Origin of the sequence: Streptomyces sp. NPDC017520 (genome assembly GCF_044329855.1) — a bacterium.
In the GTDB taxonomy this organism is placed as follows: Bacteria; Actinomycetota; Actinomycetes; order Streptomycetales; family Streptomycetaceae; genus Streptomyces.
On the sequence record NZ_JBIRKB010000025.1, the window covers coordinates 56,919 to 103,253 of the forward strand.

Here is a 46,335-nt window from a genome sequence, read left to right on the forward strand (position 1 = left end):
CGGTGGTCCAGCGGGCCGGGCACGGCGACGCCGACGCCGAGCACCGGTTTGCGCGGTTCGGCCGCGCACAGGTCCCGTACCGCGTCCGCCGCGTCCGCGAGGACCCGGTCCGCCGGAGCCCCGAGGTCGAGCGGCGCGCGGGTGACCGCGACCGGCCGGCCCGCGAGGTCGACCAGGACGGCGGTGAGCCCGTCGCGGTCCAGGTGCAGCCCGACGGCGAACTGCGCGTCGGGGACGAGCCGCAGCACGGTGCGCGGCTTGCCGCCGGTGGAGGGGCGCAGGCCCGCGCCGGCGGCGAGCCCGTCGTCCCGCAGCCGGGTGGTGATCTTGCTGACGGCCTGCGGGGTGAGGCCGGTGCCTTCGGCCAGCTCCAGCCTGCTGATCCCCTCCGCCCCGGCGGCCCGCAGCAGGTCCAGCACCAGCGCGGCGTTGTGGTGGCGCAGGGCCGGCAGGTTCACCCCGGCCTGGGCCTTCGTGCGGGTCCCGTTCACGGTTCGATCCTCTTCACCGCCCCATTGTGCCGGTCGCTTGCACTTTGGCAACAGCGTTGCTTAAGTGGATCGCATGACCACCCCCACCGCCTCCGACGCCCCGCTCCGCGTCGCCCTCGTCGGCTACGGCCTGGCCGGCTCCGTCTTCCACGCCCCGCTGGTCTCCGCGACCGACGGGCTGGTCCTCGACACGGTCGTCACGTCGAACGAGGAGCGCCGGGCCGAGGCTCTCGCCGCGTTCCCCGACGTCCGCCTCGCCGCCTCGCCGGACGAGCTGTGGGAGCGCGCCGACGAGCTGGACCTCGTCGTGATCGCCACCCCGAACCGGACGCACGTCCCGCTGGCGACGGCCGCGCTGAAGGCCGGGCTGCCGGTGGTCGTGGACAAGCCGGTCGCCGGGACGGCCGCCGAGGCGCGCGAGCTCGCGGCGCTCGCCGAGGCGCGCGGGCTGCTGCTCTCGGTCTTCCAGAACCGCCGCTGGGACAACGACTTCCGCACCCTCGCCGGGCTGATCGCCGACGGCGAGCTGGGCGAGGTGCAGCGCTTCGAGTCCCGCTTCGAGCGCTGGCGGCCGCAGCCGAAGGGCGGCTGGCGCGAGTCGGGCGACCCGGAGGAGATCGGCGGTCTGCTGTACGACCTGGGCAGCCATGTCGTCGACCAGGCGCTGGTGCTGTTCGGCCCGGCGGTCCAGGTGTACGCCGAGTCCGACGTACGGCGTCCGGGCGCGGCGGCGGACGACGACACCTTCATCGCGATCACCCACGCGGGCGGGGTCCGCTCGCATCTGTACGTCAGTGCCACCACGGCCCAGCTCGGCCCGCGCTTCCGGGTGCTGGGCTCGAAGGCGGGCTATGTGAAGTACGGCCTGGACCCGCAGGAGGCGGCCCTGCGCGAGGGCCTGCGCCCGGTGGCCGGTGAGCCGTGGGGCGAGGAGGCGGAGGAGCTGTGGGGGCGCCTCGGCTCCGGCGAGTCCCCGCTGACGGGCGGCGGCGCCCCGGTCCGCACGCTGCCCGGCGACTACCCCGCGTACTACGCGGCCGTCGCCGCCGCCGTACGCGGCACCGGCCCGAACCCGGTCACCGCGCTCCAGGCCGCCGCCGCGCTGGACGTCCTGGAGGCCGCGCGCCGTTCGGCCCGCGAGGGTGTCTCCGTCACCCTCCTCCCCCACCACGACGAGGACCGGCAGACGAAGGAGCAGCAGGCATGAGCGCCATCTCCCCCACCGTCTCCGAGCTGATCGCCCAGGAACGGCGGCTCGTCCTCCCGCGCTTCTCCCACGACGACGCGTTCGCGCTCGGCAGCCTGCTGGTCGCGCTGGCCAGGGAGCGGCAGGCACCGGTCGCGATCGACATCCGGCGCGGCGCGCAGCAGCTCTTCCACGCGGCGCTGCCCGGCTCCAGCGCGGACAACGACGCGTGGATCGACCGCAAGCGCAAGGTCGTCGAGCGGTACGGCGAGAGCTCGTACCTGGTGGGCACCCGGTTCCGGGCGAAGGGCACCACGTTCGAGGAGTCCTCGCGCCTGGACCCGGACACGTACGCGGCGCACGGCGGTTCGTTCCCGATCGCGGTGGAGGGCGCGGGCGTGATCGGCACGGTCACGGTGTCCGGGCTGCCGCAGGCCGAGGACCACGCGATGGTGGTCGAGGCGCTGGAGCGGTTCGCGGCGACGCCGGGGGTCTGAGGAGCGTACGTACGGGGCCGGGGCGCACTCCCGTACGTACGGGGCCGGGACACGCTCCCGTACGCACGGGGCCGGGCGCGCTCCCGTACGCACGGGGCCAGGACACGCTCCCGTACGTACGGGGCCGGGGCGCGGTCACAGCGCTCCCGGCCCGCTCGGTCCTTCATACGTCGGCGGCGGGGGGGCTACGCCCCCTTCAGCTCCTGCCGCTGCCGGCCGAGCCCCTCCACCTCCAGCTCCACCACATCGCCCGCCCTCAGGTACGGCTTCGGTTCGGGCTGCCCCATCGCGACCCCGGCGGGCGTACCGGTGTTGATCACGTCGCCCGGGTAGAGCGTCATGAAGTGGCTGAGGTAGCGGACGACCTCGCCGACCGGGAAGATCTGCTCGGCCGTGGTGCCGTTCTGCTTCAGCTCGCCGTTGACCCAGAGCCGCAGCGGCAGGGCCTGCGGGTCGGGCACCTCGTCGGCGGTGACCAGCCAGGGCCCCAGCGGGTTGAACGTCTCGCAGTTCTTGCCCTTGTCCCACGTGCCGCCGCGCTCGATCTGGAACTCGCGCTCCGAGACGTCGTGCGCCGTCGCGTAACCGGCGACGTGCGCGAGGCCCTGCTCGGCCGTCTCCAGGTAGCGGGCGGTGCGCCCGATCACGACGGCGAGCTCGACCTCCCAGTCGGTCTTGCGGCTGCCGCGCGGCACCAGGACCGTGTCGTCGGGCCCGACGACGGTGTCGGGGGCCTTGAAGAAGAGGATCGGCTCCGCCGGGATCTCCGCACCCGTCTCGGCGGCGTGGTCGTGGTAGTTCAGCCCGATGCACACGATCTTGCCGATACGCCCGAGCGGCGGGCCGATCCGCAGCCCCGTCGCGTCCAGGGCGGGCAGCACACCGGGCGCCCCGGCGGCCGCCCGTACCCGGGCGAGCGCGGAGGCGTCGGCGAGCAGCTCGCCGTCGATGTCGGGGACGATCCCCGACAGATCACGCAGCGTCCCGTCGCGGTCGAGAAGTGCGGGGCGCTCGGCGCCCGCCGTACCGACTCGAAGCAGCTTCAACGGTCCAACTCCTCTTGGTCGAGGTGGTGGCCCTCCGGCGGGTTGCGGCCGGCGGAGGACTTGGCCGATCGTCCAAGAGATGCGATCACTCCGCAAGACCTCGTTCACACACTGGACCGGCGCACCGGCCGCCCCGATTACGCCGCCGTGGCCATGGCGCCGCCGCCGACCGGCAGGTCGCGGTACAGCCAGGCCCGCTCGACAGCGGTCCAGGTGGTCGTGGTGACGACGTACAGGGCGGCGGCCAGCGGCACGACGGCCACGGTGATCAGCGTGAAGAACGACATCAGCGGCATCACCTTCGTCATCGCGCCCATGCCGGGCACGGCCTGTCCGTCCGGGCCCGCGGCGGGCGTCATCGGGTTGGCGGCCAGCTGCCGCTTGGTGCGTCCGTAGTTGAACGTGGCGACGGCGGTGACGATCGCGAAGAGGCCCAGGTAGACCCAGCCCTGGCCGCCGAACACGCCGCCGTGCGCGAGCGCGTCGTGCCAGCGCCCGCCGAGCGGTGCGCCGAGCAGGTCGTGGCTGAGCAGCGCGTTGGGCTCGCCGCCGATGGAGCCGCTGGAGAACAGGTGGTAGAGCAGGAAGAACGCGGGCATCTGGAGCAGGCTCGGCAGGCAGCCGGAGAGCGGCGACACCTTCTCGGCGGCATGCAGCTCCATGATCGCCTTCTGCATCCGCTCCGGGTTCTTCCCGTGCTTCCTGCGGAGTTCGGCGATCTGCGGCTGGAGCCGGCTGCGGGCCTTCTGCCCGCGTGCGGCTGCCCGCGACAGGGGGTGGACGGCCAGCCGGACGAGCGCGGTGAACAGGACGATCGCGGCGGCGGTGGACGCGGTCTGGAAGAACGGCTGGAGCAGGTCGGCGAGGGAGCCGACCAGGCTCGCGAAAGCGGACATGAAGGCGGACATGGGTGAGCCCTCCGGGGGTCTCGTCGTGCCGGGAGGTACCTGCGATGAGGTACGGGGTGATCACTCGGCATGACGACCGGCGCGGGGGCACCGCACGCCGCACAGGTAAGAGGTGCGGGTTGCGGCTGCGCTACGCGGCGGCCGTCAGGAGGGCGTGCCCGGGTGCCCGGGGCCGCGTTCGGCCCCGGGCGTCGGGGTCTCGTTGTGGGAGGAACGCGGTGCGCTTCTCCCGGTCCCTGATGGCCGTACGGACCCGGGTGCGGGGCACCGGGGACGCGCAGCGGGCGCTGATGACGGAGCAGGCGAGGAGCGCGGATCCGGCGGCGGCGGTGGCGGCGAGCGCGACGGCCGCGGAGAGGCTGCCGCCCTCGGCGAGGAGGACCTCGGTGAGGAAGAGGACGAGGAGCCCGGCGGGCCGGAGCAGCCGGGCGAAGGCGCGGCGCAGGGCGTTGGCATCCCGCACGGCACACCTCCTGCCCTTCGTGAGACTCATTTCGTGAGGCTCATTCCCGCCGTACGAGGACGCGTACGGCACTCCGTTCGTTATACACGATGATCGGATGTGCTCCGGGCGGCCCGGGTGGCCCGGGCGGCGGCGAGGGGCTCGTCGTCCTCCCCCACTGGATCATGGGCCAGCACTTCGGTGTCGGGCCGCGGATCCGCGTCGCGGGACCCGGCGAAGGTGACGGCGAGCGCGACGGCCAGATTGGCGGCGAGGGCGACGAGCCCGGCGTTCACGCCCCCCACCGGATCGTTCCCGCTGAAGACGAGCGCACAGACCACCGCGACGCCGACGATCAGCCCGCTGAACGCGCCCCGGAAGGTGAGCCGCCGCCAGACGAGGGCGAGCAGCACCATCGGCAGGAGCTGCGCCATCCCCTCGTACGAGATGAGGGAGAGGCGTACGAGGGTGTTGGGGGCGGTGTACGTGAGCAGCAGCGCGAGGCCTCCCGCGACGACCACGACGACCTGGGCGGCGGACTTCTGCCGCTCGGCGAGACGCGGCACGAGCGACAGCACACTGCGCCCCCACATCGTCCCGATGACCAGCATGAAGACGGCCATGGGCACGATGGAGGAGAGCGCCGCGGCGACCCCGACGACGCCGACGGCCCAGGCGGGCAGCGCATCGACGACCAGCTTGAAGAGCGCGAGGTTCGACTCCGCCCCGGCCAGCCCCGGCACCACGAACAGGGCGGCGAGGCCGAGCAGCATCGGGACGAAGAGCAGGACGTTGTACGCGGGCAGGTACATGGCGTTGCGGCGCAGCGCGTCGGCGTTCCGGGCCCCGAGGTATCCGGCGACGGTGGTCGGGAAGATGACGACGGTCAGCGAGTTCAGGAACGTGGTGCTGATGAACCACAGCTCCCCGAACCCGCTGCCGCCGCCGTCCCCGCTCCCGCCGCCCCCGCCCCCGTGTCCCGGAAGGGTCAGCCAGTCGCTCTTCTCGGTGACGAGCCGGTCGAGGAAGGGCCCGAACCCGTCGAAGTAGTGCAGCGGGACGTACAGCGCGAGGAACCCGAGGGTGGCGATGACCAGGACGTCCTTCAGTACGGACACCCAGGCGCTGCCGCGCAGCCCGCTGACCACGACGAAGCCGGTGGTGACGGCGAAGGCGACGAAGTAGGCCCAGTTCAGGCTGACGGCCCCGTAGGAGATGACGGAGAGGACCACGCCCATGCCGGTGATCTGGAGCTGGATGTACGGCAGCAGGAACACGGTGGCCAGCACCGCGACCACCGCGCCGAGCCAGGGCCGGCCGAAGCGGTGGGCGACCATGTCGGTGATCCCGACGAGGCCGTGCCGGCGGGCGTACGCCCAGAGCATCGGCCCGACGACGTACCCGATCGCGTAACCGCACGACATGTACGCGACGACGTACAGCACGGGCGCCCCGTAGTTGTAGCCCCAGCCCGCGGCCCCCAGATAGCTGAAGCTCGTGTAGCCCTCGCCCGCCATCAGCACCCAGATGAAGACGGGACCCAGACTCCGCCCGCCCACGGACCACTCGGCGAGCCCGCCGCCCTTGCCGCGCCCGCGCAGGGCGAGGAGACCGAGGGCGACGGTGGCGACCATGAAGACGGCGAAGACGGAGGTGGCGACGGCGGCGTTCACCGGCGGTCCCCTCTCCGCGCGAGCCATACGGCGACGGGGGTGAGGAGGGTCGCCCCGAGGAGCCACACGAAGAGGAAGGGCACGCCGAACACGAGGGGCGTGACCCGGTTCGCCAGCGGCAGCAGACCGAGATACAGAACATAAGGGACGAGCAGCCACAGCAACTGGGGGCGTCGTCTGATCACTCCGAACACCCAGGGACCCTACGCCCCCTGATCCCCGGGGTCTCCCTCACCGCGGGCGCATCGAGGTGAGCTTCCCCCAGACGATGAGCCGGTAGCGGGAGCTGAACTCGGGGGTGCAGGTGGTCAGCGTGAGGTAGTAGCCGGGCGCGCTGTAGCCGACGGAGGTCGTGATGTTGCTGCGCGGCACGGGTGCGATGACCCCGCTGTCCGAAGGGGCGGTCCGCGCGAGGCGTTTACCGACGGTGTACGTGTAGACGGCGTCCCGGGTCTCGACGGTGATCCGGTCGCCGCTCCGCAGCCGGTCGATGCGCCGGAAGGGTTCGCCGTGGGTGTTGCGGTGCCCTGCGAGCGCGAAGTTCCCGGCCTGCCCGGCCTGCGCGGTGCGGGCGTAGTGCCCCACGTACCCCCGGTCGAGCACCCCGCCCTTGCTGGTGCCCTCGGCGACGGGGGCGGTGAGCCCGATCCGGGGGATGCGGAGCACGGCGTACGCCTGGTCCCAGCGGGGGGCTGACCGGGGACGGACGGGGGCGTTCTCCCGCGCCGCCGGGGCGTCGGCTCCCGCCGGGGCGTCGGACACCGCAGGGGCGGCCGGCGCGGCATCGGCCCCGCGGCCGGAGGCCGGAGGACGGGGGCTCCGCTTCCCCACCTCCCCGTCGGCGACGACCGGCTCGTCCCACTCCCGCTGGAGGCTCCGCACGGTGCTCCCGGCCTCGGCGCGGGCCTCGCGGTTGGTCCACCACAGCTGGTGGGCGACGAGGAGCAGCAGCACGACACCGAGGGTCACGCCGAGCTCGGCCGACACCCACAGCCCCCGGGCGAAGAGCCGCGACGCACCCCCGGCACGGCTTCGCACGACCGGCAGCGCCCGGACCCCCCGTACAGGTGGAAGTCCACGCCCACGCCGATGCCCCCGCCCCGGGCCCCGCCACCGTCCCCGCCCCCGCCCAGCGCCCCACTCCCGCAGCATCGACGTCACCTCTCCGCTCCACCTCGGCGCGCACGACGCCGTACGGGCACTGGCGCACGGTACGGGCACTGGCGCACGGTAGGGGCAAACCCCACAACTCTCCAGACTTCTCCCCCTTCTCATCCCCCGCCCTCTCCTCCACGCCGCCGCCGTCCGGCAGTACCGTGTGGTCCATGCGCCCCGACACGCCTGCCGACCACACCACCGAAGCCGAGCGTCTGCTCCGCACCGCGGCGCAGTACCCCGAGGACCACGAACCGCTGATCCTCCAGGCCGCCGCCCACCTGGAACTCGCGGGCGACCGCGCCCGCGCGAGCACGCTCTACGACGACCTGCTCGGGGCCCCCGAGGCCACCGTCGACCACCCGCACCTGATCAAGGCCCTGAAGGCGGCCAACCTCTGGGAGTACGGCCACGAGGCCGAGGCCCGGGCGATCATCGACGGCATCCGTACCGCGGGCCCGCTGGACGCGGCGCCGTGGCAGGTGGCCGCGGAGACCCTGGAGGCGCACGACGAGCTGGAGAAGGCGCACGACTTCCTCTCGACCGCGCTGACCCTGCTGCTGGCCCCCGGCGAGGAGGTCCCGTACGCCGTCCAGTCCCTGCTGACCGGCCGCCACCGGGTGCGCAGGCTGATGGGCCTGGACCACGACGCCTGGGACGAGCTGGCCGGCGAGCTGCACACGGCCCCGGTCCCCCTGGACGAGCTCCACGACCCCAAGCGCCTGTGGTCGCTGGGCTCCTCGGACCCGGTCGAGCTGAAGGCCGAGATCACCCGCCTCCGCGCGGAGCTGGGCACCTACCGCACGGCGCTCTCCCGCCCGTTCCCGGTCGCCGTCCTGCACTGGCCCGAGGACGAACTGCGCGAACTGCTCACCGCGTACCCGGCGTTGACCGAGGAGTACGTGGACCGCGCCACGCACCTGGACCGCCTGGAGACCGCGCTCCGGGACCTCCACGCGACGGGCACCCCGAATCTGGGCATCGTCACCGGCACGGTCCCCTCGTACGAGGCGTTCGCCGCCTCCGAAGCCGCGTCCCCGGCCACCCCGGGCCTCCTCCCCCAGTACGCCACCACCCTCGCCGCCCGCGGCCGCGCCGTCCCCTGGCCCCCGTCGCGCACGGCTGCTTGCTGGTGCGGGAGCGGGGAGGCCTATGGGCGGTGCCACGGGGTCTGAGCCCCGTGTCCGACGGCCGCGGCCCGGAACAGCGCACGACGGGTGCGGGGTCCCGGGCCGCGTCGTTCGCGAGGGCCGGCCGACGTCAGGGCCAGGTGATTCACGCGATGATTCCCGGACGCCCGACCTTTCCCATACGATCACATTTCAACAATCAACTCAGGGCCGACGTCCCCACACGGGCCCCGTTCATGTGTGTGAGGAAGTCCCCATGCCGCCCTATCAGCCTTCCGCGGACTGGCAGTACGAGATCCCGACCGCGGGAAGCAAGCGCCTGCCGCCCGCGGCCCGTTACGTCGAGTCGCTGACGCACCAGGGATACGGCTTCGAGGCGGCCGTCGCCGACCTCGTCGACAACTCCATCGACGCGGGCGCCCGTAACGTCGTGATCAGCTTCCTCCGCGACGACCAGCGGCTCGTGGGGCTGCTGGTCGTGGACGACGGCTCCGGCATGAACGACGAGACGCTCGACACCGCCATGACGGTCGGCGGACGCCAGGAGTACGGGGACAGCGCGCTCGGTCACTTCGGCGCCGGCCTCAAGGCAGCCTCGCTCTCGCACGCCGACTCCCTCACCGTGATCAGCCGCACCAGACGCAGTCCGTCGACCGGTCGGCGCTGGCTGACCGCCAGCGCCCGGGCCGACTTCACGTGCGACATCGTGGACCCCCGCTACTGCCAGGCGCTCGTCGACCGCTACGACGGCCTGATCGAGTGGCACGGCACGATCGTCCGCTGGGACCGGGTCCGGGCCTTCGAGACGATCACCGCCGGCCAGGCCGACCGCTTCCTGAACGACGCCATCGAGAAGCTGGAGACCCACCTCGGTCTCCACCTCCACCGCTTCCTGGCCCGCGACGACTTCAACGTCGACATCGTCGTCGAGGACGTGACGACGCGGGAGGAACTCGACCACCGCGGCGTCGAGCCGATCGACCCGTTCGGCTACCGGGTCTCCGGCCGGCCCGGCTACCCGCGCACGTTCACCGCACCGGTGGAGGGCGTCGGCGACGTCCCGCTGACCGCCCACATCTGGCAGCCGAAGTCCCCGCTGGTGAGCTTCCGGGGCATCGGCCCGCTCGCCGAGCGCCAGGGGTTCTACATCTACCGCAACGACCGGCTCGTCCAGGCGGGCGGCTGGAACAGCACGCGCAGCCCGGAGGGCCACCTCGCCCTCGCCCGGATCGCCGTCGACCTGCCGGCCGAGGCGAACGACGTCTTCAGCCTCACGGTCAAGAAGGACGGCGTGACCGTCACCCCGGCCTTCGCCCGCGGCCTGGAGCAGGCCGCGGACAGCGCCGGGAACGACTTCGCGTCCTACGTCAAGGAGGCGGAGGCGACCTACCGGGAAGCGGCCCGGCGCGCCACCGAACCGCAGCGCAAGGCGGTCCTCCCCGCCGGCAAGGGCCTGGACCCGCGGCTGAAGCGCACGCTGCGCGACGAGCTGCCCGAGCTGGAGGGCGAGGACCCGATCACGTTCCGCTGGGACAGCCTGCGCTCCGACGTGTTCTTCGAACTCGACCGCGAGGAAAGGGTGGTGAAGCTCAACAAGGAGTACCGCCAGGTCTTCAACGGCGGGCGCCGGGGCGGTCTCAACGATGCCCCGGTGGTGAAGAGCATGCTCTACCTCATGGTCAACGAGATCTTCCAGAAGGAACGGGTCCGGGCCACCCACATCGACAACATCGCCCTGTGGAACAGCGTCCTCGTGACGGCCGCGCGCTGCGAACTCGCGCGCTGACCCGTCCCGTCGCGACAGCCCCGTTCCCACCGGAGAAGAGATCCGCCACATGACCGACCACCTGCTCCACCTCCATGGCGACGTCCTCGCCGCCATGCGCCGCGGGCCCAGGGACTTCGCCAGGCTCGCCTTCGCCCTCGCCGAGGAGGAAGAGCCCGCCGACACGGAACAGGGCCGGTTCCGGGACCGTGTCGCGGCCTCGGGCCCGGGCGACGAACTGACCACGCTGTGGCATCGGACGCTCACCGCCTGGGATCTCGCGGAGCAGGCGGACTGGTCCGCGGCCCCGCCCCGTACGGACCAGCGGCGTGCGGACGCGTACGAACGCCTCGGCTTCGACGCCGGCCTGCGCAAGGTGCTGGACCACGCGGTCCCGGTGTTCAAGGAGCCCGGCCCCACGATCATCAGCACCACGCCGACCTCGTGGTACTCGCGCGACACGGCCGCGGTCCGGTCCTTCTACTGGACCGCGTACGAGGGACTCCTGCGCCGCAAGGGCTGGTCGGACGCCGCCGTGGCGGGCCTCGACGAGGCGAGCCACGCCGTGGTCGAGCGGCTCGCGGACCCGATGCGCCCCGACGCCTACGGTGCCCGGGGTCTGGTCGTCGGATACGTCCAGTCCGGCAAGACCGCCAACTTCACGGGCGTCACGGCGAAGGCCATCGACGCGGGCTACCGCCTCGTCATCGTCCTCGGCGGCACGCTGAACCTGCTGCGCGGGCAGACCCAGCGCCGCCTGGACATGGAGCTGATCGGCCAGGAGAACATCCTGCGCGGCGCGGACCCCGACGACCCGGAAGCCCTGATCGGCGTCGACTACCAGGACGACGAGGACTGGCCGGAGAAGTTCGTGAGCCACCACGGCCGCCCGTCCACGCTCGGCGCCTTCGACATCGAGCGGCTCACCACCCGGGACGACGACTACCAGAGCCTCGCCACCGGGATCCGCGCCCTCGAATTCGACAAACAGGTCCGCACACAGCCCCTGCACGTGCCGGACAACCTCCACCGCGCCGCCGCCCGCGTGATGGTCGTGAAGAAGAACAAGTCCGTCCTGAGCAAGCTCATCAAGGACCTCAAGAAGATCGGCGGCCCGCTGCTCTCCGAGATCCCGACGCTGATCATCGACGACGAGTCGGACCAGGCGTCCGTCAACACGACGGACCCGAAGAAGTGGGAGGAGGGCAAGGTCACCCGTACGGCCATCAACCGCCAGATCTCCGAACTGCTGGGACTCCTCCCCCGCGCCCAGTACGTCGGCTACACCGCGACGCCGTTCGCCAACGTCTTCGTCGATCCGGGCGACGGTGAGGACATCTTCCCGCGCGACTTCCTGATCTCCCTGCCGCGTCCGACGGGCTACATGGGCGTCCAGGACTTCCACGACCTGGACCGTACCGACGAGTCGGCCGTCGGGAGCGCCGAGCGGGCACACGTACGCGGCATCCACGACGACGCCGACGGAGACCGGCTCGCGGAGGCCCTCGACGCCTTCGTCCTCTCCGGCGCGCTGAAGCTGTACCGGGCGGCCCACGACCCGTCTCTGGAGAGCCACTTCCGGCACCACACGATGCTCGTCCACGAGTCCGTACGCATGGCCGAGCACACCGCCCTGGCCCTGCGGATCAGCTCGATATGGCACCAGGCCGGTTACACGAGCCAGGAAGGCCACGCCCGCCTGGCGGCCCTCTTCGCCTCGGACTTCCAGCCCTTCGCCGACGACGGGCTGCCCACACCCGCCTCGTACGAGGAACTGAGGCCGCACGTCTCCCGTGCCCGTCAGCTGATCAACTCGGGCGGGACGCCTGTGCTCGTCGTCAACGGCGACACCGAACGCGACTACGACCAGCCCGAGCTGGACTTCGACCGGACCCCCAACGTGTGGAAGATCCTCGTCGGCGGTACGAAGCTCTCGCGCGGCTTCACGGTCGAGGGTCTGACGGTGACGTACTACCGCCGCAGGACCCAGCAGGCCGACACCCTGATGCAGATGGGCCGCTGGTTCGGCTTCCGCCCCGGCTACCGCGACCTGGTACGCCTCTACATCGGCCGTGCGGAACCCGCGGGCAGGACCAGGACGGTCGACCTGTACGAGGCCTTCGAGGCGATCTGCCGCGACGAGGAGACGTTCCGCGCCCAGCTCACCCGCTACGCCACCCTGATCGACGGCAAGCCCCAGGTGACCCCGGCCCAGATCCCGCCCCTGGTCTCCCAGCACCTGTCCTGGCTGAAGCCCTCCGCCCGCAACAAGATGTTCAACGCGGAGCTGGTGGAGATCCGCTCCCCGGGCGAGTGGGTCGAACCGACGGCCTACCCGACGGCCTCGGCGGACCTGCGCCACAACGCGGCGGTGTGGCGGCCGGTGCTGGACCTGCTCGGTGCCGGCCCCGTCACCTTGCCGCGTGACATACCCGCCGGCGGCCCCGGCGACGTTTTCGAGGCGCAGATCGGCACTCTCGACCACGAGGCGTTGCTGAAGGTTCTCTGCGAGCTGCGGTGGTCGGTTCCGTCCCAGTTCTCACCCCATCTGGAGTCCCTTCTCTCCGCCGGTGAACGCGCCGACGGGATCGACGACTGGCTGGTGATCCTCCCGCGTCAGACGTCGTCCCGTCGTGTCGAGGCGAGCGTCCTGGGGTCGCGTCCCCTCTCTCTCGCCCACCGTGCTCGACGGCGGGGCGATCTCTTCGGCGCCATCAGCGAACCGAAGCATCGCGAAGCCGCGCTACGGATCGCCCGCGCGAACGACGCTGCAAGCCGGACCGGTGACGGAAGCCCTGAATCGTTGGCGCGTGAGCGGCGGGGCGTGGTCGTCCTCTATCCCGTGGTGGAGGAGAAGCCCCCGGCCGTATCCCCTGCCGGAGCGATAGCCCCGGAGCGCCTCGTCATGGCCTTCGGCCTGGTCGCGCCCCGTTCCTCGACCGTCCCGCAGGGAAACCTGGTGCGCTTCCGGACCGTCGATTCGACCAGGAGGAACTCCGTGATCATCGAACGCGGGGCGGGCGGTTCGTAGGAGACTGGTGATGATGAGCACGGTCGAACCCTCGTCCCCCGGCATCTCCGCCCGGATGAGCCGCCAGGCGAGCCGCGACACCAAGCCCGAGGTCGCGGTGCGGAAGTTGCTGCACGCGGCGGGCTACCGCTTCCGGGTCAACGCCCGGGTGCCGGACATGCCCCGGCGCACGATCGATATCGCCTTCCCCCGGGCCAGGGTCGCCGTCATGATCGACGGCTGCTTCTGGCACGGCTGCCCCGCACACGCCACGCAACCGAAGTCGAACGCTCAGTGGTGGCGGGACAAGCTGGATCGGAACATGGCCAGGGACCGGGAGACGACGGAACACCTGGCTGCGCAAGGATGGACCGTGCTGCGATTCTGGGAGCACGAGGCGCCGGAGGGGGCCGCCGAGTTGGTGGCGGCGGCCGTCGATGGACGGCGTGGAAGGAACGAGGACGGGGGCCCATGAGCAAGCTGAGGTTCGTCGATGTGTGCGCGGGGGCCGGGGGACTGGCCCTGGGGTTCGAGAAGGCGGGTTTTGACCCCGTACTGCTGTTGGACAAGAAGCGGATCGCCTGCGAGACGCTCCGGATGAACCGACCGACGTGGAACGTCCTGGAGGCGGATCTCCTGGACTTCGACCCGGCCGAGCACCGGCAGACCTACGACGTGGATCTCCTGTCGGCCGGACTTCCCCGGGTGAAGTCCAACGCGACGGTTGCGAGGGTCGAGACGGAGGAGGAACAGCGTCTGCTGGAGGCCTCGGTCCTCCTCGCCCATGCCATCCAACCGCGCGCGCTGGTGATCGAGAACGTTCCGGGGTTGGTCGACTCCCCGAAGTTCGAGAGCATCCGCGATTTCATCCGGAAGGAACTGGAGCACCTGGGCTACCGCTTCCGTTGGTTCGTTCTGAACGCCGCCGACTTCGGCGTTCCGCAGGATCGCAAGCAGGGGGTGCTCGTCGCGCTCAAGGACCAGTACTTCGACGCGTTCGAACCGCCGGTCCCGACGGTCACGGAGCATCTGCCGGTGGGTCGAGCGCTTCGCGGATCGGTGGGCGCCCGCGGTTGGCCCGGTGCCGACGCCTGGGCGGCACAGGCCATCAGTGTCGCTCCGACACTGGTGGGCGGCTCGGACAAGCGGGGAGGCGCGGACCTCGGGCCGACGGGTTCGAAGAAGGCATGGGCTCGGATGAGGGTCAACGGCGGAACGGTGGCCGACGAGGTTCCGGGCCCGAACGACGACGTGTCCGGGTTGATCAAGCTCACGGACGCGCAGGCGGCGATTCTGCAGGCGTTTCCGCAGGAGTGGCAGTTCGCGGGAAAGAAGACCGCCCGCTACCGGCAGATCGGTCACGCCTCTCCGCCGCCGGTCGGAACGGCGCTCGGCCGGGCCGTCGCCACCGCCCTGAAGGGCTGATCCGCGCGCCGGGAGCGGTGCCCGCCGGACGCGTCCGGAGTGATCTTGATCGCCGGCTACACTTGCACACCATGACCCACCCCTCTCCCCCTTCACTCCCCTCTGTGGAATTCGGGATCGTCGATCTCTTCGCAGGGCCCGGCGGCCTCGACATCGCCGCCACGATCATGAAGGGCGAGGGCGTCGAGAGCATCGGTGTCGAGTGGGACGACGCCACCCGCGCCACACGTGCGGCGGCCGGGCTCCTGACCACCGACGTGAAGGATGTCGCCGAGCTCGGCCCGTGCGACCCTTCGGTCCGCGAGGCCACTGTGCTCGCCGGCGGGCCGCCCTGTCAGTCGTTCTCGGTGGCAGGCAACCGCGAGGGCCATCAGGCGCTCGAAGACGTGAAGAGGCTGGCCACCCGGTTGATGGGGCACGACGACGAGGCTTCGTTCGACGTGGCCTGGAAAGAGGTCAAGGACGAGACCGACGCGATGTCGGACAACCGGACCGGGTTCGTGCTGCAACCTCTGCGCTGGATCATGGAGGCGGAGCTCAAGCGCAAGCGGCCGTACAAGGTGATCGTGCTGGAGCAAGTACCGACCGTGCTTCCGGTGTGGAAGCACTTCGCGAAACTCCTCCGGGGGGTCGGCTACGCCGCCGAGGCCCACGTGCTGCACACCGAGGATTTCGGAGTTCCGCAGACACGACGCAGGGCGGTCCTGATCGCCCAGCACGACCCGGAGAACGTGCACCGCAAGCCCCTCTTCCCCGAGGCGACGCATCAGAGGTACCGGAAGGGCGCCGTACGGCTTCCGCCCAGAGATGCCGCTCAGAAGGCATCGTTGTTCGACGACGACGTCAAGCCCTGGGTCTCCATGGGAGACGCGCTCGCCGGCACGCGGACGACCGAGTTCGTCATGGTCTCCAATTACGGGTCCGGCGGCGACCCGAAGAAGCGGGGGCGCCGGGAGTCCGGGGAGCCCGCCCCGACGGTCACCGGCAAGGTACGACGCAACCGCCTGTACACCTTGCGGAAGGACGGCGCGGGCGAGATCTTGCTCAGGCCGGAGGACGAACTCGAACGCCTTTCCCCGCGCGAGGCCGGCCTGCTCCAGTCCTTCCCCGCGGAGTACCCCTGGCGCTCCACCGACGTGGCCCAGCAGATCGGGAACGCCATCCCACCGAGGCTGTCCCTCCACATTCTGAGCATGGCGCTGTTCAACGAGCCTCCGCGGAAGGAGTGGTACGAGCAGTTGGAGAAGTGGAGTCCCAAGGACGAAGCGCCCCGGGCGACGCCGGCGGCGTCCGTCCGGTCGGCGTCTCCTCAGGTCTCGGCACCGTCCCGTTCGTCCGCGTCCGGCCGTCCCCTCACCGGCGCTTCTGCGAAGAGCTCCGCGAAGTGATCGACGAGCACGCCCACCGATCGCTCCGGAGTCCTCTCTTCGTACGGCCCGACGGGCAGCTCCCTGCGCGGGACGGCCGGAGCTGACTCCGCCGCCTCGATCCACTCCCGTAGCGGCCTGCCGTCCCGTTCCGCATCGGGCGCGATCACGTCGTACACGAGTGTCGCAGCGGAGGCGTTGATGGCCGCCACGAGTGCGTTCACCTCCCGGCCGGTCCGCACGGTGCCGCGCTCCATCAGGCGAACGGTCGCCTGCGCCGTCGGCCGGTGGTCGATCACGTCGACCCGCAAGGCGGTGTTCAGCATGTCCTGGTTGGAACACACGGTCACCACCGGCCCGTAGTCGGGACCGTCGCGGAACAGCTCGGCGGCCCACCACAATCGCGCGAACGCCTGGGTGTAGGCCGGCCCTCGGAACCGCCGGGAGGCAACCTTTGCCGGAGCATCCTCCGATGTGGCCGGCAGATGGCGCCAGACCACGTAGTCGGGAGCCACCCCCAGGGCCAGGTAGTTCCAGATCCGGCGGTCGGCCGCCTCCCGCCGGGTGAGCCTGAGCGTCGCATGGAGGCGGGGTGCCAACCAGGCGTCGGCGCTGGTCGGTCGGTCGTCCCGGAACTTGTACATCGCGTCGTCGATCAGGTCGCGCACCGGGGCCAGTTCCGCACGGCTCTCGCCGTCGTGGGGCAGGGGTTCGGTGACCTTGTTGAGCGCTATGGCCTGGGCGTCCTCCTTGCCCGAGAGCAGCCCGTCGGTGAGGTACTGCGCCGCGTTGAGGTCCGCGAGCAACGCCAGGCGTTCGGGCAGGAGGTTCGGCTTGTCGGTCATGCGTCGGTCCCCCGGTGGATGCTGTCCAGGCCACGGATGGTGGCGCTCAGGGCCTTGGGCACGTCGCCCCTGCGCGTGGCGGCGTAGTGGATGCGCGGTTGGAGGTCGGTCCAACCGGATGTTCCGGTCCGTCTCCGATGGACCTCCCCCAGCGCGTCCTCGACCGGGAGGTCGGGCACGACGTCGGGCAACATCTCGCGCAGCACCTCGCCTCTCCAGTCGCGAGGGAACAACGGTGTGCCGTCGTCCTCGATCTCCAGGTCGCCGATGGCGGTGTGGAAGACAGCAGTCCACACGTCCGTGCACATTTGGGCGATGAGCAGATCCCGCACCATGTTGTCGACCGAGGTGCCGTTGCCACCGACGAGGTCGGAGACTCCCTCGAAATCCTTGTTGATGTGGACTACGGGAAGGTCGCCGGACGTGTCCACGGCCCAAGGCACCTCCTGGAAGCGACGCAGCCACTGCGGGCCCTCGCGGAATCCGACCTCGACGACCTCGAGTTCCCTTTCACGCAACGGGGCTTCGGCCTTCAGGTCGATGATCCAGTCCTTGGCCGAGGCGGCGATCTCGCGTCCCGGCACCCCGTCCACCGTGGCGACGACGTGGACGGACATCGTCGCCCGGTCCAGATGGTCCGCACGCCACAGATCGAGCTGCCCCTCCCACTTCCGCCCGTTCTCCGCACCGGGGGCGAGGGCCGTGGAGACCCGCGTGTTGGTGGCCCCTTCGCTCAGCACGACGATGACCGCCAGGTCGGTCCACGGGCTGTCGGGAGCGGTCGCCCGGCCCGGCACGGTGGCCGACACCTTCATACGGAGCCACTCCCAGTCGTCCCGTCCCGTGGAGCCGGGCGCGACGACCTGCTCGACGGCGGAGAAGGCGCTGGTGTCGAGGGGATCCCTGATGTCGTCCGGGCCCCGCAGTTCGACGGAGGTGACCCGGAGCGACACGACACCGGGCAGTCGCTGATACGGGTATGCCCTCATGCCTGGGCCCCCTTGTCGGTGCGGAGTTCCACGACGAGGCCGCTGAACTGGGCGCGTACGGGATGGGTGGTTACGTCGGTGGTTCCCCGGAAAGTCGCGGTGCGCGCGCCGGGGGCGAAGCGGATCGTGCCGTCGACGACTTCGCAGTTGTGCACGGCGACCAGCTCCGACCAGGCCAGAACCGGTCGAGGCCCGGAGCGCACGTCGAGCTTGGCCACCGGCGCGGGGCGCCAGGAATCGCCGCCGGCGGGGATCTTCATCTCGGCCGTGACGCACCACGCACCGCTGTCGTCGATCCGGGCGTCGAGCTCCACCAGCGTCGGCGGGCCGGCCGGGGGCGTGGGTCGAGCCGTCTTGCGCCCTCCCACGGACAGACGCTTGCGCAGTCGTTCCGGGCCGCCCTTGCGACTCTTCCTGGGCAGGGCGACCAACTCGCGCACGGCCTTGTTCGCCTGGTTCGTAAGTGCGCCGATCCGTCGGTACGCGGAGGGCGAATACAGCATGCGCAGTTCCTCGGTCTGCCCCCACTTGTCGTGCTCGGGCGGTTCGGAGGCGCGCAGGAAAGCCTCGGCCTCGTCCGCGAAGGGAGCTTCGTCCCCTGCCGCCCTACCCGCGAGCAGGACTGCCTGGAACGGGTTGGTGCCCACCGGTAGACCGGGCACCCAACCGATCTTGACCGTCATGCGGTTGCCCCGCATGGTCGTCACCCGGTTCGGCTTTCCGTCGTCGCCGTCCTCGGCCTCCGTGACCAGCACGACCGCCCGGTGCTCGACCGCGTTTCCACGACCGGCGGGAGCGGGCACCATCAGGGGCACGGTCGCCATGGCCACCTGCCCGGACTCCGTCATCCTGTCGACGGTCGTGCCGTCCAGGAACGCCTGCAGTGCGCGTGTCCGGGAGGGCTGGGTCTCTCGGGGGTCGACCCGCGTCTCGGGAATGATCTCCACACCGTTGCGGAGCGTCCTCACCGATGCCTCCAGCAGGGGCCGCTGTTTGCCACCGCCGGTCATGGCCGCCCAGAAGTTCCGGCCGAGCGCGTCCTTGAGGCGGTGGTGCATGCGGTGCACGCTGTCGTCGTCCTCGACGTCGGCCTCGGTGTCCGTCCCTTCGACGAGGCTGGCCACGTCGTGCGCGCCGACGATGAGGAAGGACGTGCCGGGCTCGGCGCTCTCCCGGGTGAGGTGGAGGCGCTCGACGCTCTCCTCGTCCGCCCACCACGAGCGGGCCACGTTCACGTCCTCCGCCTCCGGGTCGGGTCGACCGAACCAGGCGGGGCCGGCCCACGGCTTTCCGCCCACCTCCCTCCAGGGAAGGTCGATCCGTCCGACGAGCCGACGCTCGGTCCGTCCTTCGTGCGGCTCCGACAGGGTGGAGTTCATGAGGACCAGGCCGAGGCGGCTGGTCGCCCAGAGCGTCGCCTTGCCGAGGCCGTAGGACCCACCGGCGCCGCTCATCGACTTCTGGCTGTCGAGTTGCCGACGCACGACCGCGGCGAAACGACCGGTTTCGTAGTCGTCACCGGTCAGCCCGGAGGCGTTGTAGTCGTCGATACGGAGGAGGACCAAGCGGTCCCGGTCGTACATGTCGCTCAGACCGGCCGCGATCATGCGCCCGACCTTCTGGTCCTGCTGCGCGGCCGCTTCGTAGTGGGGCAGCAGATCGTCCCAGCGAATCTCGTCGCGGAACCTGGCGAGGGCCTCTCCCGACAGCTCGTGCAGGGTGTAGCGAACCCGGACCGGCTGGGCGAGGTCGAGCCGTTCGTCGAGGCTGTTCTGGGTCGCCTCCCGGGCCAGGACGCCGACGTCGGCCTCGAAGGCGAAGGCTGCCGCGTTCCCGAACTCGCGCCCGCCGTCCGCGTGTCCCGGACGGTGGTACCAGGAGATCGGCAGGCCGGCCAAGGTGTCGGCGGTACGGGTGTGGATCGTGCCCAGGTCCGTGCCGAGCGCCTCGGCGATCTTGTGGATCGTCTCCTCGCGCGGCGTCGCACGGCCCGTGATCCAGGCAGAGACAGCGGCTCGTGTCATCCCGACCCGCTGAGCGAGATCAGCCTGACTCATGCCTGACTGCTTCAGTTGGCGGGCGAGCCAGGGACCGAAGTCCATGCCGGTGTCCAACCTCATCACTCCTCAGCTGCGGCGTAGACCATGACCTGCACGATACACCCACCATTTGACACTGACGCTCCGTCCGACAAGGACGTTTGACACCTTTCCTCGGAGGCTTCTTCCGTACCTTCAACCCCCTGGAAATAAGTCCGGAGATGCACCGAAAGGGAAGTCCGAGCAGAATCACCCCTCCTATCCCTTACTTCTTGGGCGTCCGAAATGCGCACCCCGCAAGTACCCGAAGAGGAGGGAGATCGCTCGCGACAAAGCCTTGCGGGCAAGCGTTTCGGGCCTGTAGCTTCGGGGCGGGGACGCCTCACCCGGCGCGACCGACCCTTTCCTTCCCCGGAGGCCTTTTCGGCATGCCAGAAATCGCTTCAGGGGCCGCAAAGGAAATCCCGTCCGGGAATCACCAAACCTCTTGCCCCGGCCGGAAGAATGCGCTTGGCTTCTGGAACGTTTATCGCTCACGTTCCGCTCGCTCCGACCCGCCATCGACTCCCCGCTCCCGAAGAAACCTTTCCTCCTGGCGATCGCACCCGTCACCCCGGACGCTCCCGCCCTTCTGCACGTGCGCCATTTTCCATCACGCCCGGTACACATCCTCAGAGCCCAGGGGGCACCGCCATGAACATCGACCCGCCTGATCCGGACGACGCCCCGTTCGGACTCGTCGAACAGTACGACTCCATCGAAGACCCTTACCTGCGGTCCGAGTTCCTCGATGCCGTCGGAACGACGCGTTCGTACATCAACGCCCTCCGGCTCCGGCGTGACAAGGCGGCAGCCCGCAACGCCTCCGCCCCGGAAGCATCCGGCCCGCCGGAGGACCAGGAGCCGCGGCACCGCGTTCCGCGTCTGCCGCACCGTAACCGTGGCATGACCAGCCGCCCGCCGAAGTACGCGGGCTCCGTCCGGAACAAGCGCCGCCGGAACCGTGCGCGCCCGGCATTCGTCGTCATCATCTTCAAGCTCGACTGAATCCGGCACATCGTCGGACCCGGAACTCCTATCGTGGAGTCGGGGCAGGCCGCATCCCCCGCTGCCGCCGGCCCCGGCTCCACCCGCGTTCAGCTCACGGCCACGGATTGGAAGACTTTGAACCACCCCTATGTGACGGACAGTTCGGGCGAGACCTCCGTCATCCGGACGATCACCGAGCAGTCGGAGCGTGTGCTGGCGGCGTATCGGATCGATCCGGGGCTGATTCTTGAGCATGCCAACGGTGAACGACGAATCACTCAAGGCGGTTACGGGGACCGCCAATTGTTCGAGCTCGTACAGAACGCCGCGGACGAGATCGCGCACTCCCCGGGCGGGAAGGTCCACGTCGTTCTCACGGCTACGCATCTGTACTGCGCGAACGAGGGCAAAGAGGTCACGGCGGAAGGCGCCGAGACCATTCTCCGCATGAGTGTTTCGAAGAAGCGTGGAGGTCAGATCGGCCGCTTCGGCGTCGGAGTGAAATCAGTCCTCGCCGTCACCGACACACCTCAATTCTTCAGCACTTCAGGGGCATTCGGATTCGACCGGGCCTGGTCGCACGAGGAGATCCGAAAGGCCGCCGGCGGGGACGCGGTGGACGCCGATTTCGAGGCCCCCGTCCTGCGCATGGCCCGCCCCCTGGAGGCAGCGAAGGAGCGCTCCGCCGATCCGATCCTCGACGAACTGCTCGGCTGGGCCACGACGGTTGTGCGCCTTCCCCTCCTGCCCGGAGCGGCCGATCGACTCGGGCACGACATCCACGCGGTCGCCGGCAGCCACGACGCGCAGCGTGAGTTCCCGGCACGCTTCCAGTTGTTCTCCCACCACGTGGGCACGGTGGTCCTGGAGGACCGGCGGGCCATGCCGCAGATCCGGCGGGAGATCACCGTCGAGCACGACGGCGTCGTACGCACAGTCCACGAGGTTCGGACGGGCAAGCCGGAGTCCCACGCCACCTGGAAGGTGTTCACCCACGCCCACCGGCCCACCGAACGGGCTCGGGCCGGCGCGGGCGAAATGCACGACCGAGTGACGATCGACATCTCGTGGGCCGTACCCGAGTACACCGGTGACACCATCCTCACCATCCCCAGGGGTCGGGGAGAATTCTGGTCGTTCTTCCCGACCAAGTACCCGATGACCCTGGCAGGCATCCTGAACGGAGCCTGGAAGACAAACGAGGACAGACAGAACCTTCTGGACTCCAGCCCGTTCAACGAGGAGATCATCCAGGTCGCGGCGAGGCTGGTCGTCGAATCGCTGCCGCAGCTGGCTCCGGCCGAGGACCCCGGTGCCTATCTCCCCCTGCTCCCCGGGCGGACGAGGGAGTCGGAGACCCTCAACTGGGCCGACAAGTATCTGACCGAACAGATCTGGAAGCTGACCGCCGAGCTACCTTCCCTTCCCGACCAGGACGGCGTTCTGCGGGTTCCCCGCGAGTTGCGCGTCCATCCCGCACCGGTGGGCAAGACACCGCTCAAGCTCGACTGGCTCCGGATGTGGAACGCCTACCCCGGGCGTCCGACGGACTGGGTCCATCCCTCCGTGGAAGCCGCCGAGTTCCGTGCCGGCAAGGTGGGGCACATTCTGGAGCAGACGAGGCAGGGGCGGGCGACCGTTCGGGAGTGGTTGGAGGCACTGGTCTCCGACGGTACGCCCGAGGCCTCCGCCGTCGCGATCCGCATCTTCGCCGCGATGGTCCAGGACGGGTCGGCCTTCGCGGACCAGGCCCGCGCGGCCCGCATCGTGTTGACCGAGGAGAGCGGGTTGGTGCCCGCCGTGGTGGGCAAGGTCTACCGCAGAGCCGTCCAGGACGGACTGCGGGACGGTACGACGTACGTGGACCCCGCGCTGTCCGAGGACCAGTCACTCATCCAGGACCTCAACGCCATCGGCATTCGGGAGGCCGATTCCCGAGGACGTTTCATCGGAGTTCTGGAGCAGGGCTTCACCGGCTACGGTCCGCAGGACTGGGCACGGTTCTGGGAGCTGTTCCACAGCGCGGGCGGCAGCCAGGTGAGCGGCGAGGTGATCGCCCGCGTGCCCGACCCGATGTCGACGCTGTCGGTCCGCACCGTGGACGGGCGCTTCCACCGTATGCGGGACTGCCTCCTGCCCGGACCCGTTGTGCCCTCCGACGGGAGTCGGGACCGGTCCGTCGCGGTGGACCTGGACTTCCACTCCGACGACCGGATGGTCTTCCACGAGTTCGGCCTGCGCGCGGCACCGACCGCCGGCCACCGTCCGTCTGCGGACGAGGCGTGGTTCAGCGAATACTCGACGGCGATCTACGACAGCTACTGCCGCACCCTGAGCAGCAACACGCCTCGACCGAACTTCGGCAGGCTCAAGCTGGAGGGCTCCCCCGTCGGCGGGCCGTTGCACCTCCTGGAGCTCCTGTCGGACGAAGGGCGAGCGGCTTTCGTGAAGGCGCTGCCCGACGGAGGCGTCATCGACACCTGGACCATGCAGTTCGGCACCCAGGTGTCCACACGCAAACCCGTCTACTCCCCGCTGCGTTGGATGCTGGTACGGCTCGGCCGGGTCCCCACCTCGCAGGGCGTCGTCCCGCTCTCCGACGCCGTGGGTCCTCAGCTGCACGCGTACGCCGATGTCCTGCCCGTCGCGGACATCAGCGCCGAGAAGGCCCGCAAGCTCCACCTGCCCACGCTGGTGGAGGACGTACCGGCGAAGCAGTGGGCCCGTCTGCTGGAACAGCTCGGCACCAGCGACGACGACACTTTCGTCGGGCGTACGTACGTGATGCTGACCCGGTTGGAGGTCGACTTCCCCGAGGGCGAGCTCACCCGATGCCGGATCGGGTCGGAATGGTCCGCACGGGAGGACGACAAGATCGCCGTCGCGGCCTCCGAGGCGGAGTACCGCACGCTGCGCGCGGAGCAGATTCCGGCGCTGATGGCAGGCAGTGACGAGGACGCCGCCCTGCTCGTCAAGTCGTGGGGCATGCTCCGGTACAGCGACGTCGTCAGCAAGGAGACACGGCATGTGGGTATCGGCGAGCCCACACTGCTGCACGACGAGTTCCCCACGCTCCGCCAGCGGATGGGCAACACCGTCAACAGCTACCGGTTGCAGCCCTGTTCCGAGCTGGAGGAGGTGACCCGTACCCCCCAGGGCACCCGGTCCACGCCTCTCAAGAGCGCGCTCCGGGGTAACACCGTGCTCGTCCTCGAACCCGCGGACCGGCTCGCCGCCCTCGTGGCGGTCGACCGTGAGCTGCGCTGGGGGCTGAAGGAAGCGGGATGCCGGGCGGTCCTCGACGCCCAGCAGCGGCAGGAGGCCGACCAGCAGCTCCAGGCGGCCCTGCGCCGGGTCCGGGAAGCGGAAAGCGTCGAGGAGAAGCTGGAACTGCTCGTCGGCGAAGCCGCGCTCCGGGCGGGTCTGCCGCCCGGCCTTCTGGAGAGCGAGCGCGCGGAACTGGGCGACGTCGAGCCGTCGGCCCGCAGGATCGCGCGGATGGCGTACAACGCTCACGGGGACGGTGTTCTGCGGATGCACGCCCGTGATCTGTTGGCCGCCTATCCGAGTCATGCCCCGTCCGGCTTCACCGGCTCCTCGCCCGCGGTGAAGTTCGTCTCCGACTTCGGATTCCCCGACTCCTTCGCCGGAACCAGGACTCCATCGCTGCCGCCGAGGATCGAGATTCCGGGTCCCACCGAGTTTCCCCGTCTGCACGACTACCAGGAGCGCCTCGCGGCGAAGGTCTTCGCGATGCTCGACCGGTTCGCACCGCAGCGCGGGATGCTGTCGCTGCCCACCGGCGCGGGCAAGACCCGCGTGGCGGCGGAGGCCGTGATCCGCTGGGTCAAGTCCGTGGGAGAGCTGGACGGCCCCATCCTCTGGATCGCCCAGACCGAGGAGCTCTGCGAGCAGGCGGTACAGAGCTGGAGCTTCGTCTGGTCGAAGGTCGGCGCGGAGAGCCCGCTCACCATCAGCAGGCTGTGGACCACCAACGAAGCGGGCCCGGTGGGCGATCGCTCCCACCTCGTGGTCGCGACGGACGCGAAGCTCCGCAACTGCCTCGACACCGAGGGATACTCCTGGCTGCGGCAGGCGAGTCTGGTCATCGTCGACGAGGCACATGTCGCCATCTCCCCCCAGTACACGAAGATCCTCGAACAACTCGGCCTGACGGCACGGGACACGGGTCGTCATCTGCTGGGTCTCACCGCGACCCCGTTCCGCAACACCAACGACGAGGAGACCCGACGCCTGGTCCAACGCTTCGGTGGACAGCGCCTCGACGACGGTGTGTTCCCGACGGATGACGCCTATGGGGAACTGCAGAAACTCGGCATGCTGGCCAAGGTCGATCACCGGGAACTTCTCGGCGGCACCATCGAGCTGACCAACGACGAGAAGGAACGGGCCGACCAGATGAGCCTGCTGTCGAAGGCCGCCGAGCAGCGTCTCGCCGACGACCACGACCGCAACAAGCGCATCCTGGAGGAGATCGGCGAGATGCCCACCGACTGGCCCGTCCTGGTGTTCGCCACGTCCGTGGCGCATGCCAAGTTCCTCGCCGCGAAGCTCAAGGACCGGGGCATCACCGCCGCTTCGGTGGACTCGGCCACCTCGGCGGGAGAGCGCAGGAAGAGCATCGACGACTTCCGTCGGGGTCGCGTGCGTGTCCTCACGAACTACGGTGTCCTGACACAGGGGTTCGATGCTCCGGCCACCCGGGCGGTGGTCGTCGCCCGCCCCACCTACAGCCCGAACGTCTACCAGCAGATGATCGGTCGCGGTCTTCGCGGTCCCGGCAACGGGGGCAAGGAGACCTGCCTGATCCTCAACGTCCGGGACAACATCACCAACTACGGCAAGGCGCTCGCCTTCACGCAGTTCGAGCACCTGTGGAGGGCCAAGTGACCGACGCCTACCACGACAGCCCGCCCTTGACCGAGGAACAGCGGGCCGTGGTCGAGCAGCCCTGGGACGCCCGGCTGCTGGTCACCGCCGGCGCGGGCGCGGGCAAGACACACACGCTGGTCCGCCGTCTCGACGCCCTGATGGGGCATGAGGACGACGCGCTGGAGGCGGGTGAGATCCTGGTGCTCAGCTTCTCGCGCGCGGCGGTCCGCGAGCTGCGCGAGCGCATCGCGCTGCACGCCCGGGAGGCACGCCGGGTCCGGGTGCAGACATTCGACTCCTGGGCGTACTCGGTGCTGCGCGCGGAGCAACCCGATCGGGATTGGGGCGCGCTGCGCTTCGACGAGCGGATCAGGGAGACGACCGAGGCCGTTCTCCGGGGCGCGGTCGAGGAGAGCGAACAGGGCGCCCCCGCCCACGTGGTGATCGACGAGGTCCAGGACCTGGTGGGTGACCGTCGGGACATGGTGGAGACGCTGCTGGACCGCTTCCAGGACAGCTGCGGGTTCACGGTGGTGGGGGACGGCGCCCAGGCCATCTTCGGCTTCCAGGTCTCCGACCAGGATGCCCGTGCCGCGGAGACCAACTACTTCTTCGACTGGTTGCGGGCCTCCTATCCAGACGATCTGGTCGAACTGCACCTCACCACCAACTTCCGGGCCCGGACCCGGGAAGCACGCACGGCGCTCGCTCTCGGCGGCGCGCTCAAGAGGCTGCCGTCGGAACCCGCCGAATCCGACGCGGCGGGCGAGAGGTTCCACCGGCAGCTGACTGACCTCCTGCGATCGTGCCCCGATCTCAGCCCTCTGGAGGAGCGGTCGACCGTCGATTCGCTCCGCGGCTACCCGGGCACCTGCGCCATTCTCTGCAGGGACAACCGCCAGGCTCTGGTGCTGTCCGAGAAGCTGCTCTCCCTCGGTGTGCCGCACCGGATCCAGCGTGCGTTGCAGGACCGACCTGTCCCGGCCTGGGTCAGCTCTGTGCTGCGGGGCACAGGTAGTACCACGTTGACCGAGGAGCGCTTCCTGGAACTGCTCGCCGCCGGCCCGACCGCTCCTGTCGGCGACCGTGCGCGGATCTGGCGCTCCCTGCGGGGCGCCGCCCGCGCGCCCAGGGGGCTGATGGATGTCTCGGCGGTACGACGTCTGGTGGCGGAGGGGCGTTTCCCCGACGATCTGGCGGCCGTGGAACCCTCGGGCCTGGTGGTGTCGACCGTGCACCGTGCCAAGGGACTCGAGTTCGATCGGGTGATCGTGGTCGAACCGGCCACCACCGCGGAGCTGCGCAAGCAGCACACCCACGTGGACCCGGCGGCCGAGGCTCGTTCGCTGTACGTCGCGATGACCCGCGCCCGGGACGACCTGTTCCGCATCACGGCACCGGACACGGCACTCGTGCGCCGGGACCGGGTGACCGACCGGTGGTACATCGGCGGGTGGAAGCCGTACATCCGCGACGGCATCGTCGCCGGCGGGCAGGACGTGTGTCGGGAGCACCCGCCCGGCACGGACGGCTTCTTCGACGACGCGGCAGCCGTTCAGGACTACCTGGCGTCATCGGTCTCGCCGGGTGACGTACTGACGCTCCGCCCTCAGCACGAGATGACCATGGCCGTCGACCAGAGCCCTCCGTACACCGTCTTCCACGGGGATCGCGCGATCTCCGTCGTCTCGGAGCGGTTCCGCAAGGACCTCCACACCTCCCTGAAGATCAACAAGACGTGGGAGATCAACTGGCCGGTGGAGATCACCGGCTTCCGGGTCGACTGTCTGGAGAGCGTCGCGGGCAGTACCGCGTCCGGCGCACGCGCCGGGCTGGGCGACCACGGCATCTGGACGGTGCCCCGCATGTCAGGGCTAGGGCGCTACAGGCGCGCCGCAAGAAACACGCAGGAAGGCATCGTCGGATGACGGATGGGACCAGCACGCACGCCGCCCACTACGCGCTCCGGGAAGGTCTCGTCGAGCAGCTCCGCAGGGACCTGCTCGGCCCGGGCTCCGCCGACGAGGTCCTCACCCAGGATCCGCCGATCACCACCTATCCGATAGGGGTGTTGTTCCCGAGGGCCTCCGATCCCGAGTCCGGGCGGGCGCTCCAGGAGGACGCGGCCGAGAACGACGGACTCGACGACGCTCCGCTCGTGCGGAGGGGTCGGGACATCGAAGATCCGCTGCCCGAACCCGGTACGGTCCATGTTGGCGACCGACGCCCCTCGTCCATGGGGCTGACGTTCGCCGTGGACCCGACGATCGCTCCCCGCCTTCTCGTGCGCACGGACGTCGCGGCCTACGATCCGGTCGACGCCGAGGGGCGCCCGGTGGCCGCCGAGCGGGCCGAGGCCCGAACGGTGTCCGAGCAGAAGGAGCGGTGGCGTCGGCGTGAGCTGTCCGTGCGCCCCGTGACCGTCGATGTGACCGTGCCCTGTCGCTATCGGCTGGACGACATTCGTCAGGGCAGGACGTCGGTCGAAACGATCGACGGCCCTGCGTTGGACGTCGTCGTCCGGCCGAAGGCCCCGGGGAGCGGCACGGTCACCGTGACGGTCACGTTGATCAATACGCATCGCGTGGGCAAGTACGCCCTCCAGGACGCGTTCTGTCTCTACCAGCCCCGCCTCACCGTGACCACCGAGTCCGGCGCGCCCGGCCTGGTGGACCGCCCGTCCGAGCGTACGGTGATCGACCCGGAGGTCGCCACGAGTCGACTGCTGCACCGGCACGCGCCGACCTTCGCCATCGGCCACGGCTGCTCGGCGGACTGGGAGTGGACCCCGCCCCCGATCGGTGACCCGAACGTCGGACGCGCGGCGATCTCCACCGTACGCACCGAGTTCGTCCCGGCGCACGAGGTGCTCCTCACCGACTCCAACCCCGACATCGACGACTCGGCCCTCACCATGGAGGGCCTGGCGACACGCCCCGAGAACGAGGTCCTGGCCGCGCTCAACGACCTGATGGCCGGGTACGCCGAGTGGATCGACCGCAAGGAGACAGAGGCGGAGGTCTTCCGGAGTACACCGCACGAGGCTCCGGCACGAAAGCAGATCGAGCACTGCCGAGCGGCACTGGCCCGCATGCGGCGAGGCATCAGGGTCCTCGGCACGAACAGCGAAGCGATGCGGGCGTTCCGTCTCGCCAACCGTGCCATGTCCCAGCAGCGGGGCCGCAGTGAGTGGGTCAAGAACGGCCGGGTGGGCGATCCGGACACGTCCGCGAGTCGGTGGCGACCGTTCCAGATCTCCTTCGTGCTTCTGTGCCTCGAAGGAATCGTGGACCCGGAGCACGACGACCGCCACATCGCCGACCTCCTCTGGTTCCCCACCGGTGGTGGCAAGACGGAGGCGTACCTCGGTCTGATCGCCTTCACGACCTTTCTGCGCCGCATGCGGCACAAGGAGCGGGGCGGGGGCGTGACCGTGCTGATGCGCTACACCCTGCGACTGCTCACCCTGCAGCAGTTCGAGCGTGCCGCGTCCCTGATCTGCGCCATGGAGCGCATTCGTCTCGGTGACGAACGGACGCTCGGGACGGAACCCATCTCCATCGGCATGTGGGTGGGCCAGTCCGCCACACCGAACAAGCTGTCGGTCGCCGAGGAGAGCCTCGTGGAGCTCCGGAAGGAGAAGGAACTCCAGGAGAAGAACCCGGTCCAGCTGCACGCGTGCCCCTGGTGCGGCACGCGCATCGATGCGTTCCAGTACGAGGTCGACGAAGATGCGAAGCGGATGCACGTCCGCTGTCCCAACACGTGGTGCGACTTCCGCGACGGGCTGCCGGTCCACCTGATCGACGAGGCCGTCTACGACGCGCGCCCGACGCTGGTGATCGCGACCGTCGACAAGTTCGCTGCCATGCCGTGGCGCGAACAGACCGCCGCGCTGTTCAACCTCGACCGCGGGGACGACACGCCTCCTCCGGAGCTGATCGTCCAGGACGAGCTGCATCTCATCTCAGGGCCGCTCGGAACACTCACCGGGCTGTACGAGACGGCGGTCGACCTGCTCGCGAACGAACCGAAGGTCATCGCGTCGACGGCGACGATCCGTCGGGCCTCCGAGCAGGGCACCAGTCTGTTCGCCCGCGAGGTCGCCCAGTTCCCGCCGGCGGGCATCGACGCCAGGGACTCGTGGTTCGCCGTGGAGACGCCAGGCGAACGAAAGGCGAGCCGCCAGTACGTCGGCCTGCTCACCCCGAGTACGAGCCAGTCCACCCTGCTCATCCGTACGTACGCCAACTTGCTCCACCGGGCCGCGCAGGGCAAGGACGACGAACAGGTCCGTGACGCCTACTGGACGCTCGTCGGGTACTTCAACAGCCTCAGGCTCCTGGCAGCGGCGGAACTGCAGGTCCACGACGACGTCGACGCGCATCTCGGGTATCTGGCCGACCGCGAGGGTGGCGTACGGCGAAAGGTCGTGGAGCAGACCGAGTTGACGAGCCGCGCCAACTCCAGCGAGGTACCGAAGCGCCTGAAGCAGGTGGAGCAGCGGCTGGGGCACCCCGATGCCGTGGACGTCCTCCTCGCCACGAACATGATCTCGGTCGGCGTCGATGTGGACCGACTCGGGCTCATGGCCGTCATGGGGCAGCCGCAGACCACGGCCGAGTACATCCAGGCGACCAGTCGGGTGGGCCGCCGCCACCCCGGCCTGGTGGCCGTGATGCTCAACTCCAATCGCTCCAGGGACCGTTCGCACTACGAGAGCTTCCAGCACTTCCACTCGGCGCTGTACCGCGAGGTGGAGTCGACCAGCGTGACGCCGTTCTCCTCCCGCTCCCGCGAACGGGGCCTGCACGCCGTCGTCGTCGCGCTCGCCCGAATCCTGATCCCCACGGCCCGTCCGAACGACGGTGCGGGAAGGATCGACGAGTTCCGCGACGAGCTGGACCGGATCGTGCGGACCACACTGCTGGCTCGGGTCGAGAAGGTCGACAAGGAGGAGTACGAGGCTACGGCAGACGCCTACGACGAGTTCGTCGAGTGGTGGTCCGATCTGGCGGCATCCCGGGGCGGTCTGCTCTACGAGCCGAAGCGAGGCAAGCGGACAGCCTCGCTGCTGTGCGCGTTCGACGACGAAGACCCTGACGAGAACGCCTGGCAGACACTCTGGAGTCTGCGCGATGTCGATGCCGAGTCCGGTCTGTTCATGGAGGCAACCCGATGACCCCACCCCCCGCCCGACGCCGCCGGACCGGAGCACCCGAGCGCAGCTATCCCCGTCGCGGTTCCGTCCGGCGTGCCCAGATGATCACGACCTACGGTGTCGGCTCGATGGTCGCTGTGGACAACGAATCGTTCATAGTGGCCGGAACCGACTCCTGGAACATCAGTGACGCTCCCACCATCCACGAGCACCGCTTGGCCCGGGTCCTCGGGGTGAAATCGTTCCGCCTCCCGCCGGCATCGGACGACACGAGCAAGGACGGCGTGCACGTCCGCCGGTTTCCTCTGTGGCATTCCTGCCCGGAGTGCCACGCCCTCCAGCACGTCCGACAGTTCAACTCCCCGCCGGGGAAGAACGAATGCGGCGACTGCGAGGAGGACCTCGTACCCTCACGCTTCGTCATGGCCTGCGCGAAGGGCCACATCGACGACTTCCCGTACTGGAAGTGGGTGCACCGCAAGAACCGACAGGAGGGCGAGACGGGTCTCTGCGGCGGAGCGATGCGGCTGCGCACCAGCGGAAAGACCGCCTCCCTCCGGTCGGTCCTGATCTCCTGCACCTGCGGTGTGCCCGAGGTTTCGATGGAAGGCGCGTTCAGCGGAACGGCTCTGTCGGACCTGAAGGTGTTCTGCAGCGGCAAGCGGCCCTGGTTGAAGGGCGCACCGGCCGATCATTGCTCGGTGAGGCCGCGCACGCTGCAGCGCGGTTCGTCCGTCGCCTGGCAGCCGATCGTGCGGACGGCGTTGTCGATCCCGCCGTGGAGCGACGAGCACTTCACCCGGCTCGAAGACCACATGGATGATCTGCGCGAGATGTACGAGACGGGCGACGAGCACGGCATCCGCGGCTTTCTCAAGGCCCTCACGCTGAAGAAGCCGTACGAGTTCTCGGCCGAAAGGGTCATCGCCCTCCTCGAAGCGGAGAATCAGGAGGACGCGGACGCCGACGGCGACGCCTCCGTGGACAGTGCCTTCATGGCGCTGCGAAAGCAGGAGTACGAACGGCTGATCGCGGGGCAGCCCGAGAAGGGGACCGGTCGCGAGGACCGGTTCGTCTGCGAGCCTCCTCGTTCCTCTCCGACCGTGCTGGCCCCGTACGGGGTCACTGGTCCGATGCTGGTGAAGCGACTGCGGGAAGTGCGTGCCCTGAAGGCGTTCTCCCGGGTCGACACCCCGGACACCCGCGCGGACGTCCACGAGGCGGCCCTGTCCCTGAAGGATCTCGACTGGCTGCCCGCCATGGAGGTCCAGGGCGAGGGCGTCTTCCTCCGGCTCGACGAGGAGCGGCTGGACGACTGGGCCAGGAGCGTCGCCGTGGCGGCACGTGCCGATCGCATCCGGAACAACCACACTCGTATGACGCGCGAACGCGCGCAGGATCCGGACTCCGTGCCCGACTCGCCGGCCTCCCCCCGCATGGTCCTCCTCCACACTCTGGCGCACTCTCTGATCAACGAGTGGAGTCTGGACGGGGGCTATCCCGCGGCGTCCCTGCGGGAGCGGCTCTACGCGAGCGACACCATGGCGGGCATCCTCATCTGTACCGCGACGAGCGACTCCGCGGGCAGCCTGGGGGGCCTGGTCGCACAGGGCGAACCCGACCGCCTCCGGAAGTCCTTGGACTCGGCTCTGGACCGGGCGCGTTGGTGCTCCGCGGACCCTCTCTGCGTCGAATCGGAGGGAAGCGGTGTCGGTGGAATCAACATGGCGGCCTGCCATGCCTGCGTGCTGCTGCCGGAGACGAGTTGCGAGCACAACAACGGTCTGCTCGACCGTGCTCTCCTCGTCGGCACGCCGGAGGACCCGTCGATCGGATTCTTCGGCGACCTGCTGCGTTCCTGAGCACACGGTCACACGGCCTCGGCCAGCTCCGCCCCGAAGTGTGCCTGTGCGCGACGAAGGGCCCCGTCCGGATCACAGCCGTGGGCCCGGAGCCAGTGGAGGAGGTCGGCGATCACGTCGATGGCGGCCTCCTCCGCGTGCGCCACAGTCATCGGTCCCTGGTGACTGTCCTTGTCGCGCACGGACAGCCCGAGGAGCCCGAGCAGCGCCTCGGCCCTTGCCACCTGAGGCCCGTCCACATGGTCGACCGACGACCGCAGACCGGTGGCCAGCTCGCACCAGGTGACCTTCGAAGTAGCCCGAAAAGCAACACCCCAGCGATCGGCGAGGGCATCCACAAGGACCAGTCCACGCCCGTGTTCGTCTCCGTCCGCTCCCGTGACGAGCACGGGGACGCTCCCCGCATCGGGGTCGCTCACCTCGATACGCAGGCGGCTGCCGCTCATGGACACGGTGAGGCGAGCGGGCGTGCCGCATCCCACATGCTTGATCACGTTCGCCGCCAACTCCGAAGCGCAGAGCTGGGCCTCCGGGACGATGCCGGCCAGCCCCCAGTGATCCAGCCGAGACCCGACCGCGCTTCTCAGCCCTGCCAACTCCGCGGGCTCCGCCAGGAAGGGCATGTCCCACGCTTTGCGCACCACACCGAAGCGACAGCCATCCACGTCCATCACCGCTCTCGAGCAACCGGGATCACCTTCAGTGATCGTTCGTAAGAGAAGAGTGTCAGTGAAACTCTCATTTTGGAACTCTCATCAGAGGCTTCGGGAGCACTCGCCGTGCCGCACGCCCCCGGCGCGCGCCGGCTTGCCCGGAGAACAATCAGCCGTGCACGCTCTGAAGCGTCGACGTGAGGAACCACAGCCATGACAGTCGGACCCACCACCCGAAGGCGCCAACTCGGCGCGGACCTGCGCCGCCTGCGTGAGCGCAAGGGCCTCACCCTGGAGGAGGCGGGGTCCCTGGTCGGCATCTCCAAGGCGACCCTGAGCCGTTACGAGAGGAAGGAGGGTGCGGTCAAGTGGCCGGCCGTGGACGCGCTGTGCCGCGAGTACGGCACCACGGACGAGGAGCGCTCCTCACTCGTCGAGCTGGCCAAGGGCGCCCGGATCCTGGGCTGGTGGCGTTCGCTCGCGGACCCCGTCCCCGAGTCCATGAACCTCATGCTGACCCTGGAGGACGAGGTGGTCGGCGAGGACCACTACGCCTGCATGTACGTCCCCGGACTGCTCCAGACACGCGCCTATGCCGAGGCCGTGCACCGTGCCTCCGAAATACGGTGCACGGACAAGGAGATCCAGCACATGGTGGACATCCGCATGAAGCGACAGGAGCTGCTCGAACGGCCCGAGCCGCCCCACATCTGGGCGGTGATCGACGAGGCGGTGATCCGCCGCGCCGTGGGTGGCCGCGACACGATGCGCGCGCAGCTGCGTCATCTGCTGGAACAGGCCCGACGCCCCCATGTGACCGTGCAGATTCTGCCCTTCGAGACGGGCGCACACGCGGCGGCAGTGGGGAGCTTCGTCGTGCTCCGCGGACCGGCACCCGAACTCGACGTCGTGTACGTGGACATCATCGGTGGCGGACTCTTCATGGAGAAGCCCGCAGAACTGGCACGTTATAAGTTGGCGTTCGAGTACCTGCGTGCGCAGGCCCTGGGCATCGAACGGTCTGCCGCGCTCCTGAATCGAGCGAGCGAGGAGCTGTGATGATCCACGACGTCGGCCAGTGGTTCAAGTCGTCGCACAGCGGGGGCAGTGGAACGGAGTGCGTGGAGGTCGCCGACCTCTCCGCGACCGTGGGAGTACGCGACTCCACGAGGCCCGAGGGCCCACACATATCCATCGGCCGCGTCGCCTGGGCGGGGTTCGTGGGCGGGGTGGGGGAGCAGAGTCGGTAGTCCGGCGGAAGGTCGAGCCTGTCCCGACATGCCTACGGAATCGCCTGTCGGGCACGGACGATGACGTGTTGCGCCTCGGCACCGAACACGGCGGACTCACGCAGGGACTCCCAGACCCGCCGGTACAGGGCGACTGTATCGGCACCGTCCAGCCAGAGTTCCGCGTGCCAGTCCTCCGTGATCACCAGTTGCTCGCCGAGGACCCAGAACGCGTTGGCGGGAGGCAGGCGCAGAGCGGCGTCCAACGGCACGATCCCCAGCCGGACGGTATCCATACCGACAACGCCCAGCAGTCGATCCATCTGCCCCTTCAGAACCTCCGGTGGGCACACCTGAGCCCGTAGCGCGCCCTCCCACATGAGGAGGTTCAGACGCCTGCCGGGCTGGTACAGCCATCTCTGGCGGTCCATGCGGGCGCGTACGGCGTCCTCGGTGTCGCGTGGGGAGTTCTGGAGCGTCGCGTAGAGCTCGAACACATGCCGCGCGTAGTCCGGGGTCTGCAGCAGACCGTTCACGGCGAAGGAGTCCCACACGTGCAGCACGCGGGCTGCCGCCGTCACCTCGTTCCACGTCTCCTGCACAGGGCGGTGCCCCGACGACAGCTGTCGTCGCCAGGACCGGATGTGCGACTCGAAGCCCTTCAACCGTCCGTGCAGTTCGTCGTACGCCCCGGGATGCCCGGTGGCGTCGGCCCATGCTCGGAGGTCTTCCGCGGTGGGCGTCTGCCGTCCGTTCTCCAGCTTGCTCACTTTGCTCTGCGCCCAGCCGAGAGAGGCACTCAGAGCGGTACCGGTGAGAGGGCCGTGGGGACACTCCGTTCGGAGAGCCCGGAGTCGTCGCCCCAGATCTTCACGGGCCTTCTGGAAGTCAGTGCTCACCGGTACGCGTCTGTTCCTTCTGCTGTTACTCGCTGTCGCTCAGCTTCGCCGCGAACTCTTCGTAGGGCACGGCGTGGTGCCATGCCGCATCACGGATGGCGGCGTATCTGACGACTTCGGCCGGCTCGGTGGTCAACTCGACGTCCACGAGGTGGTCATCGTCGTCGAAGCGGAGCTTCGCGGCAAGCCGACTGTCGAACAACCAGAAGTCTTCGGACGGAAGTTGGAGACGCTCGGCATCCATCCGCCACAGGTTCCGGATGTCTTCCCCCAGACTGCTGTTCCGCTTGGCGTTGTCGAGGAGATAGAGCTGTCCCGTGGTGGGCGGCTGATCAACGACCCGCACCCGTTCGACACGTTTGCCCTGCGCGGTCTGGGAACGGATCAGCTCGCAGTACGGATCTTCCACGGACCAGTCGACGCCGCCGGTCTCGACGAACTGACGGTAGGTGTCCGTGGCTTCGTCACTGGCGAAGCGCCGTCGGGTTTCCAGTCGCCATGCCGAGTGACTGAACGTGCTGAACAAGGTCTCGAACTCGTCCAGTTCGATGATCCGGGCCCGCCGGGACGCGTCCTTCGGTGTCCAGTCGACCAACAGTTCACGCGGTACGACCACGGCCACCTCTCCTTCGGACAGGTGCTGCAGTTGGGCGAGGTCGCCAAGATCGGTGAGCGGCGGTCCATGGACGATGACCTCTCCGCTCTCCGCGTCCTCATGGACGGAGGGGCATCCCGAACCACCACTGCCTGTGCCGTTGAACCGTAACCGCCGTGCCATCACGCCCCGCCTCTCACTTCGAAGGGTGTTCCCTTCTCTGTTCCAAGGCTGTCCGCAGCTCCGCGTGAATGTCGAGAGATGACCACGCCACTCGGAAGAATATTCGCGAATATCGGACGTGTTGGTCGAGCCTCTCGACCAACCATGGACCGCATGACCGAGCCCACCAGGTACAGCACCTCTCCCGTACGGCTTTCACTCCACGCGGAGGCCGATCCCGCGCCCGCGGACGACTGCGCCGGATGCACCGAACTCTCAGCGGTGAGGGACCGTGCCCGAGCAGGTGGCGACATGACCACGGTGTCCGACTGCAACGTGCTGCTGCGGCGACACCCTCAGGGGCACTGAAGCGGGGCACACAGAGAAGCGTCACGGCCACCACGTCCACGGCTCCATAGGGCCGCGACGGCCGACAGCCTGGCGGGGCCAGGAGCACGACGGTGCGGAGACCGCATCTCCGCGACATCAGCGCCGAAAGGGACTCGCCCACGAACGGAAACCTCTACGCACTGCCGATCCCGCCGACCGACGCCTTCGCCACCTACTGCGGCGGCAACGCCGGCGGCTCCAACGAGGCCTGCGTGAGCCTCGCCGCCATCCCCGGCGCGGCGGCCTCTTTCGTCATCCGTGACAGCAAGCCCGAGGGCGCGGGCAAGGAGCTGCGCTTCACCGAGGCCGAGCTCGACGACTTCGCCACCGGGTGGGTCAGGACGAGGGGGCTGACGCTCTGATCTGGCTCCCTTCCTGAGCACGGAGCACCACGTAGTGGGCCGGACCGGACAGACTCCGGACCGGCCCTTCTCCCCAGCGAAGGGCGCAGATGACCTGGTCAGGACATTGGCGCGGATACGGTCCGTGGACCGGCAGCAGGGACGCGTACGGCCAGGAGGCACTACGCCGTCCGGGTGTGGAACTGAACTCCGAGCAGACCCGGGCCTTCGTCGCCTCGACGCTGCCGCCCCTCATGACCGGGCACTGGCTCATGCGGCAGGACCAGACGGCCGCGGACGGCACCTGGACCCACGTGGTGGGTGCCGTCACCTGGTTGAAGAGCATGTACGAGGCGCCCCCCCTCCGTGGCACCGGGGCCCGGTTAGCGGCGATTAAGCTTCTCTTGCGCTCAGTTGGTATCCAGAGTGCGTTCCCCTCGCAGGCGATCTGGTAGGCGCGTTCAGTGGGGGCTCACAGCGCATAGGCCGCTTCGTCGGACCACCGCCTTCCGCTAGAACGCGTCCAAAATTCATGCCGGGCACGGCCCGGAGGGATTGCGACCCTGCACAGAGTCGCCATCGAGCAGCTCCGCACCGCCGGTCACACCGACATCGCGGTCGACCTCCGCTCGACAGCCCTCCGTCCGCACGAGCGGCCCACTGGCCGTCCTCAGACTCAGCAGACCCGCGGCGACCCACGATCAACGGATGCTGCCTTCCGCCCTGCTCCACACCGACCGAGCTTCAGGAAGTGGCTGCGGACTCAGGACGGAAGCACGCCGATTGAACGGTGACTTCCAGTTGGGCCGGATCATCGTTCTGCCCGCCATGAAAACGAGCATCGACGGAGAACTTTCCATCGGCCGAGTCGGCGACAATTTGCGGACTTTTCGCCCGACTATCATCTGGGCCGTCCATTACGATCTTCCATCCGCCCTTCGGCAACTGGCTTCGCAATCTACCCATTGCTTCTTCCAGCTTCTCGGCGGGAGGCCCGTAGACGCCCCAGGGGTGATGTGCGCGAACCGTTCCCCCCTCGCACGGAGAGATCATGGCACCCACTTCGGTCCTCTTCGCTTTCAGCGAAAGGATCTCCAGGATCGAGCTCGAAACCTTCTCGACCTCGTCCTGCACCTCAGAACTGACACGCACCGGAGCGTCGGCACCATTCTCGTTCATCCCGGAACACCCCAAAAGAAGCGAGCAGAAGAGGGTTACGCAGGCTGCAGCCTTACGTGTCTTGCTAGTCAAGCTGGACTCGATCATATTTTCCCGCAATCACGGCCGCTTGATTTCTGAGGCTGGTCGATTCAGGACCCCAAAACCCACCATGATCAGCCGAGTCTCTCTTCATGATGTTGCCGCCGAAGCCGTCGTCGGTGGGGATCGTCTTCGTCCCACGTCACCGTAAAAGCCCTACCCGTCGTCCCCGATATCCCCGTTTCCCGTAGCCTCGTTCCCGGGTGCCTGGGGTTGAGCCGACATGATCTCCGGCCTCTGTGGGCCAAATCAAATGCGGCCTTGTTCTCTCCGTGTTCTCCCTGTTCCCCCTGCTCCAGATCCTGGTGGTGGGTCGGAACCCTGTCCGCCCGGTCACTCGTCCTGTAAGCGGGACCAAGCGGATGGGAAGACATGGTGGAGCAGGCAGACCCCGGTGTGGCGTCGGGGGCAGGGCGGGAAGTTCCTGGAGCGGGAGACGGCCGCCGGCGGGGACGCGTCCTCGCCGTGCTTGCCGTGGTGCTGGCCGGGGTGATGGCGTTCCACCGGGGGGTGCCCAACGCCGTCGGGCGGGTCGGGAGTCTGTTGGAATCCTTTCTGCCGTGGGCCGGCGTGGTCGTCGTTCTGCTGCTGGTACTCGCCCTGGTGCGGCGGTCCGCCGTCGCGCTGGTGGCGGTGCTGCTGCCCGTCGGGGTCTGGGTGCATCTCTTCGGTGGGCTGCTCCTGCCCGGCGCGGAAGGCGGCGGGCGGGAGCTCGTCGTCGTGCAGCACAACGTCAGCGACGAGAACCGTGATCCGGCAGCGACCGCCCGGGCGCTGATCGAGGCCGGGGGCGATCTCGTCGCGCTGGAGGAGCTGGTGGTCCCGCAGCTGTCCGTGTACGAGAAGGCTCTCGCCGCCGACTATCCCCATCACGTCGTCCGAGGCACCGTCGGGCTCTGGTCCAAGTACCCGCTCAGCGGGGAGCGGGTCGTCGACATCAAGCCGCCGAGCATCGCGGAAGGGTGGAGCCGTGGCGTCCGTGCCGTCGTCGATTCGCCGTACGGGGACGTCGCGGCGTACGTCGCCCATCTGCCCTCCGTCCGGGTCGGGGCGGGTGGGCTCGCCTCCGAGCGGAGAGACGAGAGCGCCGAGTTGCTCGGGCGTGCCATCGCCGCCGAAAGCGTCGATACGGTGATTCTGCTCGGGGATCTCAACGGGACCGTGGAGGACCGGGGGTTGGAGCCTCTCACCTCACGCCTGAACGTGGCCGAGCGCGGCTTCGCCTTCAGCTTCCCCGCCCCCCTCCCCCTCGCCCGGATCGATCAGGTCCTGGCCCGCTCCGCCACCGTCGGCCACATCCGCACCCTGCCCGCCACCGCCAGCGACCACCTGCCCGTCGCCGCCCGCGTCGTCCTGGGGTGAGTGCGCGGCTCGGAGCGTGTCGGCCCTCCGTACCGCCTCGACGCGTTGCCTCCAGGGCATGTCCTCGGGGAAGTCGTACGTGTCCGTGTCGACCATCCAGCTCGCGTACGCCGCCGCCCTACGGCAGCCCCCGCACAGCGTCTCGTCGCCCAGCGGGCGGAAGACGTGCTGCTCGCCCTCGCCCGCGCAGGTGATCAGCTCCCTGACGGGCGGTGGGGGTGGCGGAGCCGGCAGCGGGGTCACCGGGCATTTCTCGATCAGGCGGTGGCGCAGGAAGCCCACCGCCGAGCGCACCCCTCCCTCGGGCCTGGCAGCCAGGAGCGCGTGCCGCACATCCTCTTCCGACAAGCCGCCCTCCAGCCACTTCACCGCCTCCACCGCCAGCCCGCGCGCCTCCCGCACCCCCAGCAACAGGTCGCGGCGTGTGTGGCGCAGTGACAGCAGCAGTCGTTCCGCCTTTGCCAGTTGGGAAGCGGGGTGGGGTGCCGGGGCGAGACGGGATGCCGGGGCAGTGTGGGATGCCTGGGCAGTGCGGGATGCCTGGGTGGAGTCGGCCGCAGCGGGTGGGAGTTCCCGTTCCCGTTTCGGTGTCGGTGTGGGCTCCCGTGTCAGTTCCGGTTCCACCCCCGGCCTTGGTTCCGCTTCCCGCTCCGGCTCTAATTCCAATTCCGGTTCCGGTTTCGGTTCCGGTTGTGGTTCTGCTTCCCGCTCCGGTTGCGCTCGGCGCTGTTCCGGTCGTTCCGGCTCGGAGGGTGGGTGGGAAGTGGTCTTATCACTGTGGTCTTCCTCCGGTTCATAGCCACCGGCCGTCCGGGAAGCCGGTCCGCCGACCGTCGGATACCGCTTACCCGGCGGCGGAGGCGAAGCGACGGCAGCCACCCCTCCCGGCGCGCGCCCGCCGTGCGGCTCCAGCGTCGCCCGTACGGTCCTGGCCTCGTCGCTCGTCAGCGGCGTGTTCGTGAACAGCTGCTCCGTCGCCCAGCGTCCGCCGTCGGCCTGGGACCGCCACTCGTGGACGTAACCGTGCTCGATCAGCTGCTTCTTGGCCAGTTGGTACGTGCGTCCCTTGATCTCCAGTTTCCGTGCCAGCTCGCCGAGCGGGCGGTCCGTGGCGGAGTCGGGGAGGCCCTGGACGTACAGGAGGAGGACTTTCGCATCGCTGTTCATCCGCCGGTCGCGTACGACCGTGTGCGGGGCTTTGGTCCAGCCCGATGAGGGCGCGATAACATGACGCAGCACTTCTAGTGGCCTCTTTCCACTGGGGGTGTTAGGCCCTCGGGTGGGTGTTCGTGCACCTCCGGGGGCCGCCCTGTGCCCGCCTACGTGCGCGCACAGAGCGTGATGTCGTCGTCACGGTACCGCAGGCTCTCGGCCTGCTCCGACGTCCGCGAAAAGTGCGCCCCCGCTCACCACCCAGCTCGCAACCGGACTACCACCGTGCGCCGTTGCGCCAGTCGTTCCCTGCTACAGATCCGTGAGCCACGCGTGCCCCGGGTGTACGCGGGCGAGCAGCTCCGCCAGGGTCGCGCGCTGCCCCCGGCTCAGGTGCGGGACGGTCGCGTCAAAGCCCCTCTGGTCCTTCGGGCCGGCGTGCTTGGCCTTGCAGCCCGCCGCATCGAAGACGTATCCGGGGAAGCGGCTGCGGAGCTCGGGAAAGCCTGCCTCCGGAATGGCGATCTCGATATCCCCGTGAACGCGCGCCCGCCCGCCCCGGAACAGGTCCAGTGCCCAGCCCGCGGCCACACACCAGGGCACGCTGACCCCGGCCAGCCGCTGCGCGACCTCGCCCGGAGTCCAGCTGGACGACCACCTGGCGTCGAGGGCCTCGATCTCGTCGGGTGACAGTCCGGCGCCGCCGCTCGGCAGTCGCTCGCTCATCGCAGGAAACTACCAGCGGACGTCCACGCCCCGGCTGTGATGGATGGCCTCGCCGTTCAACCTCGGTACGAGGGGCCTTCGTCCGGCGCATCCGGTTCAGGGGCCGTGTTTCCCTCGAAGTCTCCCAGGTTGATCAGGCTCACCCGGTCGTCCCAGGCGTCCCACCTCACGTGCTTCCGCGCGCCCCAGTAGTAGTTGTCGTAGCCCATGAGGTCGCCGTAGGCCTCGTCTTCGCACGCCCGGTCGGGTCTGCCGAAGGCGTCCAGGAGTTCCTCGTACGAGGCCAGGTGGGCGAAGTGGGTGAGATGCCGGCCGTAGATCGCGCAGCCGACGACCGTACCGGCTCGGACCTTGTACGTGATCTTGTCTGCGCGGTACAGGAATCCGTCCGACCGGGCAGCGTCGTCGACGACCTCGTCGAGGGTCAGCCGTCGCCCGTCGGCGTCGTAGTACTCGCTGTCGTTGTCGGTCCCGCCTCGGTACCGGGCGACCACGGAGGACTGGGCCCGGACGATGCTCCGGCGTGGAACGCTGATGGCCGGCACCCCCAGGGCTACGCCACCCATCTCGACCGTCGTGAGGTCGAGGTGCCGCTCGTACAGCACGTCCAGGTTGTCGAGAAGCTCGATCACCGGCAGCGCCTCATCTCGTCATTCCGGTTCTGGTGCACAGCTCTTGGGGCAGCAAGCCAGTACGATCGTGCCCGGGGTGGGGCTCGTAGCGCAGCGGTTGTCGCGCCTTCACCGCATGTGGGAGGACGCCGGTTCGAATCCGGCCGGCCCCATCCCGCCTCAACCTACGCCACCAGGAACTGTGCGCGCCGAATTGCCGCTGCTGGTCCGCCGTCACCCTTCGCGCTCGGTCGGGCTACCCCTTCTCCACCAGCTCGGCCACCGCGTCGACGAGGCCCTCCCACGCCTGCCGCGTGTCGGCCGTGTCCGGGTGCCGGGTGCCGAACATGTCCAGCGCGGCAGCCATGTCGTCCAGCGCCCAACGGAGTTCGTAGTACGCGAGCAGCTCCGGGTCCGGGCGGTGGCCGGTGAGTTCGGCGTAGCGGGACAGGTCCTCCGGGGCGTCGGTGGCGAGCCAGAGGTCGCGCTCCGGCGGGGCGAGGGCGACGGTGTCCCAGTCGACCAGGAGGCTACGGCCTCCGGGGTCCAGGACGTTGCCGGGGTGGGGTTCGCCGTGCGTGACCACGGTGGTGGCGGTCGACGCACCGGACGTGAGCTGCGCCGTGCCGCTGTCGTAACGCTCCAACGCCGGGCGCAGAGCCGCAGAGTTGATGGTCAGCAAAGCCTGGCAGCGTCGCGCGTACGGGCCCGCATCCGCGCGGAAGCGCTGAGGATCGGCCGGCGCCGCTTCGATCGCCGCGCGACCCGGCAGCGCCGGGTCATGGGCCGGGGCCCTCAAGAGGGCGCGTGTGGTGTTCAGTTGGGCCAGCCGCTCCACCAGCATTCCTCGCGCCCCGGGGCCCAGCGCCTGGCCGAAGTGGCCGGTGGACGCTTCCACGTACGGGAAGACGCTCACGGCGTACCGGTCGGTCAGACGGAGCAGCATCTCGCCGCCGCCGGTGCGCAGTGGTGCCCCCGAGGGCAGTGGCCAGGACGGTTTCGTCGATATCGGCCGGACGGTCCTTCATACGGGACACCGTAGTGGCCTTCCGGGAAGGGCCGGGGTGATCGGCTCCACCCGCTGCCGTCGCCCTTGCCCGCCAATCCCCCAGCTCCTTCCCCTCGGCTCCTGCCCTTCGGCTCCCCCGCGCGCCCGCCCCCGCCCCCGCTCCTCCCTCCACGTTTTGTACACGCTCTCATCACAATTCCGCTTCGCTTCCGACATGCCCCTGATGTACGCCCGGCCGCGCTGCGAATATCGGCTGCTCCACAGCACAGCGTTCGGCCTTGGGGGCAACACATGCAGAAGAGGAAGCAGTCACGGCGGCCCGCGCGCGGGGTCCTTCGCATCCGGATAGCGGCCGGAGCGGGCGCGCTCGCGCTGATCCTGACGGGGTGCGGAGGCGATGACGGCACCACGGACGACGAGGGCGGGAAGGCCGCCGCGTCGGCCGGTTCGGCCTCCGTGGACCGGGCGCTGGCGCTCATGGACGACGAGCAGAGCATGGACGCGGGCAACAGCCTGGACGTGGACGTCCTCGACAACGACTCCGTCACCCTGGAGAACGGGGACCGGGCCGCGCTGCTCCACACCTACGACCCCGCCGAACTGACCCTGAGCATCGACACCGAGCCCGCCCACGGCTCCGCATCGGTGTCCGGGACCACGGTCACCTACACCGCCGGGGACGGGTACGCCGGCGAGGACAAGCTCACGTACGAGGTCCTCGTGAAGGGCTCTGAGGTCCCCGCCGCCACCGCCGTCGTCCGCATCACCGTCACCGCCGCCGCCGCTGAAACGACTCCGACTCCCGCCTCGAATGCCTCGAACCCCGCCCCGGAGGCGCCCGCCCCGGAGACGACCGACCCGGCACCCGCGTACTACAAGAACTGCGACGCCGCCCGCGCCGCCGGGGCCGCTCCCGTCGAGGAGGGCGACCCCGGCTACGCACCCCACCTGGACCGCGACGGCGACGGCGTGGGCTGTGAGCCGTGGGGCGAGTCCGGCTCCTCCTCCGACGGAAGCGGTACGAGTGGTGGGGGCGGTGGCGGCGGTAGCGTCTCCTACGCGAACTGCACCGCCGTACGGAACGCCGGCGCCGCCCCCATCCGGACCGGGGACCCCGGCTACGGGCGGCACTTGGACCGTGACGGGGACGGCGTCGGCTGCGAGTGAGCCGCAATGCCCCGCCCCGCCCCCGTCAGCGGCCACCATCACCCGTCAGCCGATGCCGACGCCCGCGACGAGGATCGCGGCGTTGCGGCGGCGCGGGGTGACGACGATGTTCCGCTGCTGGACCCCGAAGTCGGGCCGGAAGGCGACGAAGAGCGCCACCGTGATGAGCAGGCCCATGATGACCGGCCGGAAATAGCTCGCGGGAACGCTCGACGCGGACAGCGCGCCCAACGCGCCGAAGGGGATCGCCAGTCCTGCTGCCGGCAGGAGGACCGAGCGGTCCAGTTCGGTGCGCCGCTGGTACATGTACGCGGCGGTCGCGGTGCCCATGACCGCCGCGATCTTGTTCGTGCCGAGCGCCACCGCGGGCGAGTACGTCGGAAAGGCCAGCAGCAGTACCGGGATGAGCAGCACCCCGCCACCGCCGACCACCGCGTCCACCCAGCCCGCCGCGGTCGCGGCGGCGAGCAGGCCGAGCACTTCGAGCAGGTCCACGCTTCCCTCGCTCACCCACGTGACATGGCCCCGGCGCGCGCAGAGGTTCCTGTCAGCGGTAGTCGTCCGGGTGGTCCTGCATCCAGGTGTTGATGCCGTCACGGGTGCCGACGATCTCGGAGAAGTACTTCTCCAGGTGGGCCTCGGACCGGTCGTCGCCCAGCGTGTCGAACAGGACCTTCATGTCGGCGAGCGGCTGCTTGAAGTGGCCGGGGCCCTTGCCGTCCGCCCGCATCGCCTCGTCCAGCTCGGTGAGCTCCTGGGTGACCCGGCCGAGGAAGTAGGCGCAGTCGCCCGCGCCCGGGGTACAGGTGTCGTTGAGCGTCGCCTGGAGCGTCGCGAAGGCGTCGCGGACCCGCTCGGGGCCGGGCGTGGGCACGGCGGTGGGCTCCTCCGCGGCGGCCTCCCGCTCGGCCCGGTCCGCGTTCTCGGTGTCCTCCGCGATCCGCTCCTGGCCCACCGCGGCTTCCGCGGAGGCGGCCGGCACGTCCCCGCCGGGGCCGCCGCCGCTCGACGCCTGGGTGCAGGACACCAGTGCCGCGGCCACGACCACGGCAAGTGCCCCTGTACGCCAAGCGGTTCGGCCCGGACGGTGAGCGCCGACACGGTCACCCGGACCGGCGGCGGTGCGGGCAGTGTTACGGAACAGCATGAGACCCCCCTTGTACGAAGGGTCCAGACCCTACCTGGCCCGGCACAGGGCACCGCGGCCCGCCCTCACGCGGGGGCCCCGCGATCAGCCAGGAGCGGTTACGTGAGGAAGGCCGCCATCTCCCCGTACAACGCAGCCGTGTTGTCCAGGTGGGCGTCGTGGCCGGCTCCCGGGAGCACGCCGATCCGCGTCCCGGGGTGCCGGGCCCGCATCCGGTCCGCATCGATCGAACGCTAGCCTCGGGCGGGGGGAGCCAACCACAGGTGGCTCGACGGCGTACAGGAAGCGATGGTGGCGGCGATGGTGGAGATTCCGGCAGCGGCAGTGGCGGCGAGCGGGCTCGTCGGAGGCTACGGCGTCGCCCGGTGGACCAGGAAGCGGCCGCTCGGCGGCGTCGCGCTCGCCGCCGCCGGGTCGCTGGCCGCGTACGAGTGGAACCGCCAGGCCGGGCCCCGTGCCGCCGCCGGGCTGACCGTCGCCTACGTCGCCGCCTTCGCCGGATCGCACCCGCTCGCCAAGAAGGTCGGCGCCTGGCCCGCCGTCTTCGCCGTCGCGGGCGGCGTGGCCGCCGCTTCCTGGGCCGTCACGCGGCGCGGCGCGAACCCCTGAACCGCCCGTCGGCCCGCCCTCACCGCCGAGGGCGGGCCGACGGGGCACTCAGCTGCTCAGCCGCTCAGCGCGTGCGACACCGTGTAGATCGCCAGGCCCGCCCCCGCCCC

40 protein-coding genes and 1 tRNA gene (1 of these 41 cut by a window edge) are annotated in these 46,335 nt (G+C 69.7%); 22 read left to right on the forward strand and 19 right to left on the reverse strand.

Annotation, left to right across the window (positions count from 1 at the left end):
• On the reverse strand, positions 1-491 hold the beginning of the coding sequence (locus ACH4KB_RS35495; protein WP_398070822.1) for an ROK family protein. It extends 709 nt beyond the left edge of the window; only the first 491 of its 1,200 coding nucleotides appear in the window; its start codon is at positions 489-491; the stop codon falls past the left edge of the window.
• A gap of 73 nt (positions 492-564) precedes the next feature.
• Between ACH4KB_RS35495 and ACH4KB_RS35500 the strand changes: the two genes are divergently transcribed.
• Entirely contained in the window at positions 565-1,698 is a 1,134-nt protein-coding gene (locus tag ACH4KB_RS35500; RefSeq protein WP_398070825.1) for a Gfo/Idh/MocA family oxidoreductase, read from the forward strand.
• Positions 1,695-2,174 carry a heme-degrading domain-containing protein gene (locus ACH4KB_RS35505; protein ID WP_398070827.1) on the forward strand — a complete coding sequence of 160 codons (480 nt, stop codon included), beginning with the start codon at positions 1,695-1,697 and terminating at the stop codon, positions 2,172-2,174. The genes ACH4KB_RS35500 and ACH4KB_RS35505 overlap by 4 nt, the downstream gene beginning before the upstream one ends.
• Positions 2,175-2,359: 185 nt before the next feature.
• Here the strand turns inward: ACH4KB_RS35505 and ACH4KB_RS35510 are convergent, their stop codons facing one another.
• The 6 genes from ACH4KB_RS35510 to ACH4KB_RS35535 form a co-directional block, all read right to left on the reverse strand.
• Complete coding sequence (locus ACH4KB_RS35510; protein WP_398070829.1) at positions 2,360-3,220, reverse strand: fumarylacetoacetate hydrolase family protein; 861 nt, start codon at positions 3,218-3,220, stop codon at positions 2,360-2,362.
• 137 nt (positions 3,221-3,357) lie between these two features.
• Complete coding sequence (locus ACH4KB_RS35515; RefSeq protein ID WP_398070831.1) at positions 3,358-4,128, reverse strand: YidC/Oxa1 family membrane protein insertase; 771 nt, start codon at positions 4,126-4,128, stop codon at positions 3,358-3,360.
• A 130-nt stretch (positions 4,129-4,258) separates the two neighbouring features.
• Entirely contained in the window at positions 4,259-4,591 is a 333-nt protein-coding gene (locus ACH4KB_RS35520) for a DUF6412 domain-containing protein (RefSeq protein WP_003968911.1), read from the reverse strand.
• 80 nt (positions 4,592-4,671) lie between these two features.
• Positions 4,672-6,243: a sodium:solute symporter gene (locus ACH4KB_RS35525; protein ID WP_398070833.1), complete on the reverse strand. Its 1,572-nt coding sequence runs from the start codon at positions 6,241-6,243 to the stop codon at positions 4,672-4,674.
• A complete protein-coding gene (locus ACH4KB_RS35530) occupies positions 6,240-6,437 on the reverse strand; it encodes a DUF3311 domain-containing protein (RefSeq protein WP_398070836.1) in 198 nt (65 codons plus the stop codon). Before ACH4KB_RS35530 ends, ACH4KB_RS35525 begins: the two co-directional genes overlap by 4 nt.
• 37 nt (positions 6,438-6,474) lie before the next feature.
• Positions 6,475-7,281, reverse strand: coding sequence for a class E sortase (locus tag ACH4KB_RS35535; RefSeq protein WP_398070839.1), 807 nt, complete (start codon positions 7,279-7,281; stop codon positions 6,475-6,477).
• A gap of 287 nt (positions 7,282-7,568) precedes the next feature.
• Here ACH4KB_RS35535 and ACH4KB_RS35540 point away from each other — a divergent pair, with 287 nt between their 5' ends.
• The 6 genes from ACH4KB_RS35540 to ACH4KB_RS35565 all read left to right on the forward strand — a co-directional run bounded on the left by ACH4KB_RS35540 (position 7,569) and on the right by ACH4KB_RS35565 (position 16,116).
• A complete protein-coding gene (locus ACH4KB_RS35540) occupies positions 7,569-8,573 on the forward strand; it encodes an SEC-C domain-containing protein (RefSeq protein WP_398070840.1) in 1,005 nt (334 codons plus the stop codon).
• Positions 8,574-8,784: 211 nt separating this feature from the next.
• On the forward strand, positions 8,785-10,314 hold the full coding sequence (locus tag ACH4KB_RS35545) for an ATP-binding protein (RefSeq protein ID WP_398070842.1): 1,530 nt from the start codon (positions 8,785-8,787) through the stop codon (positions 10,312-10,314).
• A 49-nt stretch (positions 10,315-10,363) separates the two neighbouring features.
• Complete coding sequence (locus tag ACH4KB_RS35550) at positions 10,364-13,324, forward strand: Z1 domain-containing protein (RefSeq protein WP_398070844.1); 2,961 nt, start codon at positions 10,364-10,366, stop codon at positions 13,322-13,324.
• A gap of 13 nt (positions 13,325-13,337) precedes the next feature.
• Positions 13,338-13,778, forward strand: a complete 441-nt coding sequence (locus ACH4KB_RS35555) for a very short patch repair endonuclease (RefSeq protein WP_398070846.1) — start codon at positions 13,338-13,340, stop codon at positions 13,776-13,778.
• A complete protein-coding gene (locus ACH4KB_RS35560) occupies positions 13,775-14,728 on the forward strand; it encodes a DNA cytosine methyltransferase (RefSeq protein WP_398070848.1) in 954 nt (317 codons plus the stop codon). Before ACH4KB_RS35555 ends, ACH4KB_RS35560 begins: the two co-directional genes overlap by 4 nt.
• 104 nt (positions 14,729-14,832) lie before the next feature.
• Positions 14,833-16,116 carry a DNA cytosine methyltransferase gene (locus ACH4KB_RS35565; protein WP_398070850.1) on the forward strand — a complete coding sequence of 428 codons (1,284 nt, stop codon included), beginning with the start codon at positions 14,833-14,835 and terminating at the stop codon, positions 16,114-16,116.
• On the opposite strand, the gene ACH4KB_RS35570 is transcribed toward ACH4KB_RS35565, so the two are convergent.
• From ACH4KB_RS35570 to ACH4KB_RS35580, 3 genes are read right to left on the reverse strand one after another with little or no spacing between them, the layout of a single operon-like run.
• Entirely contained in the window at positions 16,038-16,940 is a 903-nt protein-coding gene (locus tag ACH4KB_RS35570; protein WP_398070852.1) for a DUF6339 family protein, read from the reverse strand. The genes ACH4KB_RS35565 and ACH4KB_RS35570 overlap by 79 nt on opposite strands.
• Complete coding sequence (locus ACH4KB_RS35575) at positions 16,937-17,929, reverse strand: hypothetical protein (RefSeq protein WP_398070854.1); 993 nt, start codon at positions 17,927-17,929, stop codon at positions 16,937-16,939. The genes ACH4KB_RS35570 and ACH4KB_RS35575 overlap by 4 nt, the downstream gene beginning before the upstream one ends.
• Positions 17,926-20,049 carry a helix-turn-helix domain-containing protein gene (locus ACH4KB_RS35580; RefSeq protein WP_398070856.1) on the reverse strand — a complete coding sequence of 708 codons (2,124 nt, stop codon included), beginning with the start codon at positions 20,047-20,049 and terminating at the stop codon, positions 17,926-17,928. Before ACH4KB_RS35580 ends, ACH4KB_RS35575 begins: the two co-directional genes overlap by 4 nt.
• Before the next feature lie 612 nt (positions 20,050-20,661).
• Here ACH4KB_RS35580 and ACH4KB_RS35585 point away from each other — a divergent pair.
• The 5 genes from ACH4KB_RS35585 to drmB all read left to right on the forward strand — a co-directional run bounded on the left by ACH4KB_RS35585 (position 20,662) and on the right by drmB (position 32,913).
• On the forward strand, positions 20,662-21,015 hold the full coding sequence (locus tag ACH4KB_RS35585; RefSeq protein WP_398070858.1) for a hypothetical protein: 354 nt from the start codon (positions 20,662-20,664) through the stop codon (positions 21,013-21,015).
• A gap of 117 nt (positions 21,016-21,132) precedes the next feature.
• On the forward strand, positions 21,133-25,908 hold the full coding sequence (locus ACH4KB_RS35590; protein ID WP_398070860.1) for a sacsin N-terminal ATP-binding-like domain-containing protein: 4,776 nt from the start codon (positions 21,133-21,135) through the stop codon (positions 25,906-25,908).
• Entirely contained in the window at positions 25,905-27,818 is a 1,914-nt protein-coding gene (locus ACH4KB_RS35595; RefSeq protein ID WP_398070862.1) for a UvrD-helicase domain-containing protein, read from the forward strand. The genes ACH4KB_RS35590 and ACH4KB_RS35595 overlap by 4 nt, the downstream gene beginning before the upstream one ends.
• Positions 27,815-31,072, forward strand: a complete 3,258-nt coding sequence (locus ACH4KB_RS35600) for a helicase-related protein (RefSeq protein ID WP_398070864.1) — start codon at positions 27,815-27,817, stop codon at positions 31,070-31,072. Before ACH4KB_RS35595 ends, ACH4KB_RS35600 begins: the two co-directional genes overlap by 4 nt.
• The gene (drmB, locus tag ACH4KB_RS35605; protein ID WP_398070866.1) at positions 31,069-32,913 is read left to right on the forward strand and encodes a DrmB family protein; all 1,845 of its coding nucleotides are present in this window, start codon (positions 31,069-31,071) and stop codon (positions 32,911-32,913) included. Before ACH4KB_RS35600 ends, drmB begins: the two co-directional genes overlap by 4 nt.
• Before the next feature lie 8 nt (positions 32,914-32,921).
• Here drmB and ACH4KB_RS35610 read toward each other — a convergent pair whose 3' ends face one another.
• A complete protein-coding gene (locus ACH4KB_RS35610; protein WP_398070867.1) occupies positions 32,922-33,584 on the reverse strand; it encodes an ATP-binding protein in 663 nt (220 codons plus the stop codon).
• 195 nt (positions 33,585-33,779) lie between these two features.
• Between ACH4KB_RS35610 and ACH4KB_RS35615 the strand changes: the two genes are divergently transcribed.
• Both ACH4KB_RS35615 and ACH4KB_RS35620 read left to right on the forward strand, forming a co-directional pair.
• Positions 33,780-34,625 carry a helix-turn-helix domain-containing protein gene (locus ACH4KB_RS35615; protein ID WP_398070870.1) on the forward strand — a complete coding sequence of 282 codons (846 nt, stop codon included), beginning with the start codon at positions 33,780-33,782 and terminating at the stop codon, positions 34,623-34,625.
• Positions 34,625-34,816, forward strand: coding sequence for a DUF397 domain-containing protein (locus ACH4KB_RS35620; RefSeq protein ID WP_398070872.1), 192 nt, complete (start codon positions 34,625-34,627; stop codon positions 34,814-34,816). The genes ACH4KB_RS35615 and ACH4KB_RS35620 overlap by 1 nt, the downstream gene beginning before the upstream one ends.
• 32 nt (positions 34,817-34,848) lie before the next feature.
• Here the strand turns inward: ACH4KB_RS35620 and ACH4KB_RS35625 are convergent, their stop codons facing one another.
• Positions 34,849-35,694, reverse strand: a complete 846-nt coding sequence (locus tag ACH4KB_RS35625) for a helix-turn-helix domain-containing protein (RefSeq protein ID WP_398070874.1) — start codon at positions 35,692-35,694, stop codon at positions 34,849-34,851.
• Between the two features lie 25 nt (positions 35,695-35,719).
• A complete protein-coding gene (locus ACH4KB_RS35630; protein WP_398070907.1) occupies positions 35,720-36,472 on the reverse strand; it encodes a DUF6879 family protein in 753 nt (250 codons plus the stop codon).
• A 153-nt stretch (positions 36,473-36,625) separates the two neighbouring features.
• Here ACH4KB_RS35630 and ACH4KB_RS35635 point away from each other — a divergent pair, with 153 nt between their 5' ends.
• The 3 genes from ACH4KB_RS35635 to ACH4KB_RS35645 all read left to right on the forward strand — a co-directional run bounded on the left by ACH4KB_RS35635 (position 36,626) and on the right by ACH4KB_RS35645 (position 37,637).
• Positions 36,626-36,820 (forward strand): hypothetical protein, encoded by a 195-nt coding sequence (locus ACH4KB_RS35635; RefSeq protein WP_398070876.1) that lies wholly within the window; start codon positions 36,626-36,628, stop codon positions 36,818-36,820.
• Positions 36,821-36,912: 92 nt separating this feature from the next.
• On the forward strand, positions 36,913-37,203 hold the full coding sequence (locus ACH4KB_RS35640) for a DUF397 domain-containing protein (RefSeq protein ID WP_398070878.1): 291 nt from the start codon (positions 36,913-36,915) through the stop codon (positions 37,201-37,203).
• Positions 37,204-37,379: 176 nt separating this feature from the next.
• Positions 37,380-37,637, forward strand: coding sequence for a hypothetical protein (locus ACH4KB_RS35645; protein WP_398070880.1), 258 nt, complete (start codon positions 37,380-37,382; stop codon positions 37,635-37,637).
• Positions 37,638-37,926: 289 nt separating this feature from the next.
• Here the strand turns inward: ACH4KB_RS35645 and ACH4KB_RS35650 are convergent, their stop codons facing one another.
• Complete coding sequence (locus ACH4KB_RS35650; protein WP_398070882.1) at positions 37,927-38,361, reverse strand: hypothetical protein; 435 nt, start codon at positions 38,359-38,361, stop codon at positions 37,927-37,929.
• 573 nt (positions 38,362-38,934) lie between these two features.
• On the opposite strand from ACH4KB_RS35650, the gene ACH4KB_RS35655 reads away from it, so the two are divergent.
• Positions 38,935-39,804, forward strand: a complete 870-nt coding sequence (locus ACH4KB_RS35655; RefSeq protein ID WP_398070909.1) for an endonuclease/exonuclease/phosphatase family protein — start codon at positions 38,935-38,937, stop codon at positions 39,802-39,804.
• A gap of 1,464 nt (positions 39,805-41,268) precedes the next feature.
• Here the strand turns inward: ACH4KB_RS35655 and ACH4KB_RS35660 are convergent.
• Both ACH4KB_RS35660 and ACH4KB_RS35665 read right to left on the reverse strand, forming a co-directional pair.
• Positions 41,269-41,682, reverse strand: coding sequence for a nucleotidyltransferase domain-containing protein (locus ACH4KB_RS35660; RefSeq protein ID WP_398070884.1), 414 nt, complete (start codon positions 41,680-41,682; stop codon positions 41,269-41,271).
• Between the two features lie 56 nt (positions 41,683-41,738).
• The gene (locus ACH4KB_RS35665; RefSeq protein WP_398070886.1) at positions 41,739-42,314 is read right to left on the reverse strand and encodes a hypothetical protein; all 576 of its coding nucleotides are present in this window, start codon (positions 42,312-42,314) and stop codon (positions 41,739-41,741) included.
• A gap of 78 nt (positions 42,315-42,392) precedes the next feature.
• On the opposite strand from ACH4KB_RS35665, the gene ACH4KB_RS35670 reads away from it, so the two are divergent.
• A tRNA-Ala gene (locus tag ACH4KB_RS35670) sits at positions 42,393-42,466 on the forward strand.
• 83 nt (positions 42,467-42,549) lie between these two features.
• Here ACH4KB_RS35670 and ACH4KB_RS35675 read toward each other — a convergent pair.
• The gene (locus ACH4KB_RS35675) at positions 42,550-43,239 is read right to left on the reverse strand and encodes a phosphotransferase (protein ID WP_398070888.1); all 690 of its coding nucleotides are present in this window, start codon (positions 43,237-43,239) and stop codon (positions 42,550-42,552) included.
• Between the two features lie 354 nt (positions 43,240-43,593).
• Here ACH4KB_RS35675 and ACH4KB_RS35680 point away from each other — a divergent pair, with 354 nt between their 5' ends.
• Positions 43,594-44,469 carry an excalibur calcium-binding domain-containing protein gene (locus tag ACH4KB_RS35680; RefSeq protein WP_398070890.1) on the forward strand — a complete coding sequence of 292 codons (876 nt, stop codon included), beginning with the start codon at positions 43,594-43,596 and terminating at the stop codon, positions 44,467-44,469.
• Between the two features lie 45 nt (positions 44,470-44,514).
• On the opposite strand, the gene ACH4KB_RS35685 is transcribed toward ACH4KB_RS35680, so the two are convergent.
• Both ACH4KB_RS35685 and ACH4KB_RS35690 read right to left on the reverse strand, forming a co-directional pair.
• Positions 44,515-44,979 (reverse strand): sulfite exporter TauE/SafE family protein, encoded by a 465-nt coding sequence (locus ACH4KB_RS35685; protein WP_398070892.1) that lies wholly within the window; start codon positions 44,977-44,979, stop codon positions 44,515-44,517.
• 37 nt (positions 44,980-45,016) lie between these two features.
• Positions 45,017-45,517: a hypothetical protein gene (locus ACH4KB_RS35690; protein ID WP_398070894.1), complete on the reverse strand. Its 501-nt coding sequence runs from the start codon at positions 45,515-45,517 to the stop codon at positions 45,017-45,019.
• Between the two features lie 399 nt (positions 45,518-45,916).
• Between ACH4KB_RS35690 and ACH4KB_RS35695 the strand changes: the two genes are divergently transcribed.
• Positions 45,917-46,225 (forward strand): hypothetical protein, encoded by a 309-nt coding sequence (locus tag ACH4KB_RS35695; protein WP_398070896.1) that lies wholly within the window; start codon positions 45,917-45,919, stop codon positions 46,223-46,225.
• Positions 46,226-46,335 lie beyond the last annotated feature (110 nt).

Excerpts from the sequence above, each read along its gene's own strand:
- ACH4KB_RS35500 (WP_398070825.1), top strand. The coding sequence starts at position 565 with ATGACCACCCCCACCGCCTCCGACGCCCCGCTCCGCGTCGCCCTCGTC.
- ACH4KB_RS35505 (WP_398070827.1), top strand. The coding sequence starts at position 1,695 with ATGAGCGCCATCTCCCCCACCGTCTCCGAGCTGATCGCCCAGGAACGG.
- ACH4KB_RS35515 (WP_398070831.1), bottom strand. The coding sequence starts at position 4,128 with ATGTCCGCCTTCATGTCCGCTTTCGCGAGCCTGGTCGGCTCCCTCGCC.
- ACH4KB_RS35540 (WP_398070840.1), top strand. The coding sequence starts at position 7,569 with ATGCGCCCCGACACGCCTGCCGACCACACCACCGAAGCCGAGCGTCTG.
- ACH4KB_RS35545 (WP_398070842.1), top strand. The coding sequence starts at position 8,785 with ATGCCGCCCTATCAGCCTTCCGCGGACTGGCAGTACGAGATCCCGACC.
- ACH4KB_RS35550 (WP_398070844.1), top strand. The coding sequence starts at position 10,364 with ATGACCGACCACCTGCTCCACCTCCATGGCGACGTCCTCGCCGCCATG.
- ACH4KB_RS35555 (WP_398070846.1), top strand. The coding sequence starts at position 13,338 with ATGAGCACGGTCGAACCCTCGTCCCCCGGCATCTCCGCCCGGATGAGC.
- ACH4KB_RS35560 (WP_398070848.1), top strand. The coding sequence starts at position 13,775 with ATGAGCAAGCTGAGGTTCGTCGATGTGTGCGCGGGGGCCGGGGGACTG.
- ACH4KB_RS35570 (WP_398070852.1), bottom strand. The coding sequence starts at position 16,940 with ATGACCGACAAGCCGAACCTCCTGCCCGAACGCCTGGCGTTGCTCGCG.
- ACH4KB_RS35575 (WP_398070854.1), bottom strand. The coding sequence starts at position 17,929 with ATGAGGGCATACCCGTATCAGCGACTGCCCGGTGTCGTGTCGCTCCGG.
- ACH4KB_RS35580 (WP_398070856.1), bottom strand. The coding sequence starts at position 20,049 with ATGAGGTTGGACACCGGCATGGACTTCGGTCCCTGGCTCGCCCGCCAA.
- ACH4KB_RS35585 (WP_398070858.1), top strand. The coding sequence starts at position 20,662 with ATGAACATCGACCCGCCTGATCCGGACGACGCCCCGTTCGGACTCGTC.
- ACH4KB_RS35600 (WP_398070864.1), top strand. The coding sequence starts at position 27,815 with ATGACGGATGGGACCAGCACGCACGCCGCCCACTACGCGCTCCGGGAA.
- drmB (WP_398070866.1), top strand. The coding sequence starts at position 31,069 with ATGACCCCACCCCCCGCCCGACGCCGCCGGACCGGAGCACCCGAGCGC.
- ACH4KB_RS35610 (WP_398070867.1), bottom strand. The coding sequence starts at position 33,584 with ATGGACGTGGATGGCTGTCGCTTCGGTGTGGTGCGCAAAGCGTGGGAC.
- ACH4KB_RS35615 (WP_398070870.1), top strand. The coding sequence starts at position 33,780 with ATGACAGTCGGACCCACCACCCGAAGGCGCCAACTCGGCGCGGACCTG.
- ACH4KB_RS35620 (WP_398070872.1), top strand. The coding sequence starts at position 34,625 with ATGATCCACGACGTCGGCCAGTGGTTCAAGTCGTCGCACAGCGGGGGC.
- ACH4KB_RS35630 (WP_398070907.1), bottom strand. The coding sequence starts at position 36,472 with ATGGCACGGCGGTTACGGTTCAACGGCACAGGCAGTGGTGGTTCGGGA.
- ACH4KB_RS35635 (WP_398070876.1), top strand. The coding sequence starts at position 36,626 with ATGACCGAGCCCACCAGGTACAGCACCTCTCCCGTACGGCTTTCACTC.
- ACH4KB_RS35650 (WP_398070882.1), bottom strand. The coding sequence starts at position 38,361 with ATGAACGAGAATGGTGCCGACGCTCCGGTGCGTGTCAGTTCTGAGGTG.
- ACH4KB_RS35655 (WP_398070909.1), top strand. The coding sequence starts at position 38,935 with ATGGCGTTCCACCGGGGGGTGCCCAACGCCGTCGGGCGGGTCGGGAGT.
- ACH4KB_RS35660 (WP_398070884.1), bottom strand. The coding sequence starts at position 41,682 with ATGAGCGAGCGACTGCCGAGCGGCGGCGCCGGACTGTCACCCGACGAG.
- ACH4KB_RS35675 (WP_398070888.1), bottom strand. The coding sequence starts at position 43,239 with ATGCTGCTCCGTCTGACCGACCGGTACGCCGTGAGCGTCTTCCCGTAC.
- ACH4KB_RS35680 (WP_398070890.1), top strand. The coding sequence starts at position 43,594 with ATGCAGAAGAGGAAGCAGTCACGGCGGCCCGCGCGCGGGGTCCTTCGC.
- ACH4KB_RS35695 (WP_398070896.1), top strand. The coding sequence starts at position 45,917 with ATGGTGGAGATTCCGGCAGCGGCAGTGGCGGCGAGCGGGCTCGTCGGA.